The organism is Olivibacter sp. 47 (assembly GCF_030372825.1).
GTDB lineage: Bacteria > Bacteroidota > Bacteroidia > Sphingobacteriales > Sphingobacteriaceae > Olivibacter > Olivibacter oleidegradans.
Genome location: NZ_JAUCNR010000001.1, coordinates 4,880,348 through 4,938,018 on the forward strand (window position 1 = coordinate 4,880,348; position 57,671 = coordinate 4,938,018).

The following is a 57,671-nucleotide window of genomic DNA, read 5'->3' on the forward strand; positions in this document are numbered from 1 at the left end:
TAGTGGTATACTGACTTGTCCTGACCCTAATCCGATTATTCCTCCAAATCCAACGGATCATATGCTCAGTCAGAAAGATTGCGCAACCAATCTCATTTCTTCTGAATATGCTAATTTTCCTTATAACGCCGTTGACGGTAACAACGACAGTTACAGTACTTTAGAAGCAAGCTCAGGTACAGCCGCTGGTATCGGTTCTTATAGTGGCCATATTGAGCTTGGATTTAGTCAAATAAGACCAGCAGGTACCACCAGCTATATTCGTATAGATTTTGATAATGAGGTGCTCGGAGGATTATTGAATGGTAGTGTTGGACAATTGTTAGGTGGCGCAGTTAATAATGTTTTATTCGGAAGTCATTATTTTACGGTAGAAGCAAAAAATAATGGTGCTTCGGTCTTAAGCGGCTCTAGCAATACAGGTTTTTACAATACTGAAGGTCGTGTAAAAGTTGTTCAAGATAAGTTCGGACGCTACTATATCGCAATTACGCCAAATGGCGATTATAATAGTATACGTATCACAGAAAGCCTCGGAGCCTTGCTTGGGCTCGGAGAGGTGCGAAATATGAATGTCTATCATGCTTGTGTCTCAACCGGTTTCGAGCCATGTGAACAGGCATTTGCTACTTATACTGCTTCTAACGGGATTTCACTTGATTTACTAGGCGTAGGAAATGCCGGTGTAACCAACGCACAGAACGCTATTGACGGTGATGTAAATACTGCTTCTTCTATTAGTATTGGCGCTGCGGGTATAGCAGCAAGCGTTTATCAATATGTCGATTTCCATGGGGTGTCGGCGGAAACAGATCACTTCCGCGTAAAATTGAGAATGGACGGTGGTTCTGCTTTATCAGCCGAGGTATTGGGAAGTATCGTGGTGAAAGCCTTTAACGGTGACCAAGAAGTCTTCTCGCAACGACTTAGAGATGGACTGGTCTCTGATCTTGACTTGCTCGATTTATTACAAGGCGGACAAGTACTATCCTTACCATTTGGTCCCGGAAGACCTTTCGACCGTGTAGCGGTAGGTATTGAGTCTTTGTTGAGTGCAAACGTAATTAATAATCCATTACAGGTATTCAGCATTGAGCGTTTCAGTGCAGCTTGTCCGGATCCGGAATTACAAGATCCACCTGTAACGACACCGCCGTTTAATAACCAGGATTGTGGAACAACGGTAACAAGTTTCGAAAACACGAACTTCCCTCTTAATACGATCGATGGGAAAAACGATACGTATGCTACGTTATATGCCGGTACAGGTACAGCGCTAGGCTTGGGTGCCTTTAGCAGCCACATTGAACTGGCTTATTCGAATGCTATCCCGGCAAAAGAAACGTCCTATATCCGTATTGATTTCGAAGATGATATGTTGAACTCCTTATTAGGAGGAAGTTTAGGCGGTGCCCTGGCCGATTTAGCTGGTGGCCTATTACTGGGCAATCACTATTTTGAAGTGATGCTGAAAGACGCAAACGGTAACCAGATATATAACGCATCCAGCGTCGACGGCTTTAGCGATCAAGCGGTAAAAGTAGTCAAAGACGCTAATGGTCGTTTTTACATAGCAGTGACGGCTGATGTCCCTTATCAATCGGTTCGTATCACGCATGGTTTGGCCGCATTGATCGGTGGTAATAACACCGCTACCATGAACGTCTACAGCATGTGCAGAGAAACTGAGTTCAATCCTTGCGAGCAAGCAACCTTTACTTCGTTCGATGGTTCGGGACTTACTTTAGATTTATTGGATATCAGTAAAGGAGGTGTTTTCAATTCACAATATGCAATCGATGAAAACTCATCTAATTACTCCACCATCAATTTAGGTGTCGCAGGCGTCGGTGCTACCGTGTATCAAAATATCTACTTCAAAACAAAATCAGCTGCAACAGATTCACTGAGATTACGGGTACAATTAGATCAGCCAGGGATTTTAAACGTAGATTTGGCAGGATCTTACCGAATTAAGTTATTTAATGGAGATGATGAAGTATATAACCAACCACTTCAAAGCTCACTGATCAATAATCTAGACCTTTTAGGGCTGCTTAATACGGGTGGCATCATCCAATTGACCATTGCACCAGGTGTTGTGTACGACCGCGTACAATTTGGCTTGCAATCGGTAGCAAGTATAAATACCAGCGCTCCTCTGAGATTTTATGGAGTAAGTCGAATCTCTGAAAATTGTCCTGACCCGGATTTCTTGGAACCTCCTTATCGGAACCCGGTTTGCGCCGATGATTTGGTAAGCGCTGAACATACCGACGATTTGCAGAACTTATTTGATGGAAATCATAATAGTTATGCAACGATTCGTTCGGACGCAGGTTTAACCAAATATTCAGGTCATGTAGAATTCGGTTATGCTGCCCCAGTTGCAGCAGGTACTACGTCGTATATACGCATTGATACCGAAGGTGGGTTATTAGACGCATTGTTAGCCGGAAGTGTAGGTAAAGTGTTGACGGATATTCTGAATAACGTCGTACTTGGAAATCATTACTTCCATGTTTATGTAAAAGACGCGAGCGGAGCTACTGTAGTTTCAGGATCGAGCGAAGATTCGTTTACAGGGTCAACAACGGGTATGAACCCAAATAAACAAATTCGTGTCGTTCAGGATAATGCAGGGCGATACTATTTAGCTATCACACCTAACACGGCCTACCAAAGTGTTCGCATTGAAGACCATACTGATGCATTGTTATTGGGACAAAATAACAGCATGAATGTTTATGGTATGTGCTATGAAACCGACTTTGAAGGTTGTGCAGAAGCATTTACTACTTCTTTTGATGGTTCAGGCTTAACCGCTGGCCTAACAGGTATAGGAAATTACGGAGTACAGAATCCTTATCGTGTACTTGACAATAATAATAACGGTGACTATTCCGAGATTAGCCTAGGTGCATTAAGCGTTGCCGGAGCTATTCAACAAAATGTTCAATTTAACAAAGAAATCGAAGCAAACAGCATTTTCAAAATTAAAATGGCTGTTGGCACAGGAACATTGGATGCCGGTGTCTTTGGAAGAATTGATGTGGTAGGATATAACAACGGACAGGAAGTGTATGTTGAAACCTTAGAGAATGCGGTTGTCGGAAATGTTAACCTATTGCAATTATTCAACAACGGCGCTAGTCCCGAAATCAGTGTGTCACCTGATGTAGCAGTAGATGAACTAGCGATTCGTTTAAGATCGCTGGTAGGTGTTACCGTGGTTCCGAATGTAAGGCTCTATTATATTCAACAAGATTGTGATGCGGTATCAGATTTCGTAGCTTGGAAGAGCTATGCAGTAAATGCCGATCCTTCTATTGCTTCAGTAAAAGGAGGTGAAGAAGTAACTTATACGATCCATATTAGAAATACGGGTACGGTGGATCTGGCAGGATTGTCTGTAACAGATACAATACCAGCCCATACTACCTATGTCGACGGATCGGGCGGTGTGTTGGCTGGCAATGCTGTTACATTCGAGAATGTGGCTGTCGCAGCAGGTGCTACCACTACATTGAGCTTTAAGGTGACCGTAAATGCCGACCTAACCGGTGTTGCTCAAATTAGTAATACGGCTTTTGTAAAAACGGATGCCAATGACCCTGGTAAACCAACTTATCCGCCTGCAAATAATGCTACTCCTACAGATCCGGATACAAGCGGACCTACCGGAACTAATATTCCTGTAGATCAAATTTCATCTCTCGTGTCCTGGAAAGCTTATAAAGTAAATGGCGATGCTTCTATCACGTCTGTTAGTGGTGGTGAAGAAATTGAATATACCATTTATGTACGAAATACGGGTAACCAAGCTCTGACTAACGTAAATATTACAGATCCTATTCCAACCGGAACTGAGTACGTGTCAGGTGGGACATCGGCGAACAGCGCTGTAAGCTTTACGATACCAACTTTAGCTGTTGGTGAAACTTCAAGCCCTCAGGTATTTACGGTTAAGGTGAAAGCTAATTTAACCGGGCTTACAGAGATTAGAAATGTCGCCGCTGTGACAAGCAATGAGGTTGGTACGCCTACGGAAAGCTTCCCGCCGGTAGATAATACAAATCCGACTGAACCAAATGATACAGGTGGTACAGGTACGGTTATTCCGGTAGCTCCAGCCGACAACCTGGTATCTTGGAAAGCTTATAAGGTTAACGGTAGTGCTGATAGTACGGCTGTTCGCGGAGGTGAGACGGTTGAGTATGCAATCTATGTAAGAAATAATGGAAATCAGGATCTAACCAATGTGGTGATTTCCGATGTCTTGCCTGCGGGACTTACCTACGTTTCAGGAGGTAGTTTTGCTGGCAATACCGTAACATTTACGATACCTAGTTTAGCGGCAGGTCAGACTTCCACTCCGCAGATATTTACGGTTAAAGTAAATGAAGATTTGACCGGTATCGATGTAATCCGGAACTTGGCGACTGTGGTAAGTGATGAACTGACCACACCTATTGAAAGCTTCCCTCCGGTTGATAATACAACACCAAGTGAACCGGATACTACCGGTACAACCGGCACACCGTTGGATGTAACGCCTCTTCACGATTTAGATTTAGCACTGACTGGTACGAGCGATGGCGCAAATAGTGGACAAGCTGTATCGAATGATGTGATCACTTATACGGTTACCGTAACCAATAATGGTAATAAAGCCTTAACCAATGTTAATTTGGTGGATGCAATTCCACAAAATACGGCGCTTGAAAGTGCTGGCGACTTTACGCAAAACGGAAATAATCTTGAATTAACAATTCCGACACTTGCTGTTGGAGAAACCCAGACATATACCTTTACGGTACGTGTCAATACAATTGACCCAACGGTTGTTACGTCCATCGATAATAGTGTAACAGCAACTTATCGAAACGAAGATAATACGGCCGATAAATCAGAAACGGCTACGCATAGTATGCCAACGGATTGTACGCCAATTGACGCCTCTAATATTACACTTGCCGGGGCTGAAAATCCGATATGTGCCGGCGAAGAGATTACCTTGACCGCGGCATTCTCCGGTTTAACAACGCCACCTAGCGCCGGTTCGGTGAAATGGTATACCACTGCGGATCTTTCCGGTACACCGTTAACCGGTTTATCTATTACCGTGAATCCCGAAGTCAATACCACGTATTACGTAGTGGTTGAAGGTGACGGATTCTGCTTTAATAATCCACCAGCTCAGATTAGCGTAACGGTGTCGGCGATGCCTGAAACACCTACCATCACAGCTACAGGAGCCAATCCTTTCTGTGAAGGAGGTTTCACTACCCTCGTAGCCAGTGGCAATGCCGACTCGTATAAATGGTTTAACAATGGGGTGGAAATTACCGGGCAAACCAGTGCAAACCTTGAAGTGAGCACTGCCGGCCAGTATACGGTAATTGCTTTGAATGCTGGCGGATGTGAAAGTTCAGTGTCTGCAAGTTTTGCTGTGCAAATGAATCCACGTCCTACTCAACCAACTGTTCAATTAGACGGCGACGCGGCTATCTGCTCCGGCACTGAAGTTACTTTAACTTCGAGTGCTACTGATGGAAACCAATGGTTTAAGGATGGTGTTGAAATTCAAGGTGCAACGCAGCAAACACTCACCGTTAATGAGGCTGGCACCTACACGGTTATGGTAACTGATCCAAACACCGGTTGTACAAGCCTTGCTTCTACTGACCTGGTAATCACGGTGAATCCGACTCCTGAGATTACAATAAATGGAAATGCAGCTATTTCCGCTAAGGTGGGAGAGGCTGTTCAAATCCCTGGTGTGACAACAGATCCTACTGGTCTAACACCAACATGGTATGATAATGATGGTAATGTAACTACTAATTTAAATCCAACATTTAGTACACCGGGTGTATATACCTATACAGCTGTTGTAACGAATGGTGGTTGCTCGGCTTCTGCAACGGTTGTAATAACCGTATACGATGAGAATGCTTGTCCTCCATTGGTAGAACGGGTTTACGCCAATACGCAAACTTGGAGTGCGGTGCTTACAGGAGATGTAGAGAACCCGACTAATGCAGTAGATGGTAACCCGCAAACACATGCTACGCTAAGAACATTATTGGGCGTAGCCGGAATCGGTAGCGTTCGCCAAAACTTGCTATTTGCGCAAGAAGTAGAAGCTGGAACACCGGTTAGCGTGAAATTTGGTAAAGAACTGAGTGCTGTGGGTCTTATATCGGGTGTTTCGGTAGTAGGTTTAGATGCAGATGGAAACGAAATAGGAAGACCACAAAATGTACAAGGCGGATTGCTAGATTTATTGGTAGGCGACAATGTTGCTGAGTTTACTTTTGTACCAGCAGATAATAGTGGTCCTAAAAATTATAAAGGAGTACGTGTTATACAAGCGGCCGTATTAAGTGTTGCACAGAATACAAGAGTGTACGGAGCTTACGTTACGCAGAATAGCACAACAAACAATTGTGCACCTGTGGTTCCTGGTGTTAAAGCGAACGTGATTGATGTATTACATGGAGTGAGGGATATTGGCTTAGGAGCGTTAAGTGCGACTTCTTCTGTAAGCAATGCTTGGAATGCGGTAGATAATGATACAACGTCGTTTGCAACGATTTCAAGAGCTGCAGCTGTATTGAATGAAGCATTCTTAACCGTAGCGTTCAAAACACAAAGTCAGCTGAACGATTCGATCCGCATCGTTACAGAAGTGCCTAATGATCCGATCTTACAACTTGAGCTTTTGAAAGGCTATACGATTCAACGCTACCTAGGTGAAACACCAGTAGGTGAGCCATTGGATGAGGACAGCGGTTTATTAAATCTTAAGCTCTTGGGTTTACTTGGCAGCAGTCAAAGGGCAGCAATTATTGTTGCGCCAACCAACGAACCTTTTGATCGAGTACGTATCAGTTATGGAAGTGTAGCTAGTGTATTGGGTAATACAACCAATATTTACGATATCAACTTAAAGCCAACCATTAGTCCTGTAGTGGACCCGGATGGTGAGTTAAAATTATGCCTGGGCGATTCAATTGAATTGAACAAAGTTGATGATTGTACAGTTTATAAAATCTTTGATGCTGCTGAAGGCGGTAATGAATTGACTACTTCCGATGGTTTCCGTTTCGCTTTACCTGATGGTTTGGCTGCCGGCGAACACACATTCTATGTACAGGCGGTTCGCCAAGGTTGCGAAGTAGGCGCTAGAATAGCAATCACAGTTACCATTAAACCAACAGCTGTTGAAGCGGATATTAATAACATATTGGTAAATGGAGCTGAACCTACGGCGCCATTATGCTTGGAGCCAAATGAAGAAGTCGTATTGACGGCATCGTTAAGCGCAACCAGTACCGTTGTTAACCCCGTGTTCCACTGGTATAATGAAGCAGGGGCAGCCGTAAGTGGTGGCGAGAATGGTACCTTAAACTTAGGTGTATTAGCTGCCGGAACTTACACCTATCAGGTCGGTGTGAGTGGGGATAATGTATGTGAAAGCTTACCTGCTGATCGCAAATCAGTAACTTTTGTTATCAACAAACAAGCAGTTGACACTGATATCAATGTAATCGGAGAGGGGGCGCATTGTTTCGGATCGCCGGTAGTGTTAACTCCTAGTGCGAGTGACGCTAATGTAACAAACCCAATATTCAAATGGTACAGCTCGGCTGATAAATCGGTTGAGATTGTCAACGGAACTGTAGCGGGCATCACTTATGCGATAGACGCGGCAACGGGAGTATTAACAATAACCGGTTTACCAATAAATGCAACTCCATACACCTTCTATGTAACAATGTCAGCAGATGGTTATTGTGAAAATGAATCAGGAAGAGCGGTGGATGTAACCGTGAGCAGTGAACTGGATGCACCGACATTTGATACAACTAATCTATTAGTTTGCGAAGGTGAAAATGCAAGCTTTACGCTTACAAATAGCCAGCCAAGCATTACCTACCATTTCTATGATGCAAATGGCGTAGAGATAACGGATCCGGCTCTAATTAGTCATGATGCAACTACCAATGCTGTTGTTATTCACAATGTTACAGCGAGCGTTAGCTACCTGGTAGAATCACGGGATGCAGGAGGCTGTATAAGTGGTGAACGTACTACAATTACTGCCGGTGTGAAACCAGTGTTCACTGAACCAATTACGGTAACGATTAATGGCCAGACGCCGAGCACCGGTATCTGTACAGACCCCGCTGGAAATGTGGTGCTAGCTGCAACGGTTGATGCTGCTATTACGTTAACTAATCCGGTATTCCATTGGTATGATGGTGCAGGAGCAGCTGTTACAGGTGGTGAAGACGGTACTTTGGAACTAGTCTTAACGCCTGGTACCTATACGTATACTGTGGGTGTAAGCAGCGATGAATACTGCGAGACACCAGCGGCTGATAGAACTTCTGTAACCTTTACCATTAACCGTAAGGGAGTTCTGGGAGATATAGATATAGCGACCTATCCTACTGATTTATGCGCAGGTGAAGAGGTAACCTTCACGGCCAGCAGTACGACCGTTACCAACCCAATATTCCGTTGGTATACAACGGCTGACTTATCTGATACACCGGTAGAAGGAGCTAGCTTTATGCCAACTACATTAGCAACAGGTGTGAATACGTTCTATGTGACTGTATCCGGAGATGATGTATGCGAAGGCGATGCATCCGCTGCGGTGTCAGTAACTATCAATGTAAATGCGACTGTTGAAGCACCGCGTGTACAAACAGAGGTGACTGTGAGTGTAGGTCAAAGCATCGATATAACCGCCGCTTTAGGCGAAACACAAACAGGCGATCCTGCAGATTATGAGATTGTCTGGACATATGATAATAACGGGACACCTGCCGAATTTATAGGAGCAACCTTTACGGTGCCAAATGACTTGCCGGTAGGCGTTAAAACATATGAGGTATCTGTTCGGAGCAAGGTGGGGGCACTTTGTGAATCGCCAAAAGTAACGGTTACTGTTAATGTAACCGAGGTGATCAATGATGATTGTTTGGAGGCAAATGCGCAAACAAATGGTACCAATGGCATATGCTTATTATGTGGCGTTTCCGATGCCGGCAATGCTGTAGATGGCAATCCGGAGACATACGCTGTGCTACAGAGAACAGTCAATGTATTGGGTAAAGTATGGCAAGAATTAATCTTCCCGAATGGGGGTAAACAAGGTGATACCGTTTCCGTATGGCTAAGTGGAAACAATTCAATCTTAGATGCAAGCATCTTAGGAGGCTTAAATATTGGTACTTACAACGGTGCAACTAATAATAATGATGGAAGTCAAACAGGAGCGATATTAGATATCACCTTATTCCCTGGAAGTACAACAATACAACAATTTAAATTTATTGCAGGTGCTGATTTCGACCGTGTTCGTATTGAACAATATGAAGCAGTTGGTTTACTGGCAAACGGTCTGCGCATACATGGTGCAAATCTCGAATTACCGGCACCAACCGATATCCAACCGGTTGATGGTACTGCCTACTGTCAGGGTGATGAAATTACCTTATCCGCTACAGCAGCACCAAATACGCAATTGCGCTGGTTTGACGATGAAGGTAATCTAATAGGTGAAGGAGCGACCGTAACAACTACAGCACCGACGGATAAAACGGGCGAAGTTATTTATGAAGTAGTAGCCTTCCGTACAAATACCGGTGGTGAAATCTGTTACGGTGAGCGTATACCGGTTAAATTGGTTATTAATGATAAGCCGGAAATAACAGAACAACCCGCTAATTTAACGTTGGCGCCGGGAAGCACGGCTACCTTTAATGTTGTCGCTACAGGAACCGGTTTGACTTATCAATGGGAACAACTGGAAGGAACTACTTGGACAGCGCTTCCGGGTGAAACAAACAGTAGCTTGAGCTTGACGGTTCCATTGGTTCCTGCGGGTACAGTATACACTTATCGTGTAGTTGTTTCTTCAACTACAGGATGTGATGTGATTTCTGCACAAGCTACATTAACAGTTACTGCTCAAGAAGTAGACTTTACGAAGAGCAATCTTGCAGTAACGAAGGATGGTGCAATTGCAGACGGCGTAGACTATAACGAAGTGACCGCAACCTTACTGGATGCCTTCGATAATCCGGTAGCCAATAAGGATGTAGTCTTCACTATTGTGAATGTGGACGGTACAACGAGAGATACGACGATTACGACCGATGCTAATGGTAAAGCACTTGCCACAATAACTAGTATAAAAGCTGGAGAAGCAAGTGTGACTGCTACGGTAGATGGCACAGCAATTACTGTCGGAAGTCCGGCGATCGTAACCTTCGTAGCGGGCCCTGTTGATCACGACAAGAGCAGGCTGGAGGTGACGAAAGACGGAGCAGTAGCGGACGGAGTGGATTACAACGAAGCAACGGCGACCATCGTGGATGCGAACGATAACCCGATCGCAGGCCAGGATGTGGTATTCGATATCACGAACGTTGACGGCACTACCAGCCAGCAGACGGTAACCACGGATGCGGCAGGTAAAGCGATAGTCCGTGTGACCAGCACAAAAGCAGGTGAGGCAACTATTGCAGCAACGGTAGGCGGAACGGCCATCAGCGGCAGTCCGGTAACGGTAACCTTCGTAGCGGGTCCTGTTGATCACGACAAGAGCAGGCTGGAGGTAACGAAGATGGTAGTCCAGTAACTGTGAACTTTGTAGTGAACCCGACAGACACTGGTAAGAGCAGGCTGGAAGTAACGAAGGACGGAGCAGTAGCGGACGGTGTAGACTATAACGAAGCAACAGCCACCATTGTGGATGCCTTTGAAAATCCAATTGCTAACAAGGATGTGGTATTCGATATCACGAACGTTGACGGCACTACCAGCCAGCAAACGGTAACCACGGATGCAGCGGGTAAAGCAGTAGTACGTATAACCAGTACAAGTGCTGGTCAAGCGACTATTGCAGCTACGGTAGATGGAAAGGGTATCAGTGGTAGCCCGGTTGTTGTAAACTTTGTAAGACCTTATAACTTAAGTATAACCAAGGTTGCCGATCAAGCGAGAGTAAAAGCCAGCGAAAATACTACGTTTACAGTGACAATCACCAATGAAGGTCCGACGGCTATTCCTAGCGGAAAAGTGATTAGCTTGACAGAGCGGCCAGGAAATGGTGTAAGCATTACCGGTTACGAAGTGACATCAGGTAACGGAACCATCAATGGAACAGGTAATACGCCTACGGTGACAACCAGTGCAAACATACCGGTTAATGGAACCATCGTGGTGAAAGTGACTGCACAAATAGCAGTTGACGCTCCGGCAACCATCACAAATGGTATCAGCGTTTGGGGTCCGGATAAACCTATAACAGAGGATCCGGATGATGAAGATGATACACCGGAAATACCTGTTGATCGTGACGCGCAATTAAGCATAACAAAAGTTGCAGATCAAGCAAGGGTGGTGGCTGGTACAAGCACCAGCTTTACGGTAACAATCACGAATAATGGTCCTGCTGAAATCGCTAGCGGTAAGGTGATTACCTTAACTGAAAGACCGGGAAGTGGCGTAAGCATCACTGGTTACGAAGTGACCTCTGGTAATGGAACAGCTAGCGGAAATGCAACGGCTGCAACGGTTACTACAAATAAAGTAATTCCTGTTAACGGAACCATTATCATCAAGGTAACTGCGACGATAGCAGCGGACGCTCCGGCAACCATAACCAATGGTATCAGCGTATGGGGTCCGGACAAACCGACAACAGAAGAACCGGACGATGAAGACGACACACCGGAAATACCAGTTGATTATGTATCAAACTTGAGTATTACAAAAGTAGCGGATCAGGCGAGGGTCCAAGCGGGTGAGTCTACCAGCTTCACCGTAACTATCACGAACAATGGTCCTTCAGATATTTTGAGTGGTAAAGTAATCAATATTGCTGAACTACCAAGTGAAGGATTAAGCATCACCGGGTATGAAGTGACTTCAGGTAATGGTACAGCAAGCGGTAATGGAAATACAGCTACTGTCATAGCTAATACAAAAGTAGCTAGAGGTGGAACGATTACGATGAAGATAAGGGGATTGGTTAATGCAGAAGCGCCGGCAGTAATTAGCAATGGTATCCAAGTTTGGGGTCCAGATAAACCGGTTACGCAAGATCCGGATGATGAGGATCAAACACCGGAAATACCGGTTGATTATCAATTACCGGAAGCGGCGGATGACGAAGCGGAAACAACCTCGGCAACACCGGTTACCATCAATGTGTTGGCAAATGATAGAGCTACTAGATGGCCATTGAATGTCGCCTCAGTAGAAATTGTGAATGCGCCTCAGAACGGTAAAGTTGCAGTAAACGCAGACGGAACGGTGACGTATACATCGGATAAGGGTTATGTCGGTACGGATAGATTCACTTATACAGTGAAAGACGAAAAAGGCAATGTAAGTAATGCTGCCACTGTCATGGTTAATGTGATTCCGAACCCATTGTTCATACCGAATGCCTTTACACCGAATGGTGATGGTAAGAATGACCAGTTTGAGATTATGGGAATAGAAGGCTATGATCGGGTTGAACTCTATGTGTTCAATCGTTGGGGCAATGAAGTATATAATAATCCAAATTACAATAATAATTGGGATGGTCAGAACCTGAATGAAGGTACTTACTATTACTTGATCAAACTGATTAAGGAAGATAAAGTGGAAACGCAAAAAGGTTGGGTATTATTAAAGAGACAGTAGATATTGGACATAGGTTGTAGGGATTGTCCAAAAAGAAACAGGCAAACTTTTTGGACAAGGCCTTACAAACCACATTGCTTCATAAGGCAAAGGACTCGAATGAAAATAAAACGCTATGGATAAGCATAATATAAAGAGATTAGTCATCGTACTGACATTGGCACTCGGTTTGGGAGAGGTCAAAGCGCAGCAAAATATCCAATTCACGCAATACATTTTTAACTCACTGAGTGTAAACCCAGCTTATGCAGGTTACAAAGAGGAATGGTTTGCGCAAATGGCTTTGCGTAGTCAGTGGACTGGTATTGACGGCGCGCCAAAAACGGGACAGGCATCAATAGACGGCGTGTTGGGGATGAATAAGAATACAGGGGTAGGTTTGCAGGTTACTGCAGATAAATTGGGGGCACAAAGTGCTACTTCCGTCTATGCCAATTATGCTTATCGTTTGCGCTTAGATGCTGAAGATACCCAAAGGCTAAGTTTTGGAATCGGGGCAGGTATTACCCAATACGGACTGGATGGAAATGAACTGAGAACAACTTATCCGGGCGATCCAACAATTCCACCGGGAAAAATCAGTAACACGATTCCGGACATACGTTTTGGCGTTTACTATTATAATCCTCGTTGGTACTTAGGTGTTTCTATGATGGACTTACTTTCAGGTGATCAATCCAATAATATTTTCCGTTGGGACGCGAATGCTACTTCCAATTTAAAGCGTAAGCGTCATATGTATTTGATAGGAGGGGCCCTGTTTGATCTATCAGAAGATATGAAACTTCGACCAAGTGTAATGGTTATGGAGGATTTTAAGGGACCTACAAATGTTGATTTGAATGCCATGTTTATCTTTGGGGAACGAGTGTGGTTGGGAGCGGGATATCGAATGGGATTAAAAATGGGTAAATCATACGCCAACGGACAGCAGAATCTGAGAAGCTCTAATGCAATTACAGGTGTGGCGCAATTTTACGTCACCGAACGTTTGCGAATTGGTTATTCATACGACCACATATTAAGCCGTTTGAGCTCTGTTCAAAACGGAACGCATGAGGTCACTATTGGTTTAACCTTTCCTCAAAGCGGTTATAGACTCATAAGTCCACGATTCTTTTAGGCCAGGTAACGAATTAATCAGCTAATGCAGAATCCAATGAAGAAATTATACATATATCCCTATTTATTAGTGCTCATCCTTTTAGGATCGGGGGTACAAGCACAAGAACAACCTACGCTGCGCGATCGGGCAAATCAACTGTATAATGAATACCAATTCGCGAAGGCCGCTCAATTATATGAACGCTTGGTCGATAGTAAAAAACCGAGGCAAAGCGATTTGGAAAATTTGGCGGATTGCTATAGGAAGATGAATAATTACGGAATGGCTGAGAATTGGTACGTTCGTGTATTGGAAGATAGCACAAGCAATCCGATTAACAAACTGCGATATGCTGAAGTACTAAAGGCCAATGCAAAATATGCCGAAGCAAAAAGGGCTTTTCAGGACTATGCAGATAAAGCTGGCAGCACGAATGAAATTGATTTACAAATAAGGGGATGCGATTCTGCCATTGTTTGGATGCAGCAACCGACTACGCATAAGTTAAGAAACGAGTCTTCTGTAAACACAGCCTTGGCAGAATTTGGAGGATATACCGTTGGAGATAAAGTTTATTATGTTGGGGAACCTGATGCTATTATGTTCAAGAATGTTTACGGATGGACGGGTAATCCTTTTTTAAGAGTTTATAGCGCGAAGCATAACGAAGGAAACATCCTGAAGGAATCAAACATTGCAGAGGCGTCATTTAACAATGAACCTTATCATGTGGGGCCCGTGGCGTCTAATAAAGAAGGAACGACACTTTATGTAACGCGTACTCATCCCGGAAAAGAGGTGCAAAAGGAGAAAGAAGATAGAAAAAGATACCGTACCAAAAATTTGGAATTATATATTTATACAAATGATAACGGTACTTGGAACGAAACCCCTTTTGCTTACAATCGAGTGAATGAATATTCAGTAGGCCACGCTGCCTTGAGCCAAGACGGTGAAACATTATATTTCGTCTCGGATATGCCGGGAGGACAAGGTGGAACCGATATATGGTATAGTGAGCGCTTATTGAATGGTGAGTGGGGCGAACCTAAGAATGCCGGTCCGATGATCAACAGTGCCGGAGACGAGATGTTTCCCAGTATAACAAAGGAAGGTGTTCTGTATTTCTCAAGTAATGGTTGGCCAGGTATGGGGAATCTAGATGTTTTTACCGCAATGGGAACTAAAGAAACTTGGTCTAAGGCGGTTAATATGCGTTTTCCTGTTAATTCTCCTGCTGATGATTTTGCCTACACGGTTAACGATATTACCAATCTCACCGAGGCGGGTTTTATGTCTTCAAATAGAAAAGGAGGCTTGGGTAGTGATGATATATATTCTTTTACTTATTTAAAACCGAAATTTACGGTGCTGCTTGCCGGGGTAACTTACGACAAGGAGACCGAAGAACCTTTAGCTGACGCAAACGTTAGTTTGCTTGATGAACAAGGTACCTTATTGGCTAAGAAAACGAGCGAATCGGCAGGTCGATTTGAATTTGAAGTGGATGTAGAGCAGGCTTATCAAGTATTAGGCGAAAAAGTTGGCTACATTGCCGATTCGGCATTTACTAATACCAATGGATTAAATCCGGGCGATACGGTGAAAGTTGCTTTATACCTAGATCAGTTAAAACAAGGGAAGACTTTCCGGTTGGATAATATCTATTATGATTTTGATAAATTTAATATCCGTAAAGATGCCGCGGTTATTTTGGACGGACTCGTAAAAATCATGAAAGACAATCCGACCCTAAAAATAGAGCTCTCATCCCACACAGATAGCAGAGGAAGGGATAAATACAATATGACGCTTTCTCAAAAACGCGCACAGGCTGCAGTTGACTATTTAGTCAGCAGAGGAATTGCGAGAGATAGGATGATTGCTAAAGGATACGGTGAAAGTAAGTTATTAAACCGTTGTGCTAACGGCATCAAGTGCTCAGAAGCAGAACATCAACTGAATAGAAGAACTGAATTTACTGTATTGGAACTTTAATTATAACATGGTTCAAGCAAAAGCGATAAAGTCCATCATCAGGGTATATCGAATCGTGAAAAATACTGAATCTATTCATTCGTTTAACCGTCACAACAGATAAACTATGTCAACATAAGTCAACGCATTATTATATAGTTATTATTCGTTAAACTACTGATCCGGTCAACCTAAACCAATAAATTAAAGTAAGTATTGTTTTAACGATAACGAATAAAAATGAATATCTTGTTAGTCGATGATCACAGTGTTATCCGGTTAGGTGTCCTTTTTATTATTAAGGAAATGTTCGGAAATCCCGTTATTCACGAAGCCGAAACATGGGGCAAAGCGACTGAGCTGATTGACCACTATCCAATTGATTTGGCCATTTTGGATATCGAAATCCCGGGAGGCAAAGGTCTTGATATGATTTCCCTGTTGAGAACAAAAAAGCCCTATCTTAAAGTATTAATGTTTACCGCTTTTGACGAACATGTGTATGCCCTGCGATATCTAGATCAGGGAGCACATGGATTTATACAAAAAACGGCAAATGACCAAGAACTTAGAAAAGCGATCGGCAACGTGTCGGCTGGTAAGCAATATATCAGTACGGCGATAAAAGATATGATTTGGGAAAGCCGGCTCAAAAAAGGTAAATCGATACAAAGTAATCCATTTGAATTATTGTCTAACCGTGAATTGGAGGTCTGCAAATTGATGGTCAAAGGTCTTCGATTAAGCGATATTGCCGCACAGCTGCAATTGCATACCTCTACCGTTGGGACTTATAAAAATAACATTTTTCAAAAGCTTCAGGTTAATAATATACGGTTGCTTCTCGACAAGTTTCACTTATATCAAATGTATAACTGAAGACCAAAACATCATCCATCGGTGCGACTAGTGCCGAACTTTCTAAAGCCAAGCGAAGCTGATTAGTTATGTCGCTTTCAGGACCTGCTAGTGTAAACTGTCGGACCAATTTACTCCACTCCACTTTCATAAACCGTTTACTTATTTAAAAATACATAACCACCATACTATTGTTTGCTTAAAAAGTAGGTAGTCCAAAGCCTACAAGAGATGTTCGGTTTTCTGAAATCCAATGCAAGAATGGTTTTGGGCTACTGCGGGCGGCTTTTTTGTCGTTAAAGCAAACAACGAGTTCTTTCTCTCAAAAAAGAAAGCTACGAACAAGTAAAGCCCTTTTTGTGAATGACTAATTAACTTATTAATTCGTGTAGGATATGTGTACGGGCCTCTTATGGAAATCTCTAGTCTCGAGCTTATCCTAAGATCGCTTAATTAATTAGAGATATCTGATGCTGCTGTCAGTTGAACTGTCTATGGTTTGGCCGAAAGTACCCAAGTTACCAATCGTAAATAGGCGTCTTCCGTACGGTATTAGTTATGATCGAAAGCTATAGTTAATATTGATATTATATTAATTTACGCGCAACTGTTCGAAATTAATTGGGTAATTTTTTATTTGCTGGTAAAGCAAGTTTGTGTGGTGTTTTTAACACGTTGTTTGTTAGCGACTTTGTTGGTGTTAGATTCTTAATAAAGAAAAACTGAACAAGTTGAACATTTATTCTTCCTGCAAAATTAGTTAATTTAGAATAAACGGATTATAATTTCTGATTGGCCGTAAATTCCGTGAGAGTCGGTTTTCTTCACTAAATTATGAGATACCATGCATTCTTTTTCAGCAATATCTGACCTCTATCAGCAAAAAAGAGATTCGTTAGTGTTCCCGCTTACCCCCTCAAATCTTTACGGATCTATCAATTATTTTTTGGATTTACCCGGTAAGAGGATAAGGCCCGCTCTCTGCTTGATGGCCAATGAATTATTTACTCCTATTCGATCCGATAGTTATAGAATAGCGCATGCAATCGACCTCTTTCATAATTTTACGCTCATTCATGATGATATCATGGATCGATCCCCCCTGCGCAGAGGTCGCGCTACCTTACATACAAAATATGACGAAGGTACAGCCATCCTCGCTGGCGATACGTTATTTATTTATTGCTATTTGTTACTCAACAAAGTGGACTTAATTCACCGAACGCATATTGTCGAATTGTTTTCAGAAACGGCCAAACAGGTTTGCGAGGGACAGCAGATGGATATCGATTTAGAAAAGAAGGAAATGGACGCTGTACATTATGCCGATTACCTGGAAATGATCACCAGGAAGACATCGGTACTGTTGGGCTGTGCAGCTCAGTGCGGAGCTATTATGGGTGGTGCGAATGAGCAACAACAGATCAGTTTGTATGAATTCGGCAAGAACATTGGTATTGCTTTTCAGATACAGGATGACTATCTGGATACCTTTGGTTTGACTGCCCGGACCGGGAAACAGGTAGGGGGCGATATCTTGGAAAACAAAAAAACGGCGTTGCTGGTCAAAGCTTTTGAAGTGGCCGACTTCAAACAGAAAATAATGTTAAAGGAAGCTTTCTTACAAACGGGACAAGATAAAGTCCAAGCCGTTATAAACAGTTATAAAGCATTGGAGGTAGATCAATGGGCCACCAAAGCGATCGAGTCATATACAGCAATTGCCTTCGGTAATCTAGAAGAGATTGATGTGCCTGTTTTTAAAAAGGAAAAGCTGATGAAATTGGCGAATTCCTTATTAGTAAGACAGTCTTAAATAGGTAAATCTACGATTATATAATCACCGTCAAATTGTACGCCGTTATGAAGAAAACCAAGTTGTCTTTGCTCGACCAGATCAATAATCCCACCGATCTTAAAAAGTTGAAAAGGTCGCAACTTCCCCAGTTATGTGACGAACTAAGGGAATTCATAATCGAAACTGTAAGCAGGCACGGAGGACATTTCGGAGCCAGTTTAGGTACGGTTGAGCTAACGGCTGCCCTGCATTATGTTATGAATACGCCCTACGATCAGCTAATTTGGGATGTAGGGCATCAAGCTTATGGTCATAAAATCCTAACGGGGAGACGTGACACTTTTCATACCAATCGCAAACATAAGGGCATCAGTGGCTTTCCACGCAGAGAGGAAAGTGTATACGATGCATTTGGAACAGGCCATTCTTCGACGTCTATTTCTGCCGCCCTCGGTATGGCGCTCGCTGCCAAACTTAGTGGACAGCACGATAAGCAGCACATTGCGGTGATAGGTGACGGTGCCATGACGGCAGGTATGGCTTTCGAAGCGCTCAATCATGCCGGTGCGTCAGATACCAACTTAATCGTTATTCTAAATGATAATTGCATGTCCATTGATCAGAATGTGGGCGCCTTAAAAGACTATCTGACACACCTGACCTTAACCGGAACTTATAACAAGTTCCGTAAAAATGTAGGAAAAACAATCACGAAGTTACCACTGGTCGGGGAACGATCTAAAGAGCTGCTGCATAGAACAAAGTCAGGAATCAAGAGCATGCTATCCGAGCAAGCAAATTTTTTGAGGCATTAAATTTGCGCTATTTTGGGCCACTGGACGGACATGATGTATTGAAATTAGTGGAAACATTGCAGTACATGCGCCATATTCCGGGCCCTAAATTACTCCATGTAATTACAACCAAGGGTAAAGGTTATGCACCGGCAGAACAGGAAAAAACATTATGGCATTTTCCCGGACTTTTTGATAAGGTCACGGGGAAGATACAGAAAGCGATCATTGATGGACCGCAACCTCCCAAATACCAAGATGTGTTTGGACATAGCGTGGTCGAACTCGCCGAGCGCAATGATAAAATTGTAGGTATTACGCCTGCCATGCTGTCCGGTTCTTCTCTCAAATTTATGATGGAGAAGATGCCCGAACGAACCTTTGACGTAGGCATATGTGAACAACACGCGGTAACTTTAGCTGCTGGACTAGCTACGCAGGGAATGACGGTATTCTGTAATATTTACTCATCTTTCATGCAAAGAGGCTATGATCAGCTCGTGCATGACGTCGTGTTGCAACAGCTACCGGTTATTTTCTGCCTTGATAGAGGAGGACTGGTAGGGGAAGATGGCGCTACCCATCATGGCATATACGATATTTCCTATTCGCGATGCTTACCGGGCCTAATTATCAGCGCTCCCATGAATGAATCTGAATTGCGAAACCTGATGTATACTGCGCAACTTTCCGGACTCACACAGCCTTTTATGATCAGATACCCGAGAGGACAGGGAGTAATGCCCAATTGGAGAACTCCATTCCGAAAAATAAAGATCGGCACCGGTCGGAAAATTCGTGAGGGGCGGGACCTCGCCATCCTTTCCTTTGGTCACCCCGGGAACTTCGCCCTGGAGGCCTGTGAAGAATTGGAGGCGGATGGAGTGAATGTGGCACTGTTCGATATGCGATTTGTGAAGCCGATTGACAAGCATCTTTTGCATCATGTTTTTCAGCATTACCGACAGCTGATTACCGTTGAGGATGGTACAATAATCGGTGGGCTGGGAAGTGCGGTATTGGAATTTATGGCAATTAATAATTATCACGCCGACGTACGGATATTAGGCGTTCCGGATCGTATCGTCGAACACGGTAAAGTAACTGAATTGCATAAGGAATGTGGCTTTGATAAAGATGGAATCAAAGCGGTTGTAAAAGAAATGCTTCAACAAGAACGGATCATACAAAAGCTGGTCAAACATGAAAGTCTTTGATATTCCAACCGCATATAAAAGTGAAATGGTTACGGCTATTAAAAAGAGCAGGCAGGAGCGTGATCATCTAAAAAAGGATTTCAGCCCTTCTATTCTTGATTTTGGAAAAGTTCGAATTAACCTGGCACGTCACTTCGGTTTTTGTTATGGTGTGGAGAACGCCATTGAAACCGCATACACTGCCATACAGGAAAACCCACATAAGCGGATTTATCTATTGAGCGAGATTATCCATAACCCACACGTAAACCAAGCCCTTCAGGAAAATGGCGTTAAATTTATTATGGATACCTATGGCAGACAGCTTATCCCATGGGAAGAAATTACGCCTGCGGATGTAGTCATTATGCCAGCCTTTGGCACAACGGTAGAAGTAGAGCAGATGCTAAAGCGGAAGGAAATCAACCGGATATATTACCGAAGTAAATGTCCATTTGTCGAAAAAGTGTGGACAAGAGTATCTCAAATAGCGAATAAAGGTTATACCGTGATTGTGCATGGAAAACCTGACCATGAAGAAACGAGAGCTACTTTTTCGCACAGTAGAAGCGTCGGTGCTTCGATGGTTATTAAAGACCTAAAGGAAGCAGAACTATTAGCCGACTTCATCAGAAATCGAAGGCCCCCAGCTGATTTTTATAGTCTATTTGAAGGACGGTATTCCGAAGGCTTTCACATCACGCAAGATCTAAAGAGAATCGGTGTAGTAAATCAAACTACTTTACTTGCTGACGAAACACAGCAAATAGCTGATTTTTTGCAACAGACCATGGTCGAACATTACCAGTTGACAGATGATCATATAACGGATCACTTTGCCAATATGCGGGATACACTCTGTTATGCCACGCATGACAACCAAAGTGCCGTAACAGAAATGCTCTCGCTGGATGCCGATCTGGCAATTGTAGTAGGCGGGTATAACAGCTCTAACACATCTCATCTTGTAGAATTATGCGAAGCAAAGCTGCCTACTTATTTTATTTCCGCCAGTGAAAGCTTACTGTCAAAGACAGCGATAGAGCATTGGGATATTCACCATCAGCAATTAAAGCTGACGAAAGACTATTTGCCGTCGGAGTCTGTAGTAATACATTTAACAAGTGGTGCGTCTTGTCCGGATATTCTGATTGAAAATGTGATACGTAGGGTGCTCTCTTTTTATCATCTGTCGTTCGATAATTGGCAGATTGCAAGTAAGCTTAAAAATAAATAATGTTATTGACATTCCGAAAATAAAATCTTGTTGGATATTATACTAAACACAAAACAAAATGGAAAAAATTTTTCGTCAAATTCGTTATCCATTCTCCTTTGGCATTTCGCCTTTTGTCGAAGAAACCCATGATGAAATTTTCAACTGGATTAGTAGCTTTGGACTTCTTTCTACGGAAGAATCGGTTCAGCGTTATAGAGAAGAAAAATATATTTGGTGGGCTGCCAGAACCTTTCCCTTCGCCGATAAAACCGGTTTGTATCTGGTAGGATGCTGGACGGCTTTGTTTTTCATTGCTGATGATATGATGGTAAATCCAAGCAATCATAACGAAAAAATTTTAACATCCCTGAAGGATGACGTAATCGACATTCTTATTCATCATAAAACGGTACCGATGCGTATCGGCAATAACCTTGGTGCTTGCTTTAGTGATCTTTGGCAGCAAATAAAGCAACATACGGATCAAGATTGGCAGCGATGGTTTGTGGAAGAGATGTTAAAAATGCTCAAGTCTTGGCAAATGGAAGCGGAGCTGATTAAAACGGAGAAGGGGCTAAGTCTAGCGGATTATATGAAAATGAGGCCTTATTTTTCCGGTGGTAATGTGTGTTGCTGCTTGCTCTCCTTGGCAAGCAAGTTTAGTTTTCCTTTCTATGTCTACCAGCATCCTGTGGTCCAACAAATGCTGCTGATGGCAGTTAGAACGGCTAGCTGGGCTAATGATATTCATTCCCTGGGCAAAGAACTCAACAAAGAGGGAGCAGAAAATATAGTGATCATCCTGGCAAAAGAAAAGAAGTTATCCTTTAAAGAAGCAATAAAGGAATCCCTGCATATACATGATGCTGATCTAATGCGCTTGCAGGAATTGGAACGTACTCTTCCTTCATTTGGTGAAGAAATGGATCGTGAGCTAACTCGTTACATCCAGTCGATAAAAGCACTGATTAGTGGCAATCACGAATGGGTACTGTACGATACCAGTCGTTATAAAGATACAAAAGAGATAATGGAAAGATTGGAGGCTTAATCATAGAAATAAAGCGGATCTGATTGATGTCCTAATGAATTTTCTTTATTTGGATGATGTGGTGGTTGCTAATGAAGGTCGATGTTCAAAGCTCTTTGGTGCAGTCATTTGGGGGATAGGTATCTTTGCTTTTGCATTGGACCTAGCTCCCCCAAATGCCGCGTATATTTATAGTAATTATCGAAACAATAAAACGAGCAGATCCTAAAATTATTGTCTCTTACACCATACTTTTTTTTCAAAGCTAAGCTGGCTAATATTTGTAACGGATCTTGAATAACCTTTCCGCAGTTGATTGCTTGTTTTTTTCTTGCATGCTTGTAAATTCTTATATTGTCTTCTAAAGACGATATGCGAGTTGTTGAGGTAATAACCAAACTTTTGCTTCTGAATATTGTCTTATAAAAAACATCGCAAGTTTAATGAGCTGATAATACAAGAAATATGAACGACGTTGGAAGAGTAATTACATTTTTAGCAGGTTTGGGAGCTGGAATAGCTATTGGGATATTATTTGCACCCGATAAAGGTGAATATACAAGAGAAAAATCAGCTAATTCAATGAAAAACCTGGCGCAAGGTTTTCGAAAGCAGGCGGTAGATCAAATTGAACATTTCAACCATATGAAAAGCGAGTTGACAGAAGCCATTAAGTCTAAGTTAAAAAAGGAACCTTGGGAAATAGAAGGGCAAACGGACGAGCACGCTTGGATATAAGTCCTTTGTACTTAGCGATTACTAACATCGTGTTCCGATAGCCCGCTTTTCCATAGAAGCTATAAACACGAGAGTTCTATGCTGTTATGAAGACAGAAGCAAATGATTTCTTTCTTGTAGGAATAGGCGGATCGAGTGGAGGGATACAGGCCATGCAGACCTTTTTTGAATCAATGCCCTTTCTTCCTAATATTGCCTTTGTTGCTATCACTCATTTATCGCGTGGGTATGTCAGTAATTTGAGTGCTATTTTAGCACGTTATACGCCTTATCGAGTTATCGCAGTGAAGGACGATGTGCAGCTCGCATCGGGAAATATATATGTTATTACCGAAGATAGTTATTTGGAATGTGCTGACGGAAAGCTGTTGAAAAGGCCGCGGCCAAAGGAATCAGACATTAACAGGGCCGTTGACATCTTTCTTCTTTCTCTTGCCGAAACGTTTCGAGAACGCGCCATTGCTATTATTTTATCAGGTGGGGGCAATGACGGCTTGAAAGGGGCCGTTGCCGTTGAAAAACGAGGCGGTCTGGTCATGAGTCAGAGTCCCATTTCTTCGCAATTCCCTCAAATGCCATTGGCTGTGATCAGGGATAATAATCCCTCTGCTGTTTTAGAGCCGGCAGCACTGGCTGAGGCGGTTGTTCAACGTGTTCATGAGAAATCTACTAACAGAATCAGAAAATAACTGAAGCGGAGTAAATCTTTATTGGTTAGTCGGGATTGGAATGCAAAATTCAAAGCATAATCCTTGCGAAATGTTACGAGAAACAGCTAGCTCTTCGCCATAATGTCGCTCCAGTCTTTTGGCTGTGTTTGAAATACCAACACCCTTACGCTGAAAGAGTTCTTCGAGGGATCCGGGGTATGCACTGCCGGTATTATTTACCTTAATCCAAACCTTTTTGCTCTTTACTATACACGAGATCTCTATCTCTCCTCCCTCCAATGCCGGTTCAATGCCATGTTTTACAGCATTCTCAACCAGCGGCTGCAACAACATTGGAGGGATCTGTACTTGAGGAACGTTGGGGGCTATGTTTATCCGGTACTGAAGACGTTTGCCAAATCGCACTTTTTCGAGCGAAAGGTACTTTTCCATAAAACTAAGCTCGTTTGCAAGTGGCACAAATGCTTCTTTCGTTGATAGCAGTGCATACCTAAAAGTGTCGGCTAAGCGAGCTATCAATACCCTGGTTTTTTCCTGTTCCGGAGGCAGTGAAGCGCTTATACTGCTTAATGTGTTGAATAGGAAATGAGGTTGTATCTGCGCTTTCAAGGCGTTAATCTCGCCGCGATAGGCAAGTTCTCGTAATTCCTTTTCAAGACGGACTTGCATTTCCCGCTCGCGGAAAAAATGATACATGTGGAGGATGCTGAATACTTGGATATAAAAAAGTAAATTCGGACCTAAATTCTGCAATATCTGCTGATTGGTCATAGGTAGCTTTCCATCCAACGGATTATAGAGCTGATATAACAACATCCAGATACTATAATACAAAACCGCACTAAATAGGTGAAGGAAAAATCTTTTTTTTAACGACCAATGAGCTAGCCTTCGGAAATGTAGCCACCATACAGGTAAACAGGCTATAGCCATAAACAGACAGTCGACTAATAATTCCTTGATATAGCGAGCTGTCACACTGGTATTTATGAGACTTGGGGTTGCATAAAGGATGCTCATTATAAGGAAACATGAAACAAAAAGCAGGATTTCCTGACGTGTTGCATTGGATATGGATGGATTACGTTGCATTTCGCTTGTAATAAAAATCATTGTACAATTTAAGAATAAATCGGAAATATGATTTGTCGGTCACATTTGTTATTAAACAGACGATGCTACCGCTTGTAGAAAATTATGCTAAATTTGATGTTAACATAATACATTAGGTTTTATGTCCAAACAATCTGTTTTGATCGTCGATGACGAAGAGCATGCGAGGCTGCTCATTAAGCAATACCTAAAAGAACATGCCGGATTTTCGCTAGCGGGCGAATGCCATAATGGTATCGAAGCGGTAAAATATATTAATATGTTGGAACCAGAACTGGTTTTCCTGGACATCCAAATGCCTGGATTAAATGGCTTTGAAGTTCTGCAACGGGTGGAACATGTGCCGAAGGTTATTTTTACAACGGCGTTTGATCAATATGCTATCCAAGCCTTTGAGATAAATGCTATCGACTATTTATTAAAACCCTATACCAAAGATCGGTTCAACGACGCCATAACCAGAATCGGACCGATACCTAAGCTCCTCCCAAATCTTGTCTCGCATTTTTCATCGCGTAACGGAAAATATCCCGACCATGTGATGGTAGAAAGTAGAAGGCGCTTTGTGAATCTCCGAGTCGTAGATATTGTTTACATGAAGGCTGATCGCGACTATACCGAGATATATACTACTGCTAACACTTACATAAGTTCCGTTGGCATAGGCGCCATTCTTCAACACTTTGATCCTGCTCTGTTTCTTCGTATACATCGGTCGGTAATTATCAACTTGGCTCATGTGCGTGAGCTGTATAAAGATATTCATAGAACCTTTATCGTATTGGATAATGGGGTGGAATTGAGCGTGGGAAGGAATTACCTTCCCAATGTCAAAAGTCTGATTATTTGATTTTATACGTAGCGGTTAGAAGATGGCGTCCGTCACTGCCATCTAAATAATGGTGAAGTACCAGGGTGTTCGCATTCGTTGCGGCCACAACATAAACCCGTGCCTTTTGTTGATCATCGGTCATCGTCAGTTCTTTCGTGGAAGGCATATATTTCCAGGTGCCGTTTTCTTTTTCGACCTCCTCCTCTTCGTCACATTTGTCACTTCCAAGATGTCGGTATATTTTATTGTCGTTACGGAATATAATGGCATCGTCTTTATCACAGGGATCAAGCTTTGCCAAAATATCCGTCTCGATTTCGCCATCTATATCCCAATCGATCCCCGGCTCGGCTTTAAAATCAGTGAGCACCCAATATTTATCAGTAAAAGAACCGTCTAGGGTATGGGTGTCATTGTTGTCAAAATGATTCTTACTAAGGCCGGATTGGCAAGAGGACTCCGTATAGAGTACGGCGATGATCATAGCGATAGCAATGATCCAGGCAATGTTTTTCGTCTTTTTATCCATATTGAAAAATGTTAACAGTCAAAAATAGTTTCGGTGATTCGTTCTTCCTTTTATTTTCTACGAAATGCACAAATAGCGGACGAAACGCCTAGGTGAGACTATTAAATTTCGTTGTGCCGGAAACATTTATGGCTAAATCCGAAGCCTCATGAAGGCGTCCGTCAATTTCGTCTTTAAGTTTATTTAGTTGAGGACAAAAGAACATTAGCTTGCTTGAATTGTTGTATAAGAACATTTAGCTACGAGTTAATTTTGAGGGCTCTACCTGAAAATTACCGGCTATACTTATTATGGAAGATAAAGAGAAAACGGAGCATGGCACATACGGCAAATCTGAAGACCGAAGTAGGCAGGGGCACTCATCTGTGCGTCGTGGCAACGCTACATCAAGTAGCTTATCAACCCAAAGGCGGTTCAAATTATCGGACGAAACCTACTATAATCTTTTTAATTCCATAGATGAGGGCTTTTGCATAATTGAAGTGATTTTTGATCGCCAAGAGCGTCCGGTCGACTATCGATTCATAGAAGTTAATGAACCATTCGAGCAACTGACAGGAATTGTCGATGCTGAAGGGCGACGAATGCGGGATATCGCTCCATTGCATGAAAACCTGTGGTTTGAAGTCTATGGTCGCATCGCATTGACCGGCAAACCGGAGCGCTTCCAAATGGTCGCAAGTCAATTGGATCGCATTTACGACGTATACGCCTTTCGAGTGGGAGAACCGGCAGACAATCAGGTGGCCATCCTTTTTAAAGATATCACCGCTCAAAGGCGTGAAGATTTGGATTTGGCCGAGCTTGCCGGTATGGGAGAGCAACTTTCCCGTGCCGATAGTGCGGAGGTAGCCCTTGCAATCTTTTGTGAAAGATTGGGGAATTACTTAAACCTCGGCTTTTGTGCATTTGCAGAAATTGACCAGTCAGAGCAACAGGCAACCGTTGTACATGAGTGGCATAGAAAGGGCTTTCATTCGATAAAAGGTGTGTATGCTATTGCAGACTATATTTCGCCTGGTTGGGAACAGGCCATGCGAGCAGGCAAAAACTTTATTGTAGAAGATTTAAAAGGCTCAGCCCATCCCGGCTTTGAACGATATGCCATGCGCGGTATTGCCTCTTTCATCAGCATTCCGCTGATCCGTAACGGCCGGTGGCTGTGTATGGTTAATCTGTACGATAGTAAACCCCGTAAATGGCTAGATACTGAAATTAAACTGGGCAACGAATTGGCAAATCGCTTTTGGAATCGATATGAAAGACTACGGGCAGAGGAGGCGCTGCGAAAATCGGAAGAGAGTTATCGGGCAATCGTTAATCAAAGCATCGTAGGAATCCTTCGGCTGAATTTTCGAGGCGAAGTTGTTTTTACAAATGATCAGTTTTGCAAAATGCTGGGTTATAGTCCTTCAGAAATGATGAAATTAACGGTGCTTGATTTGATGTATCCTGAAGATTTGGAACGCAATAATCTTCTCTTCAGTAGAATGGTAGCAGAGGGTACTCCTTATGAGATTGAGAAAAGACTAATTTGTAAAAATGGATCCTTGATTTGGGTCAATAATCACGTATCACCAATTTTTAATTCGGATGGGAAGCCGGAGTCTGCGGTGGTAGTGTCAGTCGATGTTACCAGACAAAAAGCAGTCGAGAAAATGAAAGACGATTTTATAGGTGTGGCTAGCCATGAATTAAAGACACCGCTTACTAGTATAAAGGCTTATACTCAGTTATTAAAAAAAAGTACGACAGACGATACACCTGCTTCTTTTATCAATAAACTAAGCAAGCAGGTAGATCGGTTAACAAACCTTGTGTACCTGTTGCTTGATACTTCTAATATTTCCGGCGGGCACTTGATGCTGCAACTAGGCGATATAGACTTGAATGAATTGATCGATGACTGTATTCAAGATTTACAGCCCATCAGTATCGATCACAAACTGATTTTTCATAAAGAGAAGATTCCGCACCTGATCGCAGATAAAAATCGGATCAATCAAGTGCTGACTAATTTAATTTCAAATGCGGTTAAGTATTCTCCTGAAGGTAAGGCAGTACATATAAAAGCGATAGATGTAGGCTACGGCGTCAAAGTAAGTGTACAAGATTACGGAGTTGGTATTGCGGCTGAAGACCAGTCAAAAATATTTAATCGTTTTTTTCGGGTAACTAATAAGGGAAACGACAATATATCAGGCATTGGACTCGGTCTATATATTGTCTCCGAAATTATTAAAAAACATAATGGCATACTAGGCGTAGAAAGCGTTCCGGGACAGGGTGCAACTTTTTTCTTTGAAATCCCGTATCAAAACTAGTAAAAAATCCAGAACATTTTCCCTGTACACACTGTTCTAGTGTAAACAAATAGCTATCTTATGAAAAATAGGTTAATTTTATGGGCGGCCGGTATTATACTGGCCCTTAGTAGTTGCGGTAATGCTTCCAACAAGGATGCAAAAGAAACCGCCGACAGTATTAACGAATCCATGGCAGACACGTCGACAATGTCCACCGATACGACTGCCGCGCAAACAGAGGATGCGAAATTTGCTACCGAAGCGGCAAGCGGTGGTCTTGCTGAGGTAGAATTGGGGAAACTAGCCGAGCAGAAAGCGTCGGACGCAAAAGTTAAGGAGTTTGGGGCTATGATGGTGAAAGATCATTCAAAAGCCAATGAAGAGTTAAAGGCGCTCGCTGCAAAGAAGAACATTGCGCTTCCCGCAGCGCCTGCAGAGGAGAAGCAAAAGAAGATGCAGGAAATCTCCGCAAAGACAGGTGCCGATTTCGATAAAGCTTATGTGGAAGAAATGTTGGCGGATCACAAAAAAGATGTGACACTTTTTGAAGAAGCTTCCAACAGGGTGCAGGATCCGGAGATGAAGCAGTTTATTGATAAAACACTCCCCGTGCTGCGCACGCACTTAGATCATATCCAAAAAATTGCAGAGAAAAAATAGTGTGATAAAGTCCCCCATAAAGCGTCTGACTTTTTGGGGGCTTTGCAGTTCAAGGGCACTTCAACGCCTTCCTGCTTATGCAAAGTAATCTGTTCCATCTACTTGATCTGCTTTTTACAATCATCCACATCTTAATAATAGTTTTTAATCTCTTCGGTTGGATATGGGAAGTAACGCGGAAACTTCACTTTTATATGGTGTGTTTAACGGCATGCTCATGGTTGGTGTTAGGGTTCTGGTTCGGATTTGGCTATTGTCCCATAACAGATTGGCAATGGCAGGTGAAGGATAAGTTGGGCGAACGTAACTTGCCCAATTCATTTATTAAGTATGTGTGCGACAAACTTTTCGATCGCAGTACAAATGCTGAATTCATAGATATAACAACAGGCGTATGTTTTGGCCTAGTCGCAATTTTGTCCGTCTATTTCAATTTTTTCCACAGGAGACCGTTGAATAAATAAGCAGTTCCAACCTTCGGGCGCTAATGAACGATCATGACTTTTTCGATATTGAAATTATGAAAAAGCACTGAAGTAAAAGAAAGAAGAAGTGCCCTTTTGGACACTTCCCCCTCTACACATAACATCCCCTTTGTTTAAGGTTAATTCACAATAAAAAGCCCGGCAATTTGAAGCACCGCTTCTTTTGAAAGAGCTTCGTCAAAAGCTTCCGTTGCAGCGTTTATACTGATTTTTCCTCCCACACCATTCAATGTCGTAATATCGGCACCTGCCTGTACTTTATTGTCTTCGCCCGCATAAATCGGATCCACCGCACCAACGCCTGTGTCGTTAGCCCCGGTGATCCATGGCTTGAGATTTGCTGCAGCACCCCCTCTCGCTCTGCGCATTTGTCTGATATGCGATGCATGCCTGGCCTCCACCGAATGTATATTTAAAGCGTAACGAAGAATATCATCGTTTTCCATTAAATTACCTGCTTGACCCTTATAAGCCCTTACACCCGTATCCTCGAAGGCGTTGGCAACAGCGAGAAATGTATCATAATTTGTAAACACATCGGAAAACGCACCACCGGCAGTAAAATCGAATGTCGGTTTTGACACTGCGGCTGACCCTAACGCGCTTTTAAGAAATGCTACATGCTGGTCTTCATGGTCTTTGATAACCGTTATAGCACCTCTGGCCGTTGCATTAGGGATTAATCCGCCGGCAGCAAGGCCCTTCGTGTAAAATTCGGCTTCTAAATACTCAAGGGTTAAGGCAAAATTTAGAACGTCTACTATTTTCTGTGGAATTGTTTGTCCATATGCTTTTTTAAACATGGTACTCACTGCCAGCGGTATACCCGCCAATGCTACCTTTGCACTGAAAGTGCTGAGGGCTCTGATCGCGGCCCGACGTGGATTCAATCGCTCGTGGATTTCAGCATCCACATTTTCAATTTGCTTAATTATTTCAAAAAGATTCATAATAGTAAAATCGGCAAAACCAAATGTACCAAAATTTTCGACCTAAATTAATTCCAGTTGTACCGTTTTAGAGTATTTTTGTTAAAAGCTTTAAAAGCCATGAACAGGAAAGAAATACCAAACTTATCAAGTGATTTTTTAGACACATTAGAGCATTCTATCTACCACATGAGCCACTTAAATCGTTTAAAAAATTCAAACCCAGTCAGCTTAAAAGCTAATACCAAATCAAAAGGAATTAGCATGTATCCACTTTATTTTGTATCAGAAACAAGTGGATGTATTTTTATGAAACATCCTTATGAATTAAGTCAAGACGGCACACCTAGATATATTATTAATCCTAATTCAAAGATGACATATTCGTTAAAAGGTATGCTAAGTAATAAACATTGGATACCAAAATATTAAAGCCCCTTTAAAACGAATTTAAATAGGCTTTAACACAGCGGTTAAAACCAATAATACTTCTCCGATGTATAACCTATATCATGGAAGAGATTAAAATAGAGGCTGCATTCGGGGAAGAAACGAAACTTATAACCTTATCGATACCTAGCGGCACGAGCGGACACTACGCTATCATGGTAGATAAATATTATAACGGAACTTTAGAAAAACGTGGTACGGAATGGATAGGTCATCTCAATCAACTAAGCGAACTTACAAGTGATGATATTTATATAATGGGTGAAATATTAGATTCTAAAGAAAAGGCCTCGCACAAATGAGCAAGGCCTTATGTAAGATGAATTTATTCAGCTCCGACTTTCCTCATTATTGACATTATTTTTTCGTCAATTACGTTGAACTGGATTAGCTGATTGTAAATTTTGTTCTGGGCTTCAAGTATTGTACAACTATAAACACCAGTAACGTACGAGATGTAAGCAGGTAAATCAGAATCCCAATCTTTTTGAAATAGCTTCTTAAATTGCTGCTTGTTAGACTCAAATTTGAGTGCCTCATCGAATTTCGACATAACTTATATAATGATTAAAATCAGCTACATTGCTGACTATTGCAAAAGTAGCCATAAACTTTATTGAAATGTTGTAGAGCTAGTATTACCAAAATCACTTATAAACGGCTCTTAAACCGATAATACTAAAAATCGTTTAATAATCCGATATAGATTTATTTATAACATTTTTTAACTTATGTATTGGTAACATTTGTTATTCCTACGACCACACCGTTAATAAACTCTAATTGATACCAAGATTCGCCGCCTACCCTAAAGTCTAACGTAAAACTTTTCCCTTCCTTACCGTCTGTTACCACTATGTTATTTCCGTTCAGGTTAAGTGTGCCGCTTTTGATATCTAATGCTACATTTGTATCCGCCCCAGAGGCTTCTAGCTCTAATGCGGTATTTCGATTCTTAATAATAGGAAATTCAGAAGGTGAAAGCTTTTTGTTCGTTAACCGTCCTGTCAAGCTAAACGAACCGCCAGATGATGAAGGTATTAAGTCCGTAGCGAAAGCGAAGCTTGACTTTAGATCACTGCCCCTGATAAGCGCAAAATTACTTACATCACCACTATAATCGGATATGATGCCAGAAGGTGAAACTCGCCAACCATTGCTATTCCCAGAAGCGCTAGAGCCGTAACCCAATGTTAGATTTGTGGCGTACACATATCCATTGTTTAGAACTCTGAAAGGCGCGGTATCTTTATTTAACAAGTCAGCACCAGACCAAAACCTAATAGATTGGTCTCCATTATCAGCGAGACCGCTTAAACCTGCACTGACAAAGCCCCCAGAGCCTACCAAAACAGTACTTGAAGCAACCGCACCACGAATGGTTAATGCACCCGCATTAGTCACATCCCAATCAATTCCGCTAACATCATCACCAAGACTAAATTTGCCTTGTGTGAGGTCAAAGAAATTCAAACCGTCTAAGGACTTGATCACACCTGTTGTAATGGTGTCGCCTACAATAAAGGTCATTCCTTTGGTAAAATCAAAACCTCGGTAACCGTCTTTTACGGGATAAAGAATACCGACATTAAAATGCCAATATCCCGCCTCTTGTTCTGTCCGCATTAGTTCATCCGATAAATACCATTGCCCCGTTAAAGCGTGTTGGTTACATTTGGCACTTAAATAATAAGACTTAACAGGGTCAAGATTGGGGAAGTCGCCCGCCTGCACCTGCCAAACATAGCCAAGCCCGCTTATCTCCGCTTCATAGTGAATCAGTGAGCCTAAGCTAACAGTCATATGATTAGGATCGCCGCCATAGTTAGCATTAATGTCGACACCATTCAAACCAAAATTTTGAGATTTGGCACCCACAGAAAGCATATACGTTTCAATAGACAGCGGTTTTATCCTTTCTGGATTAAAATAATTATCGGGGTCAAGAATATTAGCTTGCAGCTGCCTTAGATCGTAAGCGTTTCTACGTGCCCTCTCTGCGTTCGTTCTGTCAACCACTTTAATTACTTTCTTATTATCAATAGTGTCTTTAACAATCCGCTCTTCGATTGTGTAGGGAACAAAGTTTGCTATGGTAGCAGTTACTTTTGTATCTGTAGTTAATATGTCTGGAAAAGTGATTGGATAGCTAACTCCTGTTACGCGGATAAGCTCATCTAATTTAAGTGAAGTGTCTTTTACCCTCACTTTATCGCCCGCATTCAACCAGATACCTTTATCTCTAAGGTACATAATGTCTAAATCCAAGCCATAAAGGACTTGTGGCACTTTACTTTCGTTTAGATATACCATTGTACCTTCCCTTAGTTCCTCTATAGCCGCTGTCATATAAGATTGGGGCATATCAATATCGAAAAGCCTATAAACGTCACCTACTTGTGCTTTAAAAGTTGTGTTTGGCATCACATAGTCACTATTGCTAACGTCAGGCTTACAAAAGATAGTTTTGGTGTCGTGATCATATTTAGCAATCTCAAAGGTATACCCTGAAAGCTCGCCTGTCTGAAAACCAACTTTCGCACTGACTCCCGCCAATAAACACGCGTTGATGTCAAAATCTAATGACGTATCAGTGATGCTAAATATTGTCTTTTCGTCTGAAACCTCACTAGCAGCGGTTATAACACCATCTCTTTTAGGATAAATTTCCTCATTTCTATATTCACCTTCTTTGACACCATACTTGTCAATTGATACAGCATCTTCAAGGAACTTTTCGGGCAACGATATCCGTTTACCTTTATACCCTTTTGGCAAATTCCTCGTACCACCTGTTCCGTAAGCTCTTGTTATTATGTTTTTGTCCTGCACATACTCCTGACTTAAACTATACAACCCTTTCCCTCTACCATATTCGAACACTAAGTCAGTTGTATTGCCTGCCTGTTTTACAAGGTGAATTGTCTTATTTGTTAAATCCCATTCTAGCTTAAATTGCTCGGCTATTTTCGTAAGTGCCGTGCGACAACTATCATTGTCAAAATCCATGTGGATTTCCGCTGTTTCATCAACCACACCTACAGACCAACCGCTATTGATCTCATTAATATTATCAACAACCAATTGTACAAACTGCCTAGCGTTGCCAAAAAATTGAAAGTCGCTAGCACCTTCATACAAAAATTTTTTATCATATAATTTATATCGTATCCCTTCAAACGTTATGTTATAAACATGCTTTATATTGCTGACCTTCTGGTACCCAACAGGCGTATTGATTGTAAAGACCTCGCCACGATGTTCAATAGTATCGCCTATTTGAATATCTAGCTTGGTCGGAACTTCCAGATTAGAAAAGACGATTTTATGCTCACCCATTAACACCTTAGTGAACACAGCTTGCACCGTAACATTCAACTCCGCTACATTAACCGACTTTCTATGTACTGAAAGTTTCATCTAATCTAAACCTCCTACACAAAGCATCGTCATCGCCATATCAATCTTGGTAACTTCGATAATCAACTCATTCATGCTTGTATCTAAAGCCGACAACTCGTTTGCGCTATCCAGATTTAATTTTTCGGTATCAGAATCACCCATTTGCTCATGTTGTTCAATGCGTTGGGAAATTGCTACCATATTCAACTTTATTTCTTCAATCTCGGCAATGAGTTGATTTCTTTCTATTTCAAGTTTATCTAACTGTTCTCTCTTCGTTTCCATGTTTTAAACATTAGGTATAAATGCCTTTAAAAACTCATTTGTAACAAACCTACCCATAACGGCAGAGCCTCGTGTTTGTCCTGTGTCGGTAAACGGGTGAACTCGATCGCCTAAGAATCTTCTGTTCTCGCCATAGTCCCAAAGTGGAACCATTCCCGCAGCGGCGTGCTGATCAATTAACGGGATATTCAGACGTTGGGCAGTCCATCGGATATCACGAACCACTCTGCGAGCACTCAACTGATTGTGTAAGGTGCTCTGAATTGGCGTGCAGATAACGAATATTGCATTTGGCGCAATTGTTCCAATGCGTTCAACAATATATCTTAATGCACCTGCTATTTTGCCTCTGTTTACACTTTCCAAAGGCAAAAGGACGTTATGATCTGGGGCTTGAGTAAAAAATGTTTGCTCCATGTACTGATCATAGTCCGTTGCTCCCAACTCCGTAGGTGTAACGTGCCTACCCAAATCAAAGTCGTTTGTACCACCCATAATAATAACAACGTCAGGAACGGGGTATGTTCCATTAGTAATAGCATTTACAGCAACTTCACACTGACGCATAAACGTGTTGCCCCCAGTTGTCCTATATGCATCCCCAAACAAGTTTTCGTTGCTAGTCAAAGTTGCGCCGCCAGTAGGAGTGCCAACCACTTTGAAAGGCATAAGAGCACCATTAAACCATATGTTCCAACTGCCGGCAGCGGCCAAATTAGCGGTTATAGAATCACCCAATTTAAGAATGACCTTTGATGTTATGTCAGTATCAATTACTCGTTCACTTTTCAGAAAACTTCTTATTCTGCTTGTGTTTAAATCGCTATAGTACTGCTTATTAAAAAGCAACGATCTCCACGCCCTAGCGGGCATTAAAAATATACTTTCTAATTGCTCCTGTGTGTTCTCTGCTCGGTGGTCAAAACAATACCTGATATAAACGGCGTTCGGATGCACGTTTAAGTAACCATACCGTCCAAACATTTGATCTACCAAAGTATCAGCCCCCGCAAGGCTGTTATAAGACCCCTCGATGTAAACTCCAAAGGCATCATAAGAAGCAATCCTTACAGCATTAATAGTTGCGTTAACTTTTACTACATATAGCCCTGTTTCGCTGACACGAGTTAGAGGTGTCGTTTTCAAAGTGGCAGCATTATACCCTAATGAACCTGTACTGTTAAGTTGCGTATTATGCAAAATGGTACGCCAATTAAATACGTTGTCGCTAGTAGGAGCTACCGCCTTTTGGGCTTCTATCAACTGCATTGAAAGTTCTCTAAAACTTGTGTTTATTGCTCCTGAAACCTGAACAACATAAGGAACAGGAGTAGAAGCGTTACCGAGAGAACTAAATCTTAGATATCGCGTATCTGGATGCAACGAAAAAGGCATTCCCGCCGTCCAAGTCATTACTTTTAATGGATTTTTGTATTTATCGAACTCAACTGAAACGCAATTAGAATGTTGACCAGAGGCTATAGTAAGTATCCATTCAGGCGACACTAACAAATAATCTGTCTTTTTGTAAGAAGAGTTAGTATCTTGCGTGAAAGCGTTCGTATAACGTCCTGCTTGAGCAGCACCCAAATCAAGGGTTTTGCTAGCTAAATAGATACCTTCCAAAGAATTTGTATCACCTTTGACGGTTGCAAAACCGCTCAAATCAGCATTAACGGGAAGACTTTCTATAATATCCCATCGGGTGCCATTAAAGTAAGCGATGTTAAAGGCATTAGCGGGTGCAACCATAGCTGACCCACCGCCTGTAGGCTGCGGATAAGTTCCCGCTTTTACACCGATCATTACCTTAGTGCTAGACGGTTTTGGAAGTGTAGCACCTACGGCGGGTGGTTGTTCAATCCCCGTAGTATTAACTAAAGCGAGAATTGCTTGTAATCTGAAAAGATATGTATCACCATTGATATCAATACCTAAAAGCTTCGCTTCCTCGGTTTGCGTGGCAATACCGAGATTACCAATTTCTATTTCTTCAGCCATTGTCTTTTATTATTATTTTTTCACGATTTGTTGTTAATAACGGATTACCGTTTTTGTCAGTTAAGACATTGTATTGTATCCAGAAGTCGGGCGAAGGCTCCACAAGATTGATTGTAAAGGTGCAGCCTATGTAATTTGAGCCACTTAACCTAGTTGCCTTTTTGAAATTTGTCACACTATTTAGAAAGACAAAAAAGCTTCTATTATATTCCCCAATGTACAACCTGCGTAATCCATTCTGGGAAAGGTGCCTAACTAATGCTTTCCAGTTTATCCAAAACTCTTGTTCCGAATTTGCCCTCATTACGCAACCAAGAGAAACCTCTCTTTCTTTTAATAGTGGTGATGTCGTTAAGTCGATTTCTATACCATTTTCGTCACCCCAATCATGTGTAAAACGTGGCTTTGTATTAACTTCCAGAAAACCAGTAGAACCGCTTTCTACGAATGTTTTGTAAGTGCCATATAGGTCTTTGCCGTCAATTATGTGTGCTCCTAACATTAGCCGTATCCTCCATCTCTGCCCGTCATTTGGGGCTTAGTGTTTTTTGAAATTGTTTTGAGTTCGGTTACAGCCTCTTCTAGTTTCGTTACCGCATTTGCTGTATTATCTTCAATGGCGGCATTACTACGGACGATTTCAAGCGTAGCCGCTAGTTGTTGAGAAGTACTTTTTTCAATAAATAGATAATGACGTTTACTTAAGTCGTAGTCAGATCGAATTAGACCTTCTAATGCGTTTGCTTGATCGTAACTAATTTGTTGAATGGCTCCCGCCATTGGACTTGTTTTCGAACTGTCACCATTGAACTTTATCCCTGTAGCCTTTTCAATTTCAGACAGGGCATCTAATCCACTTTCAACAATCGAGTTAAAACCATTTTTAAATCTTTCTATTCCGTCCTTACTTAAACCGCCATCAGCATCTTTTTGAAATTGCTTTACAAGTTCTTTTAAAGGCTCTTCTAATACAGTATAGCTAAGTGAGGAAAGCAACGCATTTTTTAAAATACTTTCGGCATCATCGGCGAAGTCGATAATATGTTTTTTGCCGCTATTAAACCCGTCCTTTATTGTTGACGCAATGCTATCAGCGGTTAAGCCCCCCGTGAACTTGCTTATCTCCAAGTCATCGATATCTTTCAATAATTGATTGATATCATCTACTTCACCTTTCACCTTTTGTAGTTGCTCAAACCATTTCCTAGTATCATCGGTTAAACGGCCTTCTGTGTACATTTGCTCTAGCTCTTCATAGGTTGCGCCCCTTACGCCCGCTGTTTGCTGAACAGACCTAGTTTTTCTACCAATACCTAGAAACCCTCCGTATTTTTCGGTTGTAACACCTGTAATCTGTTGCCCATTGGCTTGTATTTGGGCTAATAGACGATTGTATTCGCCAAGCGCGGCACCTGTTTGAGTTTGCAGTAGTTGACGGCGCAAGGCCAATTCCGTACGGGTTAAATCGTTAATATCCTCATGATCTCTTTTACGTTCTCGGAGTAATTTCGCATACTCGTATTCACCCGTTTTCAATGCATTATAGTAGGCTTCAACTTCCTTTCTAGCCTGTTTAGCACTTTCCTTTCCCGCCTTAAAAATGTTGACAACCCCCGCGATAGCTTTTATTCCTTTGGTAATCCCACCGATAATATCACCAGACATAAAGGAACCAACAGAACCCGAAGCATCAGAACCGACTTGTACTATTTGACCCAACGTCAATAAAGTATCTTTAAGACCCGCATTTGTATCTGGAAGAGCATTTGCTATTTCGTTGAACGATTGTCCTATTTCCTGTAAGCGACTTGACAGTACTTCCCACTTTTGGGTAGCTATTTCTTTTAGCTGCTGTTTAAGCCGTGTAGCCTCTTCTGTCTGACGTATAATTTCATCGGCACTAAGCTTTTCCTTCGAAATTGATTCTTCGATAAGATTAAGTTGTGCCTTGATACTATTTTCTCGTTCGGAGAAACCTTTCCCCATTATCACGTCCCAAAACGTCCTGTTTGTAGAAGGTCTACTTCCGATCACATTAGTTAAGTCAGTGATCTTACTTTGAACCGCGGCGTAGGTTTCGGGACTTAACAAATCGTTTCCAAGCGCCTTGTTCAATAATTGAATCTCTTGCCTGATCTGGTCGGCTGTTAGGTCTAGAATATCATTATTTAACTTTCTAAAGATTGCCGTCCTTTTGAAAGCCTGATCTTCCGCCGCTAGTATTTCTTCGTCCCTTTGGCGTTTTAATTCTGGATTGTTCGGGTCACCCAGATCAGCGGCTAACTTGGCGTACTTTTTCTTTATCGTTAATAGCTCTTGTTCGAGACTTGCAGCAGCTTCAAACGCCTCTATATAGTATTGGTCACGTTGTTTCGCCTCATCATTTAGAGCAGCCTTAAGCAAGTCAGATAACACTTTCAAGCGTTCCTGTTCAACGCCCGTTTTTTCTCTGCCAGATGTAGCACTATTAAGCTTATCAATCTCGCTTTGAACGTAGCTAGAATAACTGTCATAGTTGGCCTTTTCACCCTCAAACCTTTTGTTCGCAGCCTCAACGGATAGCTTGTTTTTATATTCCTCGTAATCTGCAAAAAGTTCTTTCTGACGATCTAGTTCTATTTTAAATTTTTCAGTTTCTTGTCTATATCTTATGTCGCCTGTAGTTCTTTCTTCAATACGATCTATACGCTCTAAAACACCTGCACCAAGCCCCGCTTCTTTTGCTTCCCTACGCATCTTCTCGTACTTATCCTTGTTCGCCTTTATCTCTTCTTCGTTACGGGCAAGACCTTTTCTAAAAGCTTCCTCTTCCGCTTCCGCGATGGTTTGAAGCATCTTTTTTTGCTCGTCAGCGATCTTCTTATTTTCCTTAGACAATTTCCCAGTAATTCGGGTTTTTTCGGCTTCCAAAGCGTCTATTTGCTTTTGGTATTTTTCAAAAACAGCTTTACTGTCAGATTGAGCAGATTGCTCTTCTTTCAGTTCTTTAATACGTTCATCCAAGAATTTAAGGGTACGCTTTTGGGCTATTTCCTCTTCGATTGCAGTCTCTTCTAATGCTTCTTTTTGCATTTTAGCCAAAGCGTCTAGGGCTTCGTAGTAACCCTTTAATTCTTCGGTTTGCAATAGAATATCCGCGCTACTCCTGTGCCAGTTGGAAGGCAATAGACTTTTTGCGCCCGCTGCTAGCTGATCGAACACGCTAAAATCGCCAGAACTCCGAACTTGGATATCGACTATTTTGCTCATTAAATCAGTACGCTTATCATTTATGGCCTTTTCCATACTTAAGCGTCTCAATGCTTTAATGTATTCGTCTACAGCGTCAGTAGCGGCTTTCGTATTGATGTTCTCAAGATTTAAGTTTCCGAGATATTCGGGACTGATAGCATTGATATCTTTTAAAGCCTTTAAACGTGATGCCTTGCTAGCGTTTTCGTCTTTCGCCGTTTTCAAAAGCTCTTGGAGCTTTAACCTTTGCGTTTCGACACTGCTAGTTACGCTTTCTATTATGTCCTTTTCTATTTTCTTTGAGGAGGTAAGGTTATCGGTGTTGTCAGCAGCAAGTGCCATATAGGTAACCAAACCCGCAAGAGCGGCAGCACCGATAACATAAGGGTTAGCAGAAACAGCGGCGTTTAATGCTAATTGTGCTCTTCTTAAAGCAACAGCACCCGCCTCTGCCAATAACTGTACCGCGTTCAACCGTACCAAGCTAGTAGCACGCGCGGCCTCTATAGCTGTAGTTACGATTACAGCCGCGCGGTATGCTCCATAGGTGGCGATCAACACCCCCATAATATCAAGAACAGTATCGTAATGCTCTACCACTGTAGCAGCAGTACCGATCACACCCGAAAGGAAACCTTCATTATCTTCGCCAATCTCATTTAACATCAATTCCCATTCGTGCTTTAATCTGTTGATCTGACCAGTAAGTGTTTCAGCTTGTTTTCCAATCAAATTATAGAATTGACCACCTTCGCTAGTCATAGATATAAAGGCTTGTTCAACGTCCGTAAAACCCACTTTACCCGCTTCCACAAATGCCATTACATCTTTTTGAGCTATACCCAACTGTTTGGAAAGGAGAGGTAAAAGGTTAATACCTCTATTGGTAAATTGCAAAATATCCCTTGAATAGGCACGGCCTTGCGTTCTTAAGGTTCCATACAGATAGGCGATTTCGCTAATGGGTTGTGAAACACCAGAAGCAATGTTAGCGAGCATTTCAATGTCATGGGTAACGTTTTGTACATCGATACCATAAGCAAGTAACTGCTTTCCACTGGCTGCAATTTCGGAAAGTCTAAAAGGAGACCTTAACGTTAGCCCTTTCCACTCTTCCATCAAAGCGATTGCTTTGGTGGAACTACGTAACATTGTTTCAAGGGAGTTTTCAATTTGCTGAAATTCACCACGGACGTGTAATAGTTCAGTAACGAAACTTTTAGCAGCAGAGATAGAGAAGACACCCGCAAGTGTTTGCGACAATCTATCTAAAGCTTTACCAGTTCTTTGCGCATCGGCTTCAATTTCTCGAATAGTACGCCTTGTATCAGTACGAATCCTTTCAAGTTCCGCCTGAAACTCTGCGCTGTTAATAATGAACTGTAAGTCTATTGGGTCTAACCTGTTGCTCATAAGTTGCCAAATTCTTCGTCTGATATTTCTGTATATTCCGATTTATCAGGGTCTTTACCTGTTTTAATTGTTCGTGGTTGATCGTCTAACGCAATCTGTATTTCAAACAGAGTCATCCGCCATAACACGTACCATTTGCTTCGTCCTAACTCTTTCATTAAATAAAATACCAACCCTACGGGGCTATGTAAGCCAACGGCTTTTAACTCCCCTCGTTCTCTTGGCTCGTCTCGTTGGCTGGACTGGTTACTACCATCCCCGCCGCCAATCCGATAATATCTACGAAATCCTTTTTCGCAGATAGGGCTAATATGATGTACAGCATAGTCACAAATTCTTCTTCGTGGCAAAACGCCCTAAAAAACCACGCTAAAGGTCTTACCAACCATGTAAGAAAGAAGCTGTTCAACACAGCGTAGGCTATAATCTTCGAGAAGGTTTTGCCGTGACTATGATGTAATTCAAAAATTTTGTGCCTCGTCAATTCTTTAGTAGTTTCTGGGTCAATTCCAGTCGATACATAAAGCCGTGATATATGCGTGGATATACCATAATAAGGACGTCTTAAAGTGATTGGTATGTGCTTAATAAATAGCAACCTTAAAAATTTAGGGGCGGGCATATTGTAACGCACGCCCCTATTTAATAAACTATCGGCTGCTAATTTTTCGATGTTTTTAGCGTCCATACACTATAGTTTAAGGAGTAGTAACAGTTTCAGGCCAAACAGTTTCACTTGGGCCCAACGACGCGACCATAGGGTTAAGAACCCGCATTGATACGTCAATCAACATCAACTGGTTAGCCATATAGTTGTCGTTTTCCTTCGCGGAAACCTTCAAGCGGTTATATCGTTTGATCAAACCGTTTTTTGTCTCAAATTCAGCCCCTAAGTAGACTTGAGGGGTGTCTCTTGGCTCTTTCCAAACCTTTTTACCATCAACTGTAGTGATAGTACCACCAAAAATGGCTGCAACAGCTTCGGGTATAATCTGCATTAATTGCAAAGTGATTGTCTTAACTCCTTTGGTAGAAAAAGACTCTGCGGGATTTTCTGGCTCACCTTCCGCGAAATGATCTTGCACTGTATCGTCAGCACGAGTGCCTTTGAGCGTGTCTTGATAAATTTTACCAAGCTCTATAGGATTAGCGGTATCTAATGTACCGTCTTCCAAAATCGGGTAAAATGTTGCTTTTTTTAAGCCTGTATAAATGAAGTTTGCCATGTCTATTTAGCTTTTTTAGTGGTTTTAACTTTTGTCTCTTCTACTGGTTTTTCTTCTTGATTTTCACCAGAAGTAACGGTTTCCAGTTCTTCCGTTTTGGTAGCCTTATTAGCAGCTTGTTCAGCCGCTTCTTTAGCTGTCTGTTCAGCCTTAACCGCTTCTACTTCCGCTTCCTTCGCTGATAATTGAGCCTTAAGCTTATCAACCGTTTCAAAAGCCGAACGATGATAAGTAGTAACCTTTGCGTCTTTAAGGTTTTGGCTGTGTGATTCGGCACGGTGTTTCTCCGAAAAGAATTGACCGTCAGAAGTCATGCTGAACGAATTTGCCTCTTTGTTTCGTGCGAATAGAAACGCCAATGTTTCTTTTGTTTTATTATCCATTTTAAAGTGTTTTAAAAGTGTTTTAAGAGTTTTCTAAGAGTTAAATAAACAGCGAGTACTACTGCAAAAACTATGGTTGCCCAACCCCACCAAGGCAGCGTGAACCCTTTTCTAGTTTCATCGATGACCTGTTTGTTTTCAGTTGCTTTTGATGTTGTACTGTCAGCCGTTAAACGACCTTCGTTGTAAGAGTTGGTGGTAGTGGTTGGCTTTGCTTCTAAGTCAAAATTTAAACTTCCACCTTTGTTAGATAGCGTCAGTTTTCCGCCCTTACTTTCAATAACCACGTTAGAGCTATCGCTATGCAGTATTTTTACAGGGATTGAACCCGTTAAACGCTCACCGTACTGCCTAGTTTCGGTAATGGATTTAACATCTACCCCCTTTGTTTCGGTCACCGTTTCGCTAATAGCCTCCCTTGTTGATATAGTTTTCTTACGGCTACCACATGAACTAAAAAATAAGAAAGAGACTAAAGCCCCCACCAGAACTAAGAGCAAAAACGCTACGTTTTTCACTTCCCTTTTTTCATACATCGTATTGTTTTAGTTTCGCCGATCCGTTAATTACTTGACCCAATACTTTAGCATAATTAGGGTCGGTTGCATATCCCGCCGCTTGCAACGCTATAGCTTGTTGTTCTGGCGTTTTAGCTGCAAATACTCCCGCACGGGTGTAGCGTTGATTGACTGTTAAAAACCTATTTCGATCAGCAAACCCAGTTTCTAGTGTTGGATAGGCTCTAAAACCGTCTCTTATGTACACGTCTTTATTACTAAAGACTTCACGCGTTTTCAGGTTGACAACGGCGCCAGTCCAACCTTTAGAGGTCTTAATGCCAAAGTGATTGTGATATTTTGCCGCTAATAAGCTAAGCGTATTCTTTGCACCATTATGGCTTTCTACGATAGCTTGCGCTATCATGAGACTAGCGAAAAGACCCGTACCCTTGCATACCTTTTGGGCAACAGGAGCGATAAGTTTTATGTAATCTTGTCTTGTCATTTTATAAGATTTTCAATCTTTTCAGTAAGCTTGTTAATGATGTGCGTTTTTGGTTTTCCACTGATCACTGCCATATTCTCCAAAATGGAAATCATGTTTTCTAATACTATTTGTATCACCAGAAACACATGCATCCAATCGAATACAATAGCGGCCATATCTTTGCTATGAAATTTGAAAGAGGCCGAAAACAGGTAAGGAACGGCAATCAAAACGAGGTAGTAAAAAACCTTAAAAAGGAAACGGCTAAACTTCATGCTGCTTAGTTCCTCTTTTCTTATTCTACTTGCGGTAATACCGCTAATTAACTCAGTGAGAAGAACTATTAAGAATGCGAAGAACGCGTAAGCATCTAAACCGAAAATCCTATCTACGCTTACAGCAAATGCGCTTAACATCGTACTACCAGTGGTGAAACCTGCGTATTTTAAGCTTGGCGCTAGGCTTTCACCTACATGCGCCAAACTCTCATATCCGTAGGTCTTCAAAAGCCTTTCGAACCAATTCATTAGGCAACTGCATCTTGAATCAACGCAACTACTCCTAAATCATCCGCACGGCGTCTACGTCCGCCCATTCGTACTAAGGCACTATAAATGTCACCATAGTATTGAGGGTCGTTAACATTATCGAATAATTTAACTTCACCTTGCGCCCGTGCTACGGCGTTCTTATGCCAAAACATCGATACCGCATTATCCGTAGCTAGTATTTCTGCGTCTAATGCTTTTATAGCATCAGTGTTTGTAGCAGCGGCTACACTGCTTCTCGTCATAATATCGAAGCTGTAAAGACGGCCTAAAACACCTGTTGATGCGTCAGCATATTCCGTGAAGTTTCTTTGCTCGTTGTCACTTAAGCTTTCAAAAATTTGATCTGCCATATTTTCTTCAAGCAATCCGAAGCGGTCACCTTGAGGAACATTGTTAGTATTCATCAATAAACGAGCGCGGCGAATGTCTTTGTGAACCGCTGCTTTTCTGTTTCCAGTAGCACCAACTAATGTAGCCGCTGTAGCGGGACCAGTAGTTTTAATGATATTAGCTGCTTGAATGTCAGCAAGCCATTTCAAAATCATATCATCGGCGGCAACGTCAGCAATAGCGCCAATATGATCACCTAAAACGCTATCAATTTTATCATAGCTCAATTCGACTTTCTCAGCGTCTTGTATGTGTGTCGGATCGGTTGAGTATTCATCGAGCGCATAAAGTATATCGGTGTCGGTTCTACGAACAGCAGCGGCAGGAAACGTAGTTCTATTTTTCCTTACCACGGGTTTGGCGCCCGGCTGTGGAATGTGTACTATTTTGCCTCCAATAACATACTGATCGTCATTAAAGGCATTTTTCATAAATGCATTATTCTTCCAAAACCTTTCAATTATGTACTTTACCCAAATTTCGACCGTCACACCTGCGACATTCACGTTTGGAGCAGAGTACTTTTTACCGAGCACGGAAAGAGCAATAAGAACCACTGTAACACCCACAGCGGCTATTTGTGGTGAAATATTGATTTGCTCTGTCACAGCCGCTACAACAGGCGCTATCATAAGTAAGAAGCCTAAAAATGGCACTAAAAAGGATTTAATAAATTGTTTCATTTCGTTGTTTTTAATTGTTTTAAAAGGGTTTTAAAAAGATTCGTTAAGTCGTTAGGGAGTATACTTACTCGCTTATTTTCTTCTTATAAGCTTCGGGGTCTAACTTTTTCAATTCCTCCAATCCACCGTTTTTATGCAATTCGGAGAAACTTAGTTTAACCAGTTCCGAGACACGAGTTTTACTATCACCAGATAAGGTACTTTGTGCAGTTGGTGAAGAAGCTTTTTTAGCCAATAGCTTTTCTACACTTTCGTAGTTACTTGTCGCTAAGGCTACATACTCTTCTTTTTCATCAGCGGTAATCTTACGGTCATCTACAGCCTTTTGCACCAATTGCTCAACTTTAGCCTTTTGAGCGGAAAGCTTAACCTCATTCAGTTCCTTTTCTTTATCGGTAAGTTTCTTTGTCAAGTCCAACTTATCGGCTGAAAGTTGAATGTTTTCGTTAGCTACCTTCTGAATAGCTGCTAGGATTGAAGTTTCATTAGCATCGTTCGCGCTAAGTTTCAATACTGCTAGTAAACCACTAGGGTTTGTGATCTCAATTTTATTCATATTGTTGTTTTTAGATGAAAGCTTTGGAAGGTTTAAGTCCTCGCCTGATTGTGATAATTGAACTCGCTTACCGTTGTTAGCGGAAAGAGACACATACGAAAGGCAGTCGAAATTGATACCGCGTTCTACTATTGATACTTCATCTAGGATGGAAGTGTAAAGTGTAGGATACAACTGGCCGTCTTTTAGGTAGTCTGGGTTGTCAGTCCATTCTTTAGCAATAAAGCCTGAACTTGCCATATTTATGATACCCTTTTCGTACTTTCCGTGTAATTCAACCGCAAAAGTGTCGTCTGGGTCAAATTCTGGTAATCCAGTTAAATCGCCATTCTCTTCTACTCGTAAATCAACCAACTTTCCAATAGGCAGGCTAGAACGACCAATCTTCTCGTGTTCGAATTTTAGGATAGGACTTTTTAGGTAAAAACTCAAATCAATACCCGCCGTTCTTACCCAGAAACCAAGGCGGTTGACTGATTCATTTGAAATAACTATTCGTTTGGTTCCTCTCAACATTTTTTGTCGTTTGTTGAGGCAAAGGAAAGGCGGTATTTTGACTTAAAAAACTTGGTTTACAGAGCGTAGACGCACATTGTACACGCGTTGTGCATCACGTGTACACTCTCTGTTAGGTGAATTTTTTACCCCCTTTTATTAGGCCATTTTTGCTTCACAAACGGTAAAATATGGCAACAAAAACACTCACAACAGCGCAAAAAAAGGACTGGGCAAAAACCCTTTTCCTTCGTGAGAAAATTACCCAGAAAGAAATAGCCATACGTACAGGCATTTCACAGCAGAGTATCAGCAAATGGGTTAACGAAGAAGGTTGGGATAAAATCAAAACATACAGCATCCTAACCAAAGAAGAGGAACTAGCTCGACTCTATTCGCAAATAAGGGAGCTAAATGATTCGATAGATCAGAAGCCGATAGGTAAGCGATTTGCAGACAGTAAGGAAAGTGACACGTTAGCAAAGCTTTCAGCGACAATAAAATCTCTGGAAACCGAAACATCAGTTAGGAACGTTATTGAAGCCTCAATGGAGGTTGTTAACTTTTTTAGAACCGTAGACCTAGACAAAGCCAAACTATTAACTGAATGCTTTGACCTGTACATTAAAGCCAATCTAAGATGATAAAGCCCGCATTAAAACCAATTGATAAGAGGGCTTTAATAGATTGGGAATCTTTCGCCTCCAACATCAGGCAAACAACATTTATTGATCTCAATGAAACGCCCGCACAGCAAGCAATTAGATTAAAAAGCTTGGAAGCAGACCCTGTAAAATGGTTTGAATACTATTTCACGGAATACTGTAAAGTAAAACTGGCGAGGTTTCATCGAAGAGTTTTAAAACGTCTGATCGCGAATAAAAGGTGGTTTCAAATCCTAATGTGGGCGCGTGAGCTAGCTAAGTCCACTTTTACAATGATGGTTGTGTTGTATCTCGCTCTTGTGCCAAAGGAGCTAAAAAACATCTTGCTAGTTTCTAATAGTCAGGATAACGCAGTAAGGCTGCTAACTCCATACAGGCTTCAATTAGAAAACAATCAACGCATAATTCATGACTACGGATTACAGGAAAAGGTAGGTTCTTGGACGGATAGCGAGTTTACAACACTTAGTGGTTTTTCAATGAGGGCTTTAGGTGCTGGTCAGTCGCCACGGGGTACCCGTAATGGTGCTTCCCGTGTCGACTGCATTATCATTGATGACATTGATACAGACGAGGAATGCCGAAACCCAAGAAGAATTAAGGAAAAGTTTAAATGGATACAAGAAGCATTAATACCAACGGTATCCGTTTCTGGGGATTATCGGGTTATTGTGTGCAATAATAAAATCGCTAAAGTTTGTACCGTATCAATGCTAGAGAAGCTCGCACACGATGTTAGTATCGTCAACATCCGAGACGAGAACGGGAAAAGCTCTTGGCCTGAAAAAAACAGCGAAGAGGACATTAACGACATGCTACGCATGATCAGCTACGCAAGTGCTCAAAAAGAATACTTCAACAATCCGATATCAGAAGGTACAATTTTTAAAGAAATGACCTACGGGGAAATGAGGCCGTTGAATGAATACGGTTTTCTTGTTTGCTATACAGACCCCTCTTTCAAAAGCTCTTCAAAAAACGACTTTAAAGCGACACTTCTTATCGGGAAATGGCGGGATGAATTTCACATTATAAAGGCTTTCGTAGAACAGACTACTACAGCAGCTATGATAGATTGGCACTATCAAATATCAGGGTTTGTAGGTGACAAGGTGCCTGTTTATTACTTCATGGAAGCAAACTTTATTCAAGACGAGTTATTGCAAGCTTTCTACAAAGAAGGGATTAAAAGAGGCAAGGTAATACCGATATCTGGAGACACCCGCAAGAAACCAGAAAAAATAGTACGTATCGAAGTGTTATTAGAGCCACTCAACAGAAACGGCAAACTCATCCTCAACAAGGCTGAAATAAATAACCCGCACATGCAACGATGCGAAGAGCAATTCATAAGCTTAGAGCCGGGAAGCAGCGCGCACGATGATGCGCCAGACGCAGCCGAGGGTGGGGTTTATATACTGAATCAAAAACACTCGACTCACGCCTCAAGTATCAAGATCGTAAAACGCGCAACCAATAGTAAACGAGTATAAAATTTTAAAACCATGTTCATAACGAGACAAGACATTTTAACATTGATTTACGGCGAAAAGGTAGACGCCATAAGCAGACAAGACGAACAGTTATTAACTTCCGCTATTGCCTATGGAATTGAAGAGGTGGCGGGGTATATGGGACGGTTCGATACAGCAACTTTACTGGCATCGGCTGACATCACTCAAGACATAGGCGACTTGTTAGACCCGCTTGATTTTGAAACCGATCCGTTAGAAGACGTTGACGATGACATAGAACCATTAACTCTTGACAATAGAGACCCCTTATTGTTAGGACTAGTGAAAGTGTGTGCTGCTTGGCAGTTTATAGCAATTGCTAATGTTGGCGTAGACTATGCGGTTATTCAAGACCGCTATGAAAAAGCTATAGAGACGCTAAAATTAATTCAATCAGGAAAACTAACGCCTCGCAACTGGCCGCCAAAACCCGTAAACCCCTCTACAGGTGTAGACCCGTCACAAGTATTTATTTACGGTAGCAACCCCAGAAGACGAAACCACTTTTAAACTTTTAAAAGCATTTTAAAAATGAGCAAAAGACGTATTAAAGGCAAAGTAGCGGTAACCAACCCAGAACAGCCGAAAGAAATAAATATATTACAACAGCACATAAATATAAGACCTGTTAACCGTCAGTCAAGCGACATTCAGTCTTGGAAGAACGCTATACAATCGGCCGAATCTATAAACCCACGTAGAACGTCCCTTTATGATTTATACGATAACATTCTACTGGATGGGCATTTGACAGGAATTGTTGAAAAGTATATCAATGCCGTAGTTGGTGCCGAATGGGAATTTAGTAAAGAAGGTGAAGTAATACCACTTGTCAATGACATGATTGATACGAATGAATTTGAGGAAGTTTTAAGAGGTATTGTCGAAGCCAAGCTATGGGGTATTACGTGGTTTGAGTTTACAAATTTTACTAAAAACGGGTTTGATGTTTGGAAGATGCCTCGCAAACATATACGTCCAAAAGAGGGAATACTTGCAAGTGAACAAAGCGGTGATACAGGCATTAACATACGTGAAGGTATTTATGCAAAAACATGCCTCGAAGTGGGTAAGCCAGATGACTTAGGCTTACTAATGAAAGTCGCCCAATATGTCATTTATAAACGTGGCGGCTTTGGGGACTGGGCTCAATTCGCTGAAATATTCGGGATGCCCTTCCGAATTGGAGAATACGACACCTATGACGAAGCACAAAGAATCCAACTCGAAAAAGCTTTAGAGGAAGCAGGAAGCGCAGCCTATGCAGTCATCCCAAAGGGTTCAAACATTAGGTTTGAAAAGAACGCAAGTACAGGGGATGGGCAATTATTTAAACTTTTAAAAGATGCCTGTAATCAAGAAATGAGCGTAACCATACTAGGAGTAACCGAAACTACAACTAGCAGTTCCTCTAGCGGTTATGCTCAAAGCGAAACTCATAACAACGAACAGGAACGCGGGTTTAAAGGGTTAAGAGATTACACTAGGCGTATTCTGAATCGAAAATTCATCCCGATACTTGAAGCAAATGGAGTTAATACAGAGGGGGGGTATTTTATTGTCAAAGGCGAAGGTGAAGAAAGGCTTTCACTAAAAGAACGTTTCGAAATACATAAGAGCATGGTAAAGGATTTAGGTTTACCAATGGACGACAATAGTTTTTACGAAACGTACGGCATGACCAAACCCGAAGACTACGAACAGCAAAAGAACGACAAGAAAGCGGCTAATTCAAGTCTTCCCAACGCACAAGCAATACCACAAACAGAAAATTCACAACCAGATAAGGCAGAACTTTCAAAAGCTAGTCTCAACTTATGGCAGAAAGCTAAACATTTTTTCGACCACGCCCTGCAAGGTTAATTAGAACACTTGCGGGGCTTGGAGCAATGCCCCATACAGAACTAATGTCTAAACTGGACGCGCTTTATTTGGATTGTTGTAAAGAACATTCAAGTAGTGTAAAGCTTTCAGTGACCGACAATGAAGCTAATGGATTATTTGAAAAACTTTTAAAGATGTCTTTAAAAGTATGGGAAAATAAAGGGATGCCTAAAGGGGGAATAGACCCAGAGGTAGTTTCAGAATACGCTAATCGACTTTGGACGGGGGTAACGGAAGGCTACGGCTTAGATATTCCAAAGGTAGATTTTGATTTACCAGATTTTGAAACGCTTTTAAAACTTAAAGAAAACGTATGGCAATTTAGCGCGGCCAAGAATTATCAACAGCTAACCGCTATCAGTAGGGAGCTAGTTGACTCAAACAATAGGATTAGAAGCTTCAATGACTTTCGAGATGCCGCTGTTCGGATTAACATTGACCATGTTCGTCATTTGGAGACGGAGTATAATACAGCTATTGCGGGCGGTCAAATGTCAAGCCTATGGACACAGATTGAGGCTGAATCTAATGTATTGCCTTACCTAGAATTTGTCGCCGTTATAGATGGACGCACAAGCGATCAGTGCAAAGAACTCAACGGTGTTATTCTCCATTGGACACACCCCTTTTGGGATAAATGGTATCCGCCTAATCATTATGGGTGTAGAAGTACGGTAAGACGGCACGCAAATGCCACTCCAACTAATGATAGCGATATAATTTATCCATCTGTTGAACCTGGCATTTTTGGCGTCAATCTAGGAAAACAAAAATTAGCTTTTCCACCAGATCATCCATATTATGACGGCGTACCGAAGAAGGTGTTAGATAACGCTGTTTTCCACTTACCAGAACAAGAGCAATACAGTGTAACTAAAGTCGGAAAAGGGCAAATACGACTGCATATAGTAGCGGAGCGCGATAATAAAAGCGACATGAAAGCTTTAATGCAAATTGCAACGGAACTAGCCGAGAAGGGCGGTAAATTGGACGTTTTACCAGAGATACATGCAAAAGAGGCAGAACTAAGAAACAAGTTGCTACCAGATACAAAGGGCAATAAAAACCCAGACTTACGGATAGACGGCAAATATTGGGAGCACGAGCGACCAACCTTACCTGTTACGTGGGACAAAGTAGAAAATAGGATACGAGCGGGTAATAAACAAGCGAACAGGGTACTTATCCAGTTAGACGAATACTTTGGAAACCTTGAAGGAATGGCAAGATCTCGATTTAAAGCTTTAAAAGATTTAAAGGAAATAACATTTAGAACGGTTGACGGCAAATATCTTAATTACAAGCGGCCTTAAACGCAAACAGGGAGTTAAAACGATGTTTAACCCCCTGTTTGCAATTGCATAGCTCGCAAGCTTAGCACACACAAATGTACATGTTTTTTTCAATATAGCAAAATGAGTTTCGAAAGTAGTTTTACAGCATTCAAGAATAGAATTGTAAGGCAGCTAAACACGCTGCCTACCCTGATCGGTAACGATATGGTAAACTTTGCACTTGACAATTTTAGACGTCAAGGTTATCAAGGCGCCGCGTTTAATTCATGGCCTAAAAGAGCAAAAAAGGATAAAGGAAAACCTAGAACAGTACTGGTTAAAACAGGTCGATTAATGCGGGGAAATAAGTTCAGGGCATCAAGTAGCACTGTCACGTACTACAACGATACTCCTTACGCTTCAATTCATAATTTCGGTGGTGTTATCAATCGCGCTGCAAGAAGTGAGAATTTTGTAAGAAATAGATATTCGCGAGGTAAAAGAGGAAAGATGTTTGGCGGAATGGGAGCTTTTAAAAAAGGAACCACAGCGGGGCAAGGCTTAAGCTTTAAAGCTTATCGTATCAATATGCCGCAAAGGCAATTCATTGGAAGAAGTCCAGTGCTTTTAACTAAACTTAGAAACACGTCATTAAATCACATAAATCAAGCAATTAGAAGATAATGGAAGATATAATTTATAATAAGGTTTCAAACCTTTTGAAAGACATTCCCGAACTTAGGGATATAGATTTAGATTACGGTCAACTCGACATCTATGAAACGCGTCCTGCACTTGCCTTTCCGTGCGTTTTGATCGATATTGAGTTTCCAAGAACTCAAAGTTTAGATTATGATAAGGAGGTTCAACAGATCACAGGTATTATCACACTGCGTATAGCGGTTGACGTTATTGGAGAAACAGCAATAAGAACCCCCGTATTAAGCCGAAATAACGCACTTGAGCGATTTGCTTTAAATAACCTTGTCTACAAAAAATTGCAACGATATAGAGATAAAGAGGGCGAATTTGACAGAGTTAGTCAGGTACAAGAGAAACGGTCTGACGGCTATAAGGTAACTAACATGAAATTCGAAACGGTTTTTTTGGACAGGTCGGCAACATCCGATTAGACAGCCCAAGTGTAATAAGGGTATTTTTGTTTGATATAAGACACTTTTGGGCTTCGGCCTACAACTTCTTTCAACAACTCGTAATTTGCGTCTAGGCGGGCTATAATAGCCCGCTCGCTTAAATAAAACTCATCTTCTAAGAGACGTAAACATTTTTCGTATGAAAATCCTGCAACAGTGGAGTAAAAATAGTATCGATAAATAAGGGCTTCGTCTCTTTTCGCCATATAAAGACGTTTGCCATTTCCTGTAGGTTCTGGCTTAGGTTGTACTAGATCATCGTAGAGTTTTTGGCGGCCTCGCATTAAGACAAAAATACGAAGTGAAATAGATCATTACCTAAAAAAGTTATCCTACATTTTTAGGCATAAAAAAAGCCCCGCTTGGGGCTATTGTTATTTAAACAAGTCATTGACCGTATCTTTATGTTCCGTCTGTATACTATCCCGCTTTGCCATCTCCGCTTTGATCTCACTATTTGACGGTGATAAGGCAATGTAGAACGCGCCGATTGCTACCACAAGTGCGACTACTAATATTAGTATCTTTTCATGCATCAAATATCGTAATTTAAAATCAATTAAGAACATAGTCTAATAGCTTCGTTAAAAATAAGTTCCTCTATATTGCGAGAAGACCCGTCGAAATAAAAACAAATTTTACGCCAACTCATACTAAAAAAGTAGCTAACCTTGAAAGTAATTATGCAACACATTGCATGTTCGTGATGGTCGGGAAAGTACACAATTGTAAATTCGTCAAACAGCGCTATGCAAGTATTTTCTATAATTGTTTCCTTGTCTTCAAACATTTAAATACCTTTTAAAAATGAAAAATGAACCCTTTCCAATACGGTTACTAATTCAGGTAATTCCGACGTTTCAAATCGACTAAGCTTCTTTTTTTGCTTAGTTTTCGTTAAGCAAAAGATATCAATGTGCGCTAGGTCGACATTGCCGTTAGGCAACTCCCAATGCATTTCATGAGCTAACGAAAATATCTTGGCAATCATCTTGTTTCGCTTGTGTAGATCGGGATTAAGCTTGCCAGTTAATGAAGATATCAACTCGTTGGTTTCTTGATAGGTCATTTCCTTAAGGCTTTGGGTACGCCCATTTGTGAAATTAAAGACTATCTCGTCTTTCATGTCTAAGAGGCCTGCTTTAACTAGCAAACCTCTTACATATCGTATTTGTTTAGGTGTCATTATTCTGAAATTATTAAAACCTCTTCACCCTCTTCTGTACACGGAATCCATTGCGCCGAAAAGTTAAGGAATGCGCAATTAGCAGTATCAAGCCCCCTAATAAAGGGGTCTTCAAAACCAAAGGGTATTACATCGTTTTCAAGTTTATCAATGACACCTCTCCGATAATCGTATCTATATGGCTTATCCTTAATCACAGAAATACTTTTCTTGTCCAAGCTCCAATATGCATCAATCGGGCTTTTCAAATATTCAACTTCTTCTATTTTTAGTTTCTTCATTCTCATTGTTTGTGTTGATGTCACTTTTCAATTTTTTAATTTCTGACGCAATATTATCGAGGCCAATAGCCAACGTTAATGCTATCCATGCTAATACCAATTCTATCATCTTATTTGTGTTGCTTGTTCCAATCGGTTTCATACATCGCATTGCGCAAATACGTGTCTGGGTCGGCTTGGTTACGCCATTTTACACGCTGCAAATACGCTAAATAAGGTTTGACAGAGAAAATAGCAGCTAACTTAGATTCATCATTCATTTTGTTCCAAAGTGCTAATGCCCGTTTCTTTTGTACCTTGTGACTATAAGGCTCATAGAATGCCTCAAATGTCAAGTCTGGCGGCAGTTCATTTATATTGCCCTTTATTTTGGCTTTCAACCCGTCTAACATGCTTAGGTGTTCTGGCAAATTACCCAGCATCCACTTATGCCCCGTTTCGTCCAAATCAGTTTCATTAGTATAATTGATTAGAAGATCAATTTCATTGTACCAAAATTGAATACTGCCCATGAACTTAGGGCTTGTTAAAACAAATTTCTTCATAACGATATCAATGCTTTTTTAAGTTCCTCGTGAAAGGCTGTATCTACTGGTAATTCTTTGCCTTGCTTGATTGCAAAAGCTTCTTTTTTTCCTTCGTCAACAAACCTACTACCATGTATATGCGTTTCAGTAGACTTGTAAATGATGGAAAATCCACGTTTGCCGAGAAACAGCATTTTCTCCATTTCTGTAAAGTACAATTGCATTTACCCCTCACTTTCTATTAGATCGTTTGCACATACCCCCTCACTTTCGTTTACAATATTTTCTTCTATCCCCTCGTTTTCGACGTTAGAATTGTCAAACAGTTGGGGTTGTTGATCTTTCGTTTTACCATTTACCTTAGCGGGTTTCTTAAACTCTTTTGCAAAGAACGCGGGGTTTAACTCTCTAGCTTTTTCCTCCCAGATCACATATGGGTCGAAGCCTCCAAACCTGTTTTTTATGGGAGTAGCTATGTACTTACTGACCAGTATAAACATACCTCCATCGAAAATAATATCTTTAGCTATCGTTTTGCGGGGATTCCCTGCTTGATCTGTATGGCAAATAAATATCAGTATCTTTTTACCATCGTACCGCTCCTTTAGAAACAGGTAGTCTTCCTTTTTCCATCCCGTATAGTCAATACTATCAATGAATACAGACAAAGGACTGTTTCTCTTGTCTAAATACTCGCAAATATCCTCAAGATAGGTTTTACCTTGTGGAAGGTTGGATATTGGGTCTATTGGGATAAAAAGCCCGTTTTGTTCTTCCATTTTATTACGTCTAGTAGCGAGTTGTAAATCAAACCCGTGACGCTGTTCGAATGAGAACCAACCTACTTTACCAAACCCGCAAAGAAACTTAGCTAGTCTAACGCAATATTCGGTTTTACCGTTTCCACTAAACCCACCTACTACACAAGTAAAGCTCTTAGGAATGTTGCCTAAATGTGTTCTATATGGGGTTTTCCCTAAATCCAATAATTCAAATTTTTTCTGATGAAATTGTACAATACCTAATGCCTTCATTGTTATTTTGTTTCTGCTATTCCTGTAAATTTTACTTTTAACCTTGCGCTTGAGACCGTTATAGTGAGGTCTATTCCTTCGAAAAAAGGACTGTTTAGAATCTTGGTAAATAGCAGTAAGTTTTTACTACTGATCGATGTGAAATACATAGTAATAGTTCCCTTTTCTTTGTTTCTATTGTGATCAACTTTACTATTGAAAGCGTGTTTAAGTATTTCATCAAGCACTACTCTTTGAGAAGAAGCATTTTTTATGCTATTAATGTTCATACAGCCGCCCTCCTTAAGAACACTATTGCAGTATCTTTATTAACCGCCTTAGTAAGATTTTTTTTGTATTCTTCTTTCATGCAGGGATTATCTACAACAGAAGCGAGCAAAGCGAAGTGTTTGTATGTCCTGTACTTCGTTTGGGTCGTTTCGTGCTCGACTTTTTGCCATACTAAACGCTTCTTGTCGTTCGCGAAATAAAAGCGATCACCTAGTGAAAGCTTTTCCATTGTTGTCATCTCATTTCTTTGCATTTCTCGCACGTTTAATAGCCGCTAATACATCAATGAAGGCAATTAGGCATAAAGCTATACCTATCTTAACTGAATTGCTTACGGTTTCCCAGAATAGGATTGTTGAAACCAGTACTGCCAAGCTAAGAAGCACAAGCCCCCAGATCATTAGTTTTTCTTTTTTTGTTAGCTCGTAGGCTTCTGCACCGTCTACGTAGCCGATTACTTTTGTTTTATTTTCCATGAGATATTTAATTTATCCGAACCCGACAGGGGAAACGAACCCCTGCCATGCTCCAAGTCGGGTTAATTCTGTTTTGAACCGCTGAACGCATTAGTTAAATCAGCGTCATTGACTGCACTTAGCCTTTCGTCTAGGTTTCTTTTTCCTAGCGAGGGGTGAGAAGCGTACAACTCCTTGCGATCATCGGAAAGAAGGTAATTGCCAAAGTCCGTAAGGACGGTTTCTAATTGAACTTGTTTTTCCATAACTATATACTTGCAAAATTTAATTGGATGTCTTTGTACTGACCATTTGAATCACGTACCCATACCCTAAAGTATGTTTTGCTATCTGGTCGTCTAACAGCTTTGTCGATAAGCTGCATGGCTAAGCTATACCGATTGTCGCGCACAC

The 57,671-nt window shown here is 41.5% G+C and carries 53 protein-coding genes (2 of these 53 running past the window's edge); 25 read left to right on the forward strand and 28 right to left on the reverse strand.

The genetic code is table 11. From position 1 onward, the window contains the following. The 12 genes from QT327_RS21135 to QT327_RS21185 form a co-directional block, all read left to right on the forward strand. On the forward strand, nucleotides 1-10,663 hold the 3' portion of the coding sequence (locus QT327_RS21135; protein WP_289553940.1) for an Ig-like domain-containing protein. 521 nt of this gene lie to the left of the window's left edge; only the last 10,663 of its 11,184 coding nucleotides appear in the window; its start codon lies off the left edge, out of view; its stop codon occupies nucleotides 10,661-10,663. A 2-nt stretch (nucleotides 10,664-10,665) separates the two neighbouring features. Beyond that, nucleotides 10,666-12,720, forward strand: a complete 2,055-nt coding sequence (locus QT327_RS21140; protein ID WP_289553942.1) for a T9SS type B sorting domain-containing protein — start codon at nucleotides 10,666-10,668, stop codon at nucleotides 12,718-12,720. A gap of 115 nt (nucleotides 12,721-12,835) precedes the next feature. Next, a complete protein-coding gene (locus tag QT327_RS21145; RefSeq protein WP_013665372.1) occupies nucleotides 12,836-13,843 on the forward strand; it encodes a PorP/SprF family type IX secretion system membrane protein in 1,008 nt (335 codons plus the stop codon). Between the two features lie 36 nt (nucleotides 13,844-13,879). Continuing rightward, on the forward strand, nucleotides 13,880-15,823 hold the full coding sequence (locus tag QT327_RS21150; RefSeq protein ID WP_130856245.1) for an OmpA family protein: 1,944 nt from the start codon (nucleotides 13,880-13,882) through the stop codon (nucleotides 15,821-15,823). Between the two features lie 219 nt (nucleotides 15,824-16,042). After that, the gene (locus QT327_RS21155) at nucleotides 16,043-16,681 is read left to right on the forward strand and encodes a response regulator (RefSeq protein ID WP_130856246.1); all 639 of its coding nucleotides are present in this window, start codon (nucleotides 16,043-16,045) and stop codon (nucleotides 16,679-16,681) included. A gap of 823 nt (nucleotides 16,682-17,504) precedes the next feature. Further along, entirely contained in the window at nucleotides 17,505-18,476 is a 972-nt protein-coding gene (locus tag QT327_RS21160; RefSeq protein WP_130856247.1) for a polyprenyl synthetase family protein, read from the forward strand. A 47-nt stretch (nucleotides 18,477-18,523) separates the two neighbouring features. After that, nucleotides 18,524-19,273 (forward strand): 1-deoxy-D-xylulose-5-phosphate synthase N-terminal domain-containing protein, encoded by a 750-nt coding sequence (locus tag QT327_RS28335; RefSeq protein ID WP_354004791.1) that lies wholly within the window; start codon nucleotides 18,524-18,526, stop codon nucleotides 19,271-19,273. A 2-nt stretch (nucleotides 19,274-19,275) separates the two neighbouring features. After that, entirely contained in the window at nucleotides 19,276-20,469 is a 1,194-nt protein-coding gene (locus tag QT327_RS28340; protein WP_354004792.1) for a transketolase C-terminal domain-containing protein, read from the forward strand. Continuing rightward, nucleotides 20,456-21,685, forward strand: a complete 1,230-nt coding sequence (locus QT327_RS21170; protein WP_130856249.1) for a 4-hydroxy-3-methylbut-2-enyl diphosphate reductase — start codon at nucleotides 20,456-20,458, stop codon at nucleotides 21,683-21,685. Before QT327_RS28340 ends, QT327_RS21170 begins: the two co-directional genes overlap by 14 nt. A gap of 58 nt (nucleotides 21,686-21,743) precedes the next feature. Beyond that, nucleotides 21,744-22,718: a terpene synthase family protein gene (locus tag QT327_RS21175; protein ID WP_130856250.1), complete on the forward strand. Its 975-nt coding sequence runs from the start codon at nucleotides 21,744-21,746 to the stop codon at nucleotides 22,716-22,718. Between the two features lie 444 nt (nucleotides 22,719-23,162). Beyond that, the gene (locus QT327_RS21180; protein ID WP_130856251.1) at nucleotides 23,163-23,435 is read left to right on the forward strand and encodes a YtxH domain-containing protein; all 273 of its coding nucleotides are present in this window, start codon (nucleotides 23,163-23,165) and stop codon (nucleotides 23,433-23,435) included. A gap of 86 nt (nucleotides 23,436-23,521) precedes the next feature. Continuing rightward, complete coding sequence (locus tag QT327_RS21185) at nucleotides 23,522-24,124, forward strand: chemotaxis protein CheB (RefSeq protein WP_130856252.1); 603 nt, start codon at nucleotides 23,522-23,524, stop codon at nucleotides 24,122-24,124. 18 nt (nucleotides 24,125-24,142) lie between these two features. On the opposite strand, the gene QT327_RS21190 is transcribed toward QT327_RS21185, so the two are convergent. Beyond that, on the reverse strand, nucleotides 24,143-25,219 hold the full coding sequence (locus tag QT327_RS21190) for a sensor histidine kinase (protein ID WP_242627198.1): 1,077 nt from the start codon (nucleotides 25,217-25,219) through the stop codon (nucleotides 24,143-24,145). A gap of 121 nt (nucleotides 25,220-25,340) precedes the next feature. Here QT327_RS21190 and QT327_RS21195 point away from each other — a divergent pair, with 121 nt between their 5' ends. Next, entirely contained in the window at nucleotides 25,341-26,069 is a 729-nt protein-coding gene (locus QT327_RS21195) for a LytR/AlgR family response regulator transcription factor (protein WP_130856253.1), read from the forward strand. On the opposite strand, the gene QT327_RS21200 is transcribed toward QT327_RS21195, so the two are convergent. Further along, on the reverse strand, nucleotides 26,062-26,580 hold the full coding sequence (locus QT327_RS21200; RefSeq protein ID WP_130856254.1) for a lipocalin-like domain-containing protein: 519 nt from the start codon (nucleotides 26,578-26,580) through the stop codon (nucleotides 26,062-26,064). The two genes, QT327_RS21195 and QT327_RS21200, sit on opposite strands and share 8 nt — an antisense overlap. A gap of 290 nt (nucleotides 26,581-26,870) precedes the next feature. Here QT327_RS21200 and QT327_RS21205 point away from each other — a divergent pair, with 290 nt between their 5' ends. The 3 genes from QT327_RS21205 to QT327_RS21215 all read left to right on the forward strand — a co-directional run bounded on the left by QT327_RS21205 (nucleotide 26,871) and on the right by QT327_RS21215 (nucleotide 30,010). Beyond that, complete coding sequence (locus tag QT327_RS21205; protein ID WP_130856255.1) at nucleotides 26,871-28,904, forward strand: PAS domain S-box protein; 2,034 nt, start codon at nucleotides 26,871-26,873, stop codon at nucleotides 28,902-28,904. Between the two features lie 60 nt (nucleotides 28,905-28,964). Further along, on the forward strand, nucleotides 28,965-29,546 hold the full coding sequence (locus tag QT327_RS21210; RefSeq protein ID WP_130856256.1) for a DUF4142 domain-containing protein: 582 nt from the start codon (nucleotides 28,965-28,967) through the stop codon (nucleotides 29,544-29,546). A gap of 77 nt (nucleotides 29,547-29,623) precedes the next feature. Next, a complete protein-coding gene (locus QT327_RS21215) occupies nucleotides 29,624-30,010 on the forward strand; it encodes a DUF2784 domain-containing protein (protein ID WP_130856257.1) in 387 nt (128 codons plus the stop codon). Nucleotides 30,011-30,150: 140 nt separating this feature from the next. On the opposite strand, the gene QT327_RS21220 is transcribed toward QT327_RS21215, so the two are convergent. Beyond that, on the reverse strand, nucleotides 30,151-30,981 hold the full coding sequence (locus tag QT327_RS21220; protein ID WP_130856258.1) for a ferritin-like domain-containing protein: 831 nt from the start codon (nucleotides 30,979-30,981) through the stop codon (nucleotides 30,151-30,153). Between the two features lie 99 nt (nucleotides 30,982-31,080). Here QT327_RS21220 and QT327_RS21225 point away from each other — a divergent pair, with 99 nt between their 5' ends. Both QT327_RS21225 and QT327_RS21230 read left to right on the forward strand, forming a co-directional pair. Next, the gene (locus tag QT327_RS21225) at nucleotides 31,081-31,392 is read left to right on the forward strand and encodes a hypothetical protein (RefSeq protein ID WP_289553946.1); all 312 of its coding nucleotides are present in this window, start codon (nucleotides 31,081-31,083) and stop codon (nucleotides 31,390-31,392) included. Nucleotides 31,393-31,472: 80 nt separating this feature from the next. Beyond that, a complete protein-coding gene (locus QT327_RS21230; protein WP_289553947.1) occupies nucleotides 31,473-31,712 on the forward strand; it encodes a hypothetical protein in 240 nt (79 codons plus the stop codon). A 427-nt stretch (nucleotides 31,713-32,139) separates the two neighbouring features. On the opposite strand, the gene QT327_RS21235 is transcribed toward QT327_RS21230, so the two are convergent. The 14 genes from QT327_RS21235 to QT327_RS21300 all read right to left on the reverse strand — a co-directional run bounded on the left by QT327_RS21235 (nucleotide 32,140) and on the right by QT327_RS21300 (nucleotide 47,034). Continuing rightward, entirely contained in the window at nucleotides 32,140-34,830 is a 2,691-nt protein-coding gene (locus QT327_RS21235) for a phage tail family protein (protein WP_289553956.1), read from the reverse strand. Next, nucleotides 34,831-35,097: a hypothetical protein gene (locus tag QT327_RS21240; RefSeq protein WP_289553957.1), complete on the reverse strand. Its 267-nt coding sequence runs from the start codon at nucleotides 35,095-35,097 to the stop codon at nucleotides 34,831-34,833. A 3-nt stretch (nucleotides 35,098-35,100) separates the two neighbouring features. After that, nucleotides 35,101-37,098 carry an SGNH/GDSL hydrolase family protein gene (locus QT327_RS21245; protein WP_289553958.1) on the reverse strand — a complete coding sequence of 666 codons (1,998 nt, stop codon included), beginning with the start codon at nucleotides 37,096-37,098 and terminating at the stop codon, nucleotides 35,101-35,103. Then, on the reverse strand, nucleotides 37,091-37,600 hold the full coding sequence (locus tag QT327_RS21250) for a hypothetical protein (RefSeq protein ID WP_289553959.1): 510 nt from the start codon (nucleotides 37,598-37,600) through the stop codon (nucleotides 37,091-37,093). Before QT327_RS21250 ends, QT327_RS21245 begins: the two co-directional genes overlap by 8 nt. After that, nucleotides 37,600-41,742, reverse strand: a complete 4,143-nt coding sequence (locus tag QT327_RS21255; RefSeq protein WP_289553960.1) for a tape measure protein — start codon at nucleotides 41,740-41,742, stop codon at nucleotides 37,600-37,602. The genes QT327_RS21250 and QT327_RS21255 overlap by 1 nt, the downstream gene beginning before the upstream one ends. Next, nucleotides 41,739-41,900 (reverse strand): hypothetical protein, encoded by a 162-nt coding sequence (locus tag QT327_RS21260; protein WP_289553961.1) that lies wholly within the window; start codon nucleotides 41,898-41,900, stop codon nucleotides 41,739-41,741. The genes QT327_RS21255 and QT327_RS21260 overlap by 4 nt, the downstream gene beginning before the upstream one ends. 44 nt (nucleotides 41,901-41,944) lie before the next feature. Beyond that, the gene (locus tag QT327_RS21265) at nucleotides 41,945-42,430 is read right to left on the reverse strand and encodes a hypothetical protein (RefSeq protein WP_289553962.1); all 486 of its coding nucleotides are present in this window, start codon (nucleotides 42,428-42,430) and stop codon (nucleotides 41,945-41,947) included. A gap of 10 nt (nucleotides 42,431-42,440) precedes the next feature. After that, nucleotides 42,441-42,968 (reverse strand): hypothetical protein, encoded by a 528-nt coding sequence (locus QT327_RS21270; RefSeq protein ID WP_289553963.1) that lies wholly within the window; start codon nucleotides 42,966-42,968, stop codon nucleotides 42,441-42,443. A gap of 2 nt (nucleotides 42,969-42,970) precedes the next feature. Beyond that, nucleotides 42,971-43,351, reverse strand: a complete 381-nt coding sequence (locus tag QT327_RS21275; protein WP_289553964.1) for a hypothetical protein — start codon at nucleotides 43,349-43,351, stop codon at nucleotides 42,971-42,973. 11 nt (nucleotides 43,352-43,362) lie between these two features. Then, nucleotides 43,363-43,887 carry a hypothetical protein gene (locus QT327_RS21280; protein WP_289553965.1) on the reverse strand — a complete coding sequence of 175 codons (525 nt, stop codon included), beginning with the start codon at nucleotides 43,885-43,887 and terminating at the stop codon, nucleotides 43,363-43,365. After that, the gene (locus QT327_RS21285; protein WP_289553967.1) at nucleotides 43,880-44,356 is read right to left on the reverse strand and encodes a glycoside hydrolase family 73 protein; all 477 of its coding nucleotides are present in this window, start codon (nucleotides 44,354-44,356) and stop codon (nucleotides 43,880-43,882) included. The genes QT327_RS21280 and QT327_RS21285 overlap by 8 nt, the downstream gene beginning before the upstream one ends. Beyond that, complete coding sequence (locus QT327_RS21290; RefSeq protein ID WP_289553968.1) at nucleotides 44,353-44,865, reverse strand: phage holin family protein; 513 nt, start codon at nucleotides 44,863-44,865, stop codon at nucleotides 44,353-44,355. Before QT327_RS21290 ends, QT327_RS21285 begins: the two co-directional genes overlap by 4 nt. Further along, the gene (locus tag QT327_RS21295; protein WP_289553969.1) at nucleotides 44,865-45,962 is read right to left on the reverse strand and encodes a hypothetical protein; all 1,098 of its coding nucleotides are present in this window, start codon (nucleotides 45,960-45,962) and stop codon (nucleotides 44,865-44,867) included. Before QT327_RS21295 ends, QT327_RS21290 begins: the two co-directional genes overlap by 1 nt. Before the next feature lie 64 nt (nucleotides 45,963-46,026). Further along, nucleotides 46,027-47,034: a hypothetical protein gene (locus QT327_RS21300; protein ID WP_289553970.1), complete on the reverse strand. Its 1,008-nt coding sequence runs from the start codon at nucleotides 47,032-47,034 to the stop codon at nucleotides 46,027-46,029. A gap of 170 nt (nucleotides 47,035-47,204) precedes the next feature. Between QT327_RS21300 and QT327_RS21305 the strand changes: the two genes are divergently transcribed. From QT327_RS21305 to QT327_RS21335, 7 genes are all read left to right on the forward strand, one after another. Further along, a complete protein-coding gene (locus QT327_RS21305) occupies nucleotides 47,205-47,657 on the forward strand; it encodes a YfeC-like transcriptional regulator (protein WP_289553971.1) in 453 nt (150 codons plus the stop codon). Further along, on the forward strand, nucleotides 47,654-49,171 hold the full coding sequence (locus QT327_RS21310) for a hypothetical protein (RefSeq protein WP_289553972.1): 1,518 nt from the start codon (nucleotides 47,654-47,656) through the stop codon (nucleotides 49,169-49,171). The genes QT327_RS21305 and QT327_RS21310 overlap by 4 nt, the downstream gene beginning before the upstream one ends. Nucleotides 49,172-49,183: 12 nt before the next feature. After that, nucleotides 49,184-49,702: a hypothetical protein gene (locus QT327_RS21315; protein ID WP_289553974.1), complete on the forward strand. Its 519-nt coding sequence runs from the start codon at nucleotides 49,184-49,186 to the stop codon at nucleotides 49,700-49,702. Nucleotides 49,703-49,723: 21 nt separating this feature from the next. Continuing rightward, the gene (locus QT327_RS21320; protein WP_289553975.1) at nucleotides 49,724-51,055 is read left to right on the forward strand and encodes a phage portal protein family protein; all 1,332 of its coding nucleotides are present in this window, start codon (nucleotides 49,724-49,726) and stop codon (nucleotides 51,053-51,055) included. 155 nt (nucleotides 51,056-51,210) lie between these two features. Then, nucleotides 51,211-52,389: a minor capsid protein gene (locus QT327_RS21325; RefSeq protein ID WP_289553977.1), complete on the forward strand. Its 1,179-nt coding sequence runs from the start codon at nucleotides 51,211-51,213 to the stop codon at nucleotides 52,387-52,389. 102 nt (nucleotides 52,390-52,491) lie between these two features. Then, complete coding sequence (locus tag QT327_RS21330) at nucleotides 52,492-53,034, forward strand: phage virion morphogenesis family protein (RefSeq protein ID WP_289553978.1); 543 nt, start codon at nucleotides 52,492-52,494, stop codon at nucleotides 53,032-53,034. Beyond that, nucleotides 53,034-53,483, forward strand: coding sequence for a hypothetical protein (locus QT327_RS21335; protein WP_289553979.1), 450 nt, complete (start codon nucleotides 53,034-53,036; stop codon nucleotides 53,481-53,483). The genes QT327_RS21330 and QT327_RS21335 overlap by 1 nt, the downstream gene beginning before the upstream one ends. Here the strand turns inward: QT327_RS21335 and QT327_RS21340 are convergent. The 11 genes from QT327_RS21340 to QT327_RS21390 form a co-directional block, all read right to left on the reverse strand. Continuing rightward, entirely contained in the window at nucleotides 53,480-53,710 is a 231-nt protein-coding gene (locus QT327_RS21340) for a hypothetical protein (RefSeq protein WP_289553980.1), read from the reverse strand. The genes QT327_RS21335 and QT327_RS21340 overlap by 4 nt on opposite strands. Before the next feature lie 168 nt (nucleotides 53,711-53,878). Beyond that, nucleotides 53,879-54,040: a hypothetical protein gene (locus QT327_RS21345; RefSeq protein WP_289553981.1), complete on the reverse strand. Its 162-nt coding sequence runs from the start codon at nucleotides 54,038-54,040 to the stop codon at nucleotides 53,879-53,881. 254 nt (nucleotides 54,041-54,294) lie between these two features. Further along, a complete protein-coding gene (locus QT327_RS21350) occupies nucleotides 54,295-54,690 on the reverse strand; it encodes a hypothetical protein (protein WP_289553982.1) in 396 nt (131 codons plus the stop codon). Further along, nucleotides 54,690-54,971: a hypothetical protein gene (locus tag QT327_RS21355; protein WP_289553983.1), complete on the reverse strand. Its 282-nt coding sequence runs from the start codon at nucleotides 54,969-54,971 to the stop codon at nucleotides 54,690-54,692. Before QT327_RS21355 ends, QT327_RS21350 begins: the two co-directional genes overlap by 1 nt. Before the next feature lie 110 nt (nucleotides 54,972-55,081). Continuing rightward, nucleotides 55,082-55,516 (reverse strand): LvrA C-terminal domain-related protein, encoded by a 435-nt coding sequence (locus QT327_RS21360; RefSeq protein WP_289553984.1) that lies wholly within the window; start codon nucleotides 55,514-55,516, stop codon nucleotides 55,082-55,084. Then, nucleotides 55,513-55,701 (reverse strand): hypothetical protein, encoded by a 189-nt coding sequence (locus QT327_RS21365; protein WP_289553985.1) that lies wholly within the window; start codon nucleotides 55,699-55,701, stop codon nucleotides 55,513-55,515. The genes QT327_RS21360 and QT327_RS21365 overlap by 4 nt, the downstream gene beginning before the upstream one ends. Before the next feature lie 21 nt (nucleotides 55,702-55,722). Then, the gene (locus QT327_RS21370; RefSeq protein WP_289553986.1) at nucleotides 55,723-56,532 is read right to left on the reverse strand and encodes a hypothetical protein; all 810 of its coding nucleotides are present in this window, start codon (nucleotides 56,530-56,532) and stop codon (nucleotides 55,723-55,725) included. Between the two features lie 265 nt (nucleotides 56,533-56,797). Then, complete coding sequence (locus QT327_RS21375; RefSeq protein WP_289553987.1) at nucleotides 56,798-57,055, reverse strand: hypothetical protein; 258 nt, start codon at nucleotides 57,053-57,055, stop codon at nucleotides 56,798-56,800. Beyond that, on the reverse strand, nucleotides 57,042-57,278 hold the full coding sequence (locus QT327_RS21380; RefSeq protein WP_289553989.1) for a hypothetical protein: 237 nt from the start codon (nucleotides 57,276-57,278) through the stop codon (nucleotides 57,042-57,044). Before QT327_RS21380 ends, QT327_RS21375 begins: the two co-directional genes overlap by 14 nt. Nucleotides 57,279-57,340: 62 nt before the next feature. Continuing rightward, nucleotides 57,341-57,523 carry a hypothetical protein gene (locus QT327_RS21385; RefSeq protein WP_289553990.1) on the reverse strand — a complete coding sequence of 61 codons (183 nt, stop codon included), beginning with the start codon at nucleotides 57,521-57,523 and terminating at the stop codon, nucleotides 57,341-57,343. 2 nt (nucleotides 57,524-57,525) lie between these two features. Further along, a protein-coding gene (locus QT327_RS21390) for a DUF3164 family protein (RefSeq protein ID WP_289553991.1) crosses the window boundary here: on the reverse strand, nucleotides 57,526-57,671 show its final stretch. 481 nt of this gene lie beyond the right edge of the window; only the last 146 of its 627 coding nucleotides appear in the window; its start codon lies beyond the right edge, outside the window; the stop codon is at nucleotides 57,526-57,528.

Coding starts and splice junctions, on each gene's coding strand:
- QT327_RS21145 (WP_013665372.1), top strand. CDS start 12,836: ATGGATAAGCATAATATAAAGAGATTAGTCATCGTACTGACATTGGCA.
- QT327_RS21150 (WP_130856245.1), top strand. CDS start 13,880: ATGAAGAAATTATACATATATCCCTATTTATTAGTGCTCATCCTTTTA.
- QT327_RS21155 (WP_130856246.1), top strand. CDS start 16,043: ATGAATATCTTGTTAGTCGATGATCACAGTGTTATCCGGTTAGGTGTC.
- QT327_RS21160 (WP_130856247.1), top strand. CDS start 17,505: ATGCATTCTTTTTCAGCAATATCTGACCTCTATCAGCAAAAAAGAGAT.
- QT327_RS28335 (WP_354004791.1), top strand. CDS start 18,524: ATGAAGAAAACCAAGTTGTCTTTGCTCGACCAGATCAATAATCCCACC.
- QT327_RS21170 (WP_130856249.1), top strand. CDS start 20,456: ATGAAAGTCTTTGATATTCCAACCGCATATAAAAGTGAAATGGTTACG.
- QT327_RS21175 (WP_130856250.1), top strand. CDS start 21,744: ATGGAAAAAATTTTTCGTCAAATTCGTTATCCATTCTCCTTTGGCATT.
- QT327_RS21180 (WP_130856251.1), top strand. CDS start 23,163: ATGAACGACGTTGGAAGAGTAATTACATTTTTAGCAGGTTTGGGAGCT.
- QT327_RS21185 (WP_130856252.1), top strand. CDS start 23,522: ATGAAGACAGAAGCAAATGATTTCTTTCTTGTAGGAATAGGCGGATCG.
- QT327_RS21190 (WP_242627198.1), bottom strand. CDS start 25,219: ATGATTTTTATTACAAGCGAAATGCAACGTAATCCATCCATATCCAAT.
- QT327_RS21195 (WP_130856253.1), top strand. CDS start 25,341: ATGTCCAAACAATCTGTTTTGATCGTCGATGACGAAGAGCATGCGAGG.
- QT327_RS21200 (WP_130856254.1), bottom strand. CDS start 26,580: ATGGATAAAAAGACGAAAAACATTGCCTGGATCATTGCTATCGCTATG.
- QT327_RS21205 (WP_130856255.1), top strand. CDS start 26,871: ATGGAAGATAAAGAGAAAACGGAGCATGGCACATACGGCAAATCTGAA.
- QT327_RS21210 (WP_130856256.1), top strand. CDS start 28,965: ATGAAAAATAGGTTAATTTTATGGGCGGCCGGTATTATACTGGCCCTT.
- QT327_RS21215 (WP_130856257.1), top strand. CDS start 29,624: ATGCAAAGTAATCTGTTCCATCTACTTGATCTGCTTTTTACAATCATC.
- QT327_RS21220 (WP_130856258.1), bottom strand. CDS start 30,981: ATGAATCTTTTTGAAATAATTAAGCAAATTGAAAATGTGGATGCTGAA.
- QT327_RS21225 (WP_289553946.1), top strand. CDS start 31,081: ATGAACAGGAAAGAAATACCAAACTTATCAAGTGATTTTTTAGACACA.
- QT327_RS21230 (WP_289553947.1), top strand. CDS start 31,473: ATGGAAGAGATTAAAATAGAGGCTGCATTCGGGGAAGAAACGAAACTT.
- QT327_RS21235 (WP_289553956.1), bottom strand. CDS start 34,830: ATGAAACTTTCAGTACATAGAAAGTCGGTTAATGTAGCGGAGTTGAAT.
- QT327_RS21240 (WP_289553957.1), bottom strand. CDS start 35,097: ATGGAAACGAAGAGAGAACAGTTAGATAAACTTGAAATAGAAAGAAAT.
- QT327_RS21245 (WP_289553958.1), bottom strand. CDS start 37,098: ATGGCTGAAGAAATAGAAATTGGTAATCTCGGTATTGCCACGCAAACC.
- QT327_RS21250 (WP_289553959.1), bottom strand. CDS start 37,600: ATGTTAGGAGCACACATAATTGACGGCAAAGACCTATATGGCACTTAC.
- QT327_RS21255 (WP_289553960.1), bottom strand. CDS start 41,742: ATGAGCAACAGGTTAGACCCAATAGACTTACAGTTCATTATTAACAGC.
- QT327_RS21260 (WP_289553961.1), bottom strand. CDS start 41,900: ATGAAAGAGTTAGGACGAAGCAAATGGTACGTGTTATGGCGGATGACT.
- QT327_RS21265 (WP_289553962.1), bottom strand. CDS start 42,430: ATGGACGCTAAAAACATCGAAAAATTAGCAGCCGATAGTTTATTAAAT.
- QT327_RS21270 (WP_289553963.1), bottom strand. CDS start 42,968: ATGGCAAACTTCATTTATACAGGCTTAAAAAAAGCAACATTTTACCCG.
- QT327_RS21275 (WP_289553964.1), bottom strand. CDS start 43,351: ATGGATAATAAAACAAAAGAAACATTGGCGTTTCTATTCGCACGAAAC.
- QT327_RS21280 (WP_289553965.1), bottom strand. CDS start 43,887: ATGTATGAAAAAAGGGAAGTGAAAAACGTAGCGTTTTTGCTCTTAGTT.
- QT327_RS21285 (WP_289553967.1), bottom strand. CDS start 44,356: ATGACAAGACAAGATTACATAAAACTTATCGCTCCTGTTGCCCAAAAG.
- QT327_RS21290 (WP_289553968.1), bottom strand. CDS start 44,865: ATGAATTGGTTCGAAAGGCTTTTGAAGACCTACGGATATGAGAGTTTG.
- QT327_RS21295 (WP_289553969.1), bottom strand. CDS start 45,962: ATGAAACAATTTATTAAATCCTTTTTAGTGCCATTTTTAGGCTTCTTA.
- QT327_RS21300 (WP_289553970.1), bottom strand. CDS start 47,034: ATGTTGAGAGGAACCAAACGAATAGTTATTTCAAATGAATCAGTCAAC.
- QT327_RS21305 (WP_289553971.1), top strand. CDS start 47,205: ATGGCAACAAAAACACTCACAACAGCGCAAAAAAAGGACTGGGCAAAA.
- QT327_RS21310 (WP_289553972.1), top strand. CDS start 47,654: ATGATAAAGCCCGCATTAAAACCAATTGATAAGAGGGCTTTAATAGAT.
- QT327_RS21315 (WP_289553974.1), top strand. CDS start 49,184: ATGTTCATAACGAGACAAGACATTTTAACATTGATTTACGGCGAAAAG.
- QT327_RS21320 (WP_289553975.1), top strand. CDS start 49,724: ATGAGCAAAAGACGTATTAAAGGCAAAGTAGCGGTAACCAACCCAGAA.
- QT327_RS21325 (WP_289553977.1), top strand. CDS start 51,211: ATGTCTTTAAAAGTATGGGAAAATAAAGGGATGCCTAAAGGGGGAATA.
- QT327_RS21330 (WP_289553978.1), top strand. CDS start 52,492: ATGAGTTTCGAAAGTAGTTTTACAGCATTCAAGAATAGAATTGTAAGG.
- QT327_RS21335 (WP_289553979.1), top strand. CDS start 53,034: ATGGAAGATATAATTTATAATAAGGTTTCAAACCTTTTGAAAGACATT.
- QT327_RS21340 (WP_289553980.1), bottom strand. CDS start 53,710: ATGGCGAAAAGAGACGAAGCCCTTATTTATCGATACTATTTTTACTCC.
- QT327_RS21345 (WP_289553981.1), bottom strand. CDS start 54,040: ATGCATGAAAAGATACTAATATTAGTAGTCGCACTTGTGGTAGCAATC.
- QT327_RS21350 (WP_289553982.1), bottom strand. CDS start 54,690: ATGACACCTAAACAAATACGATATGTAAGAGGTTTGCTAGTTAAAGCA.
- QT327_RS21355 (WP_289553983.1), bottom strand. CDS start 54,971: ATGAAGAAACTAAAAATAGAAGAAGTTGAATATTTGAAAAGCCCGATT.
- QT327_RS21360 (WP_289553984.1), bottom strand. CDS start 55,516: ATGAAGAAATTTGTTTTAACAAGCCCTAAGTTCATGGGCAGTATTCAA.
- QT327_RS21365 (WP_289553985.1), bottom strand. CDS start 55,701: ATGGAGAAAATGCTGTTTCTCGGCAAACGTGGATTTTCCATCATTTAC.
- QT327_RS21370 (WP_289553986.1), bottom strand. CDS start 56,532: ATGAAGGCATTAGGTATTGTACAATTTCATCAGAAAAAATTTGAATTA.
- QT327_RS21375 (WP_289553987.1), bottom strand. CDS start 57,055: ATGCAAAGAAATGAGATGACAACAATGGAAAAGCTTTCACTAGGTGAT.
- QT327_RS21380 (WP_289553989.1), bottom strand. CDS start 57,278: ATGGAAAATAAAACAAAAGTAATCGGCTACGTAGACGGTGCAGAAGCC.
- QT327_RS21385 (WP_289553990.1), bottom strand. CDS start 57,523: ATGGAAAAACAAGTTCAATTAGAAACCGTCCTTACGGACTTTGGCAAT.